We start from the raw sequence: 57,671 nt of genomic DNA on the forward strand, positions 1-57,671 counted from the left end.
TTTTGCAGATAGCACAGATTTTTAAACAAAATCATAGGTTAGATCCGCAAAATATGCGGGATTTTTTTCTTCCGCTGAAGGAGGAATCTTAATCATGTAAGTAAAGCAGGTGTTTTAGAGGAAATTAAAGAATATGCTTATACTATTATTAAATGTTTAAATAATAGTATTTTTTGTTATTCAATTCTAAAATTGTGTAACTTAGTAGTAACAAACTTATTACGATCTAAATTCTACAACTATGAAAAAACATTTATTCCCTCTAATCTTGCTGTTATTAGGAACTCAGGCTTCTGCGCAGCAAGATTTTTTTGCGCTTACCGGAAAAGATACTCCGAGTATTATTTTTAATGATTTCCGAGCGATTGATATTGCTAACGGTGTTTCTGGTGAAACAGTCTTTACATCTGATTCTTCCGCAAAAGTCTTTTCGCAATCGAGAAATAGTTCTGTTACGGAAAATAGAAATTCCTATGACAATGCTCAGTCAATGACTATGGCAGCACTTGCATATGATTCATCTGGAAATAATTTGATTTATATGCCCATGTTTTCATCAAACGTTTATGTTTTAAATGCTAAAACGAAAGAAATTACTTTGATAGAGAATAACATGACTAAGGTAACAGCTTGTGATATCAATTCTCATATAACAAGAATGGCAACAGGGTATGATGGAAATATCTATGCAATGAATAACGCGGGAACCCAATTTTTACAAATCAGTAAAAAGAACAATCAATATTCAGTTACCGATCTGGGTATTGTTAAAGATGATATTTCCAATGGAAAGAATTCATTTACAACAATCGAAACTGGTTTTGGTGGCGATATGATTGCAGATGCAGAAAATAACTTCTATGTTTTTTCAACTTCAGGAAATGTTTTTAAAGTTTTAAAAAACGAGCTGAAGGCAAAATTTATAGGTAAAATTATCGGTCTTCCGGAAAATTATTCAGTGAATGGTTCTGCCGTGAATTCAAAAGGTAAAGTGGTTGTCGCAAGTGCAAAAGGAGCTCCTTTATATGAAGTGGATTTGCAAACTTTAGAAGCCCGTCAGCTTTCCGGAAATTTAAACTTACATATCTATGACCTGGCAAGTAAATATTTTGCAAATGATAGGTCTGCTATAGCCATTACCTCTAATCACTTGGATATCTATCCAACTAAAGTAGATGAACGTTTTATTACCGTTGATGCTAATGATAAAAATATAAAAGGAAATCTAAAGATTGATATTTATGATATGTCCGGGAAGAGTGTATTGAAACACAATTTATCTGCAAAAGGAGGAACCGTAAATCAGAAAATAGATCTGGGCAATTTAGTGAGTGGTGCATATATAGTAAACATTACAGAAGACTCTAGTAAAATATTATTGAATAAGAAGATTCTAGTGACAAAATAATCTTCTATATTTTTATCTTCTAAAAAACCTTTTCAAGTATTTTGAAAAGGTTTTTTTAATGAATATTTGACATTCTATAAGTTTTGTTTTTCAAGATTAAAATGTATTTTTATAAAAAAATAGAGATGAAATTATACTTTAATATTGGTTACAGCGCGAAAATTGGAGAGGGTTTACACTTGTTGATCATTGAAGAAGGAGCTGCAGCTAAGACCCATAAAATGTTTTATACTGAAAACGGTTTATGGAAATGTGAAGTTGATTATTTTTCAAAATCTATTTCTTATCAGTATCAGCTTGTTGATGAAAAAGGAAATGTTTTGAGAGAAGAATTTGTATCTCATCACCTTAGCTTTCCTCATAACTACAAGGAATTCTTAATTTTTGATGAATGGAATAACAGAAATTTCCCGGAGAATTATCTAACTAATAAAATTCTTTATAATAAGCTTAATCAGTTTGTTCCTGAGAAAGTGACCGTTCTGAAAAAACATACACACTTATTTCGGATTGAAGCTCCAATTTATAACCCAAGCTGGAAAATTGTTGTTTTTGGAAGTACAGAGTCTTTAGGGAGATGGGATTACGAAAAAGCAATTCATTTATCTCAGACAGATTTCGGTGTTTGGGAAGCATCAATAGAAATTCCTGAAAATGAATTTATCCAATATAAATATTGTATTTATGACCTAAACTTAGGTAAGGTAGTAGACGTTGAAACAGGTGAAAATAGATTTGCCATTCCAAATATGCAAAAAGATGTTCTGCAAATTCTTTCTAACCACTATTTTAAATTTAAATCTTATCAGATGTATCATGACGCAGGGGTAGCAATTCCTGTGTTCTCATTGCGTAGTGAAGATGGATTTGGTGTAGGGGAATTTACTGATATGAAAAAACTGGCAGAATGGGCTAAAGAAACTGATCTTGGCATTATTCAGATTCTTCCTATTAATGATACTACAGCAAACTATTCATGGACAGATTCTTATCCTTATGCTGCTGTTTCGGTTTATGCGCTACATCCGCAATATATTTCACTGGAAAATCTTGATTTTTCTATACCGAAGGATTTAGTACAAGAATATCAGGAGGAAAAAACAGAATTGAATACATTAGATTTAATCGATTATGAAAAGGTTATTGCAGGTAAATGGAAATATTTAAAAACCATTTTCAATATTGAGAAAGAGAAAATATATAAAGATCGAAACTTTAAAAAATTTATAAAAGATAATGAAGACTGGTTGATACCTTATTCGGCATTTTGTGTATTGAGGGATAAATACAAAACCCCAAACTTCAACAATTGGAAAACACATAAAAAATATATTGCTGGAAAGATTTCACCATTCTTTTCTGCAAAGAACAAAGAATATGATAATTCCATGCTTCATGCCTGGGTGCAATTTCAGCTTCATAAACAATTAAAAGATGCTGTTGATCATATCCATAATCTAGGGGTTTCTGTGAAAGGTGACTTGCCGATTGGTATTTACAGATATTCTGTAGAAGCCTGGGCGGAGCCGGAACTTTTCGGAATGGACTTTCAGGCTGGAGCTCCACCTGATCAGTTTACAGAATTGGGTCAGAACTGGGAATTTCCAACTTACAATTGGGAAGCTATGAAAGATGATAACTACAAGTGGTGGAAAAATAGATTTAAAGCATTGGAACAATACTTTGATGCTATGCGAATTGATCATATTTTAGGATTTTTCAGAATATGGAGAATGCCTATTTCAGCAACTCAAGGCATTTTGGGATATTTTTATCCTGCTGTTCCTATTGTCTTGGAAGAATTTAAAGCATTAAATATTCCTTTCAATTTTGGCAGATATTGTAAGCCCTTTATCAATGACCAGATCCTATGGAATTATTTAGGAGAAGACAGTAATAAAGCATTAGAATTTCTCATTAATAATTTTGATGGGACCTATTCATTTAGAGAAGAATTTGATACCCAAAGAAAGCTGTCAGAGTATTTTAAAAAATATCCTCAGAAATCTCTTGAAGAAAAATTGATTTTACTTTGTGCCAATGTTTTATTTTTAACGGAAGAAAGGGACGGAAAGACGGTTTATCATCCTAGGTTTAAGGTGTACGATACCGATTCATATAATTATTTATCTGATTGGGAGAAAAATTCAATATATGATTTATACCATGATTATTTCTTTAGAAGACAAGATTATCTATGGTATGAAAAGGCTATGGAAAAGCTTCCTGTTATTCTGAATTCCACTAAAATGCTGATCTGTGGTGAGGATTTAGGAATGGTTCCAACTTGTGTTCCTGTAGTAATGGATGAGCTGGGTATCGTGGCATTAAAAGTTCAGCGGATGCCATCGGATGCCATTCCGTTTTACAATCCTAAATATGCAAGCTATATGAATGTGGTGACCGCTTCATCCCATGATAGCTCAACGCTAAGGCAGTGGTGGACTGAAAACAGGGAATTAACGCAGACCTATTTCAATAAACAATTAGTACAATATGGGAAGGCTCCGGAAGAACTGGATGCGAATCTAGCTGAAATCATTATGAAGCAACATCTTTATAATGATGCTATGTTGGCTGTCTTTCCTTTGCAGGAATTTTTAGCCACAGATAAAGAGCTCACAAATCCAAAAATGGATAATGAGCGAATTAATGATCCTTCTGTTTTTCCTCATTACTGGCGTTATCGAATGCATCTGAACCTGGAAGGTTTAATTGAAAACACCCATTTTAATGAAAAAATCAGCAGTTGGATAAAAGATAGTGGCAGAAACTAATATTTAACATCTGATTATCAATTAATTAACAATAATTTAAAAGAAGTTTGGTCTAAAGATTTAACTTCTTTTTTTTATTTATATCAAAGAGATAGAATAGAGATATTCTACTATATACTAACCAATTAACGATATTAACGATGAAAAATATACTTTTAGGATTTGCTCTGGGTTTGGCGACTTTGTCGTACGCTCAGCAGTATCCAAATAACGGTTGGGGTGATGAAGGATATGGAAATAATAGTGAGTACTATAATGACCAGGACGATCAGAACTATTTTCCCGATGACTATTATTATGATTATCCTCAGGATTACTATCCAAGTGATTATTATCAAAGCTATTACAATGACTATCGAAATAGTGTGACCAGTATCAACTGGAATGTATTCTTTGCTCAAAACAGATTAAACCGTTGGCAGATCGATCAGATTCTGTATCTGAATAATCTATATTCAAGTTTTTCAAGCTGGAATAATTTCTACAGATATAATCCTGACAGATGGTATTATGACAGGTTTTATGCGATGCAAAGAATTTTAGGACCAAGGGTATTTATTACTTTCCAAAACAATTATTATCATGGTTCAAGTCCTATCGTTTATTTTCAAAATTACAGAAGAACGTACTATGTTCCGAGATATAGAGTAATGCCTCGCTATAGAAGTATAAATATCAATATTTACAGAGTGGACAGAAGTAGATTCCGTCGCCAGGATAATCCTACTCTAAGAGTTGTTTCTACCAGAAATTATTCGGGATTCAGAAATAATGACAACAGAAACCAGGGAAATAATGGATTTAGAAATGATGGCGGCTTCAGGAACTCAGATAATAATGGGGTGAGAAATAACAGTGGATTTAGAAATGGGAACAGTGGAAATGTTGAAAGACCAAGTAATAGTGGATTTAGGAATAACAGAAACCAGGATGCAGTAAGAGAAAATACTCCACGTAGAGAAAATAATGGTTTCCGAAATGGTGGTGGTGATGGTTTTAGACAGCAAAGAACTGAGAACTCAGCGCCTAGACAACAGAATAATGGAAACAATAATAGGGGTTCCGGATTCAGACAAAAGTTAGCGAATAATTAATTTTCATATATTATATTTAAGTGGTGTGAAGGGTAGGTTGTTATGATCTGCCCTTTTTTTATTTTCTATTTCTTGATTTATATTTTTAATATTAAAAATTAACATTTTTTATGAATATTTGGATTTAACTTAAGTTTTAATTAATAATCAAAAAGATGTATAACAATTAATTAAAGATATAAAAAATGAAAAAATTAATTTTAACCCTAGCATTTATAGGAATGGGAAGTTTTGCAATGGCTCAACAAACTACTCCTCAGGATAAACCGTCGAAAGCAGAAATGCAGCAAAAAAGACAACAAAAAGAGCAGGAGCATTTGGATAAAATGCAGAAAGACCTGAATTTAAGTCAGGGCCAAGTTGCTCAAATTAAAGATCTTCATGCTAAGAGAAAAGCAGAGATGAAATCTGAGTTTGACAAAAACAAAGGAGATAGACAGGCCAAGATGGAGGAGATGAAAGCTAAAAGAGAGCAAATGGATGCAGATATGAAAAAGATCTTAACTCCAGAACAGTATACTAAATGGCAGGCTGACAGACAAGCTAAAATGGAGCAGAGAAGATCAATGATGAAAGATAAAAAAATGATGGATAAGCCAATGAATACAGTGACGCCAGCTGCAAACTAAGAACTTGTAATTTTTATTTTTTAATGTGTTGGGGACGGAAGTAATTCCGTCCTTTTTGTATTAATTTTCCTTAATTTTTTTGAAATCGGGCTTTAATTCCGTAATTTTGAATATAATCTTTTTATTATGGTAAGCGAAAAAATTGCAAAATTAGTCAACGAACAAATAGCCCACGAACAATATGCCGCTCAATATTATCTTTCAATGTCTGCTTGGTTTTCAAGTAAAGACCTTGATGGTATTGCTAATTATTTCAGGGTTCAAAGCAAAGAGGAACTAATGCATGCTGATAAAATGTTTGATTATTTAAATGATGTAGGAGGAGAAATTATCATCGGAGAGATTCCGAAACCACCTCATGAATTTGATAATGCTACAGATATCTTTGAAAAGGCACTAGCACATGAAAAAATAGTAACTAAAAGTATTTTTAATATAGTAAAGAATGCTAATGATGAGGGAGATTTTGCAACAACTTCTTTTTTACAATGGTTCATTAATGAACAGGTAGAAGAGGAGGCAAGTGCATCTCAATTGGTTACTAAGATCAGAATGGTTTGTGATAACCCTTCAGCATTATATCTTTTTGATCAGGAATTGGCTCAGCGGGTTTTTGTTCCAGCTGCTCAGGCATAAGACTAAAATAAGGACTAATAAAAAAGAGTGAACTTTTAAAGTTCACTCTTTTGTTTTTATTAAATTCCTATTTTGATGCTTTCAGAAAGATCTGCTGTGTTTCTTCATTGATATCGATCGTTGGAAATTTTTTATCATAATCAATAACAATATCGCCCTTATCCTCAACTCCATTTCCATTAGAGTCCCAATTAATAGTAATATAGTATTTCACAGGATCTCCCTTTTTTACTTCAGGTTTAATAAGGCCTTCAGGATTATTGGGTACCGGAAGTTCAATGGTAAAAGGAATCTTTTCTTGAGTATATTCTTTTTCAGTAATTAAACTAGCAGGTACATCTGCCAGGTTAGCAGGAACACCATATAGATTTACTTTAAGCTTTGCATTTTTAGGAATGACATTATCAGCTCCAGTAAACTCGATCTTAACGTTTTTTTCATTAGATGCCTTATCTGCGACTACTGCTTCTTTTTTTGGAGCGTTGCAGCCTGTTAAGAATAAAGCTCCAAGAGCCATAAGGGTTATAAATTGTTTCATCTTAATTTGTTTTAGAAACTAAATTTATGAAAAATATACTAAGTAGGGATATAAACGAACATTAAGTTCTAAGTCAATCGTTTTAAGTGCATACTATTATTTTGAAAAATATTATTTCATATCCTCTTCTTTTGAAGAAAGAACATCCCACTTATTGGCTTTTAATTGAAAAATTGTGGTACTCACTTTACAGCATCCCTTAGGACCGCTTATGGTAAGGGTATTATTATTTTTGTCAATATTTTTTGGAAATGGACCTTCATTCAAAGGAAAGTGTTTTTCTGTTTTAAAAGTTCCATCATTTTTATCCTGAAAATAATAAGAATAAACCGGACCACCACTACCTCCAAAATCATAAAGGATAGCAAAATCTTCAAACCCATCAAAATTAAGATCAGTAATAATAAAATTATGAAAGTTCTCAACACCCTCTGTTATTTTCTTTCCTGAAGAAAAATAATTAATTTGGTTTATATTCGGTGAATCCTTAACGCTTAACCAAGTTCCTGGGGAATACATTATATCCTGAAAATCTATATTGTTTTTAATTACTTTTATTTTGATTTTTGAAGGTCGATTATCAATGTCTTTATTAACTATACTTATAGAAAAGCTGAGATCTTCGTTTTTCAACTCATTTGTGGAAGTTGCTTTTCGACAATTTAGAAGAAATATTGCTGATGAAATAATTATTAATGGATTTCTTTTGCTGTAAAATGTATTTTTAGAGATACTCATCAAAAGGAAATTATAATTTTTATGATGTTTAATATTTGAAATTGTTGTAGAATAATAATATTTTCCATTTTTATTCAATTTTTTTATTAAAACACTCGCAGAATTTTCTTTAAATCTTCTATTTCAATTTTATTTTATACCTTTTTTATGCAGATTTCACTAACTCTATCCATTCGTTAATTGTTCCTTCTCCTCCTAGACCTTTAATAAAATATTTATTATTTTCTTTTTTTATTTCGAAGGCAGCCGTTTTTGACTTGCAATTTTCTTCACCGCCTGCATAATATAATTCTAAAATATCATTACTCTCAATCGTCTTATAATTACCATTGCATCTAATAGGTTCATGGTAAGTGGTGGTGGTTAAAACTGCAACATCCTTTTTTATATTGAAATGATAGGTAATGCTGGCAGTACCAGAAATTGTTTCTTCAGTTTCTACTGTTGCTGAAAACTCTCCTTGAAATTTGGAATCAAGTAATTTTATATTTTCAGAAGTGGTATTTTTTATAGTATCATTTTTTAATTCTCCAATTATCTCATAATTATTTTTATTAACTGAAACTTTCTTTTCTGTTGTTGTACTTGACTTTGTCTGACTACATGCTTGAAATGAAACAATAAGGTATAAAATAGTAATTATTAATAAGTTTCTTTTCATATAAATGTATTTATTTAATATACTTTTCAAGATCTTATTCCTAAAGAAGAATTCACTTTTAATAAAGGGAGATAGCAAAATATAGTTAATTACACCTTAATAATTTAACTGTTTTTTTCGTTTGAGCAAATGGATTTTCTACAAAGCTTCTCTGTTTATTTTTTTCATTATAGAATCCCAACCATTCAATTTCAATACTATTTTCATCTATCTCTTTTACTTTTGCAATAATTTCTTTTCTTGAAAAATTCACCCAAGCTAAATCTGCGTTCCCTTTAGCCCATCAAATTTGATCTGAAAATTATCATTATTTTTCTGAATATTTAAATTTACTCGAGCCAGTAAACCACTTTTTGTATGAAAATCAATACTTGCGGAACTCTCGTCAAAAAACTCAATACTTGAGTTTTTATTATCACATTGAGATTTCCATACATCTTTAATGTTTAAAGAGTTTTGGGTAATAGTAGGAGCATTTTCAGTAACCTTTGCGCTTGAAGTATTTAACGTATTTTGCTTTGTTCCCTGATTTTTATTTTTGGTAGTTTGGCTGCAAGACAAACTTGAAGTACCTATTAAAAAAAGAGAAACTACTATTCTTATTTTCATTATTAAATTAAGGCTTAAAATTGTTGTGGGATAAGAATATTTTCTGATTTAATTCAAAATGTTTTTTACCACAGCAATCAAAGTTTTTTTTCTTTCAATTTTATTTTATAGACTTGTTCTGTGTGTTTTATACCTTTTCTATATGGATTTTACTAGCTTGCCAATTCGTTGATTGTAATTTTTCCTCCTCCACCTTAGAAGCTTAATGAAATATTTGCTTTCTTCTTTACTCCTTTAGCTGGAGATTTCTTGCTACAATTGAGAAAAAACAATGATACAAGGAATATCACAGATGTTTTCATTTACTTCTTTTGTAAGCCCTTTGAGGGATTTTATCCAAATTTTTCTGTTGCTTTTGCATTAATGATATATAGAGATTATAGTTTTTCCTCGCTTGTTCTTTGTTTCCTAGTGCCCAATCAGTGTCTGCTAAGTTTAAATATGCAACTACCCTATCAGGATATTGTGATAAAATATTGACTAATAAAACCTTAGAATCATTATGCTCTCCTTTTTGAGCTAAAGAAAATGCCTGATTGTTAGCGATCTCTACATTGATTATTTTAATGTTTGATTTTGGTAAAGAAGGATAGCCAACAAAGATGTCTTCGCCTGAAGATTTAAAATTTTCTTCTGCAAACTTTACATTTCTAAAATCTATATAGTTAATAGTAGGATTGCTCCTAACAAAAACCTCTTTAACTTGATTTCCTAAACTTTGAAGATCTTCAAAAGTTTTATTTTTCATATTGTAAGAGTCCATGTATATGCGATTGCCCATGATTCCGTCTTTTCCATATTTTATAACTTCTTTATATATTAAATGAATTCCGCTACTGGAAAAACTAAAAGTGTATTTTTCTTTAACTTTAGTGACAGAAGCATTTAGTTCATAAATAATGGAAAAGTGGTTTTCTTTTTCCTGTATAAAATTTGTTGAAACAGACATCTCGTTTATAATTAGACCATTATAGATTGTTTTTTTGCCTTTGCAGTCTAATATGACATTTTGATCCTTAGTTAGTACTTTACAACTAATGGAATCGCTTGAGTCAGTGTTGTTATTTTGAGAGGATAAAACTTCTTTTTTTTTATTTATTTCTGATGTTCTATTGGCCTTCGTATCATTACCAGAACACGAAAAAAAACTGAAAATAGGAATTAATAATAAGATATATTTCATAGGAACTTATAATAATGATTATCATCTTAAGTGCATGTAATATCAATTACATGCCTGATTAACTTTTTTAACTTTATTGGAGTAAATACTGTCTATATATTTATTTTTATTTATTTCAACTAGATATTTCTCCTTTTCCTTGGTTTGTCTAATGATTATTTTTTCAATTTGTTGCGTATTTGTATTGTAGCCTTGAATTAAAATTTCATTAGGAGAATTCTGTGTAATTTTAATTTTTTTAATTGTATCATATTCCTGTCCCAAATTGTGAAGAATATAATTTTTTTTTATTTTATAAGAATCATAATTAGCCCCACAAGGCTTATATAAAACTATACCTGATTTGCTTGGTGTTAATTGATAAAAGGTATGGTTAATAATATCTTGGCGATTAAAATCATTCTTTTGACAAGAAATTAGTGCTATAATATGCAATAGGGCAAATATTTTCATTTTATTGATTTCTTCTTATTTCTGTTACTGTGTAATTATGGGATCCACCATTACTTTTTCCTTCAATTAAAAGATTGTCCTTTATATACATCTTATTACTCGAACTTGTTCCCGCCTCTTTTGTCTTTGAGCCAACATCGAAAAAGTTGTAAAATTTCTTTCCGTTGTCACATCCTGATCCTACGATTACAAAGAAATGATCTGTAGCCTTATGCGCATTATAAGTTGTTTGACGTAAATTATCATCCAGACCTACAACAACAGGATTTCCTGCTTTTAATTGAGAATCAATATAATCAATTCCGGTTTGAGCATTTACTGGAGTTAAAGTATCTTCATCTTGGTTAGCAACAATTATGCAATTGGCTCTTGCTCCACCAGTAATACCATAGTTTTTGAGTACTTTAACACTTGCAGCCCAACATTCACTAGGTTCTTGAGTAATCCAATGTTCTGGCTTAGCAACATTATAATGTGTTTTTTTACATGTTGGACAAGGAGTGCCATTGTCTGCTTTGCCTCCGCAATTACATTCTTTAATTTTTAAACATTTCTCGATTTTTTCTGCATAACCTTCTATTTTTGCAGCCTCGTCGGTTCCATTTATTACTCTTCTTGCATTATAGTAATCTTTTTTGGAATCATTAATAAAGGTTGATAGTTTGGCTCCTGTAAAGATTCCCTGTTCACTGCCATATATCATAATCTTTATTGCCAGCTCATGATTTAAGGCATTTTCACGCTTGTTTATTAAATCTACTTTGAATTTTTCTTGCATTTTCCGGTAATTTTTCTTCCACGTCAATTGAACATATCCTCTTCCAAAATATTTCTCTCCATCACCCTGTGTAGTATTTTCATTATCCCTTGCCATCTTTCTTCGATTTTCATTTTTCCCCAAAATAGGATCATACATCTCTTCAAAGTAATTTTTTCTTACACTCCAACTCAACCAGTTAGCTTCTTCTACAGGATCAAATGTATGGCCTGTTTCAAGTTTTGCAGTAGCAAGCATGTATGCAATATGATACTTGTTACAACATCTTTTTTCATTAGAATAATATTCTGAGATACTTTTAAACATTCTCCTAAGACTACCTTTTACTGATTCTCCCAATGGTATAGGTTTACCTTTTTTATCGACATTTGGGAACTCTTTCTCATAGTTTGTAAGAAAGAACTCCTCATCAATAAGACAGCAATCAGTTTCCTTACTATTTCCTGTACTCAATGTTTCTCTTCCTACTTTCACAGCGCCCTTATTCTCCACCATATTAGGAAGTGTCGCTGTTGCATACAAAATGGCCATATCGGAATGATCAAGGTAAACCGCCTTTTCTTTAGCGTCTTTTCCTTCTCCTTCAGTGACTTTAATGATAGCCGAAATTTTAAAGTAATTTTTAGGCTTACCTAATTTCGCGGGATCCACTTTTAATATGAGCTCGCCTTTTTTATTGATTTTGCCTTGTTGTGTATTAAAAAATACTTCTTTTGAGAATTTATCTTTTACATCTTTCCAGTCTTTCCATTGTTTTGGATTCCAGGCAATACTAAAGTATATATCTGATTTTGTAATAAAATGGACCTCAACATTTTTATCTACCATGTTAATGGCATAAATTTTAAAATAAAGAGGAGTACTTATTGGCGAATTATATCGTTTTTCAGTATCTGACGCATCACAAAAATAAGCATCAACAATTTTTGGGATATCAGACACAATAAGAGAAGAGGCAAGAGCCTTATCTGAATTCTGAATAACTAAAGAAGGGTTTGTAGATTTCATTTTGAAAAATAATTCCCCTTTTTTAGTAGCTCCTTTACTTTCTATTTTTTGCTTTATAGAATCATCCAATGTAAACGGCCAATAAACTGCGGTAGCGGTATCGCTTAAAATTCCGGATTTTTCGAAGATAATATTACTGCCAGTACTATCATTATCGTATACTTCTAATTTTACTTCTTCACCCTGTAGTCCTTCATATCTTACATATGCCGCTATATCTTGTCCGTAGCCAGCTTCTTTTATGATGTTTCCGCTGCTTCCATCGTTGTCCATCCATTTGGCTGTATCTGCATTTATTTTAGATTGCACAACATCAATTGATAATGGTTTTTCACAGTTTCTACCACCCATACTACAGTTGATGGTATATTTTCCGGGAGCAGAAAATTTATAAGAAAATTTTTCGCCAGCTCCTGTTGCTGTGGTAGGGCCTGTTATCTTCCATATGATGGAGCCATCTTTAGTTGCATCATAATCTTTAATAAGCATTTTACTGATTTCAAATAGGATATTGACACCTACTTTTGGCTTTTTATCATATTTTATTTCGGTGACAACGTTATTCTTTACTTCAAAACGCCAGTCATCCTCCTCATCCTTACCACCTTTTCCTGTAGCATTGGCAACTTTGCTATATGCTTCCACCACATATTTTCCTGGTGCTATAAGTTGGTTACCCGGTATAGTAATACTTTTTCCTGTTCCCTGCAATACTCCATTAAGATTCCATTTAACTTCAGAAGATTCATCGGACGTCAGATCATAAACCGGATTGTTTCCAAAATTATATTTCATTTTAGAAACACTGAAAGACATTGCAGTTCCTGGTCTTACAACTTCAGCTCCATGGCTGATTGCAATTACGGAATTGCCTTCAGTTTCTCCGGACATTTGTTTCTCTATTGCATTTCCAGTGTCATCAATATATTTGGCTACAATGGTGTATTTTGCCTGAGTATTTTGAGGGGTAAATGTCAATGTCTCCCCATTCTGAACAGCATCTGTAACCACATTCCCACTACCATCGAGTAATGATAAGGTCAATCTAGATTTTTCTTCTTCAGTAAGGTTAGGAATAAAAAACTTTGCTTTAAAGACTGAAGGCACACCGCGTCTGAATTTTCTATTTTTAGAAGGATCAATACGCGTTGAAAAATCTCCTGATGTACACTCAATATCGAGGAGGGTATTTTCCACTACCTCAACATCAATCGAACACGAAGGGTCACATTTGTCATATTTGCCTTTTTCAAAATCAGGGCTTTTAGGTTTACCGTATCCTTCTATTCTAAATTTTCCTAAATCAGCAAAGCTTTGCGAGAATTCTGTGCCGATCTGCTCTTTTAAGAGAAGTCTGTTTTCTTTTTTACCTTGATGATCACTGTAAACCATCCATGAAGTGAGTTGTTTATTTCCGCTTTTTAAATTAGCTTTAAAATCTGCTTCTTCATTTTTACGGAGATAGATAATATCTTTTTTCTTAGAATCGACTTCTTTAAAATCTTTTCTGTCTTCAATTTTAGTAAGAGAAATAGAAGTAACAACGGGATACTCTTCTTTTTTCTTCGGTTGTTCTATGGCTGGATTTACAGCAGCTAACTCCAAAGGATTGGTATTATCTGCATGTGCATTACTTACCGAATCAGTCTGTCCATGTTTATCTATCGTTATTTTTCCGCCCACCATACATTGTAATTCGGAAATTTCAGTAAGGGTATTTTTACCCATTACCTGAGTGCTTTCGTAAGTTTTGCTCCATTTAGGAGCAGCTGCTAAAGCACAAGGAAGGTTTCCTGCAGAAGATGGTTTAAGAGTACATTTTCCAAAAGTTGCAACAGGAGGAATGAATGTTTTATCTTCTTCTGTAGCCGCCAGTTTACTGCTGTCATCATTCAGAACAATGATTTTATGTGTGGTAACCTGAAGATCAGCTGTCTGCTTTGGGTTTTCGGCCTTGTCACAAACACATTTGGCATTATGTACGACAAAATATTTTCCGTCGTGATCACTTTTGGAAGCTTCTTCTTCTTTCTTTTCCTCTTCTTCTTTTTTCTTTTCTTCACCCTGTTTTTGCTCAGCTTCTTTTTGCTCTTTCACAGGATCGGCAGGAGGTGTCTCGCCATTTATCTCATAAATTTCCTCTTGCGTTGGAGTCATAAGATTGAATCCGGCATAGGGAATATCAGAGGTCTGCTGATCAGAACCTGCATTTTGATTATGATATTTCTTGAGTTCAGTCCAGTCTTTTATACCCAATTTTTTGGCTATATCCTGTAACGTCTCACCGCTCTGGACTTTGTATGGGATGGGTGCTGACATATTATTATTTTGTTTGTATGGTTATAATGTGTTGATAATAAAACTTGTCTTCTACTTCTATACATACATCGGTTTCAGATTTTTCTATCCGCCCTGTAGTACCTGTATAATTGATATTTTGTTTAAAGTCTGCGTAGAGTGGGAGATTCTCTTCATCAAAGTTTACAGCATATTCATGTTTGTGGATGTATCTGATAATATCATCCATCATTTCCTGAGCATTTTCTATTTTAGGTTCAAAAAATAAGGTGTTTTTCTCTTTTTGATATTCTGTTTCTCCCTTCCATTCTGATTTTCCAACTGGCAGTACTTTCCATGAAGTTTCATACTGTTTTTTATTACTGAACTTCTGCATGCTTGCTTCTATAATTTTTATAAAATGAAGCTCCTTAATAAATTTTATAAGGTCCTCTTTAGTTTCTGTAACATTAAAAAAATTTGTGCGAATGTGGTCTATACCTTCTCCACTATAAATGGAATGTATTGTTGAATCCACGTTTTTTATTCGTTTCTGTATCTCTTTTGTGTTTTCTATGGTGAGTTTGTACTTATCTATTTTACAATGGATAGGAAATAATGCATCCATGTAACTGTTTGATATTTCAAGAAACTTGGTATCTATTTTCTTATTATTTACTTTAAGATTGGTTCTATTGATGGATACATCATAATCATCATTTTCTCCGGTTTCCAAATATAGCGTGTATGAGAGCAATGCTTCATATTCCTCTTCACCAACTTTTACAGTAGACTTATCCTGTAAAAAATAGGTTGACGTTGGACATATATGTGAATCGGATCGGCGCATAAAGTAATTTTTTTTATTCCATTTCTAAGCAATAATTTTTGGTGAAGACTAAAATGCTGTTATAAGCATTGGGGAAATTTTCTTACCTCAAATAGCTGAACCTCATGTCTTCCCCATCTTTACATCTGTAAATGACCGTATACTTATAAAATTTCTTATTTAAATTCATATTGTCAATTTCTTTTTTTATGCGATTTGATTCTCCCTGCAGTTGTTGGTCGTTCCATTGATCACATTTAATATTATTTACGAATATTTTATATGTTACTGTGTCTCCGGATTTAGCCATATCATACTTGGGTTCTCTGGAAATTTTATCAACATGCATATCTGCTTTTATCCTTTCAAACAGAACCTGTTCTTTTAGGCTTAACTCACCTCCATTTGGGGTGGTAAGCCAGAAGACCAATAGAAATCCATATCTTATAATAAGAAAGATCAGCACAAGAGCTCCCAAAATTATCAGTATCCATTTTTTTTTCATTTTCCTTCTGTATAATAGGTGTTGTTTTTTTCATTAAAAAAATAGTTGGTCGAATTTTTAATGACTCTTATGAATTTAGTATTATTTTTTAAATTCATTGCATTGTAATTTTTTTGTAATACGGTTGATGACGATCCTCCATATCCCATTCCACCTCCGCCATGATAATAGGTTTTAGTTTCTTCATTAATAAATTGAAAATTAATTGATTCTAAATCCTCAAACCAATTCCATACAAAGGATTCTTCTTTAGTATACATATGGCCAAATTTATCATTTTTGGGGTTTTTGGCTAAACCGGAACTTTTTAGCCCGTTAATAATAACAGCATCGTTGGCATTTTTATACATCAGAACAGGATCCCAGTCTATATCTATCTGAAATGTTTTTTCAGGCAATGTTACTTTAAACTCTGAAACATCTGCAGGTGATAAGTGAACAACTTTTTCTATGTTGATGTTTTTTTGTTTCATTACACTTATCATTCCCTCAGCAAAAGCGCCTCCCATACTATGAGATACTATCATGATATCTCTTTGATGTAGAAAAACTTCTTTATAAAATTTAGATTGTTTATTGTTAAGCCTTTCGTTGACTAATTTTTTACCATCGCTATATCTGCTTCCTCCAGATGAGAATTTAGTTCCGGCACCATTGATAAAATATTCTTTTTTAGATTTGAAATATTTTTTTGCAGCACTTTTTAAGCCGTCACCCCAATAATCTTCGCCCCATTCCGTACCTGCATAGGGCATAGTTTTATTCCAGTATCCGCATATATATATGATGAGTGGCTCAGCTTTTTTTACTTTTAGATATTCTCCGGAGGCATGTGGTAACTCAATATTTTCGCCCTTGTAGCTACACGCAAAGAAAAGCTCAATTTGTTTATCTTCTTCTGCATCAATCATATTGGCTAGAATACCTCCAAGTTTCAAACGGATAGTAACTTTGTTGCCCATCACGATTTTATGATTGAGGAGCTTTGTTGTTTCTCCATTGGATCCCAATTCTATTGCGTCTGATCCTTGTTTTCCGTCTGATTCCTCTACGGGTCTTTTTTTTACATCATCATCATATAGCATTGTGGCAATACTGTTATTGTCAGGAATATTCTGTGTCTCAATATGAAAATGCACAATATCACCTAAAAAAGCTTCGGTAATTAGCTTTTCATTTTCATCTGTCCACCAGCCCCGCACAAAGTACTTGGAGATAGGACTTCTCTGTATGGGATCTTTAGTATTATAGTCTACGCCGGGGTTTTTTGCTGACATAAGTTTAATTTTTAAAATTCAAACTGACATAAAATAAACTATTATCTACTTGTTTTTCAGTGTGATAGTATCGTATTTTACGGTTAGGTTTTTGTTGCCGCCCCCAAATAAATTCTTATAATGTATAATAGTATCTTTATATTCTTTTTTTGATACCGTCATTTTATAAATGACTGGAGGTGCTTCTCCACCAACTGAAATTTTCTCAGAATACGTCTTTTTCTCTATATGAAAATGACCTTGCATATCTGTCTTTGTCTTATTGTCTTCGTCAATATAAATGTCTGCATTTGCAATTGGCTTAAGGGTCTTTGCTTCATATACAGTACCTGTTATATCAGGAATTTTTATTCTGCCTGTACACGAGGCTAGTATTAATATAATTGCTGAAAAAAAAATTGTTTTACTCATTTCTTGTTTATTTTAAGTTTAGAACACCAGAGTAACCCCAATACGTCTTTTTCTGATGCGATCGTACGATCATAATCATAATAGGCATCACTATAATATTCCATCACATTTACTTCTCCAGAAGTAGGAAGCAGGTTTGTATGGGCAGTCTGTAAAATTGGGTTAGAACTTCCTTCATGTCCGTACGAATATTTATCTCCACCAAATTCTTTTACAATTTCATGCCCGATTTCGTGAGCCGAGGTTAATATAAAATCTCTTTCTTCATTGTTTTGTTTGGCGTTATATACTACTCTTTGAGGAGCTATCTGTCCGAAAAAAGATAATAAGCCACTTACTGACCCAGGATTACTGGAGCGCAACCATTTGTCAGAACCGTTATATACTAAGGCAACCTCATCGATTGATTTCTCTTGGGTATTGATTCCTTTCACTTCTACTTTATACTCTTTTCCGGAAATTGTTACAATATCTGTGGAGATCTTCGATCTGCTTTTCATTCTGCTCCAATATAAATGAATTCCATCTAAAGACATGCTTTCCAGTTTAGAGAATGTATAGATTGGAGGATTTGTTCCTATGACCCCACCGTCTTTTAAGTTAACGCGGACCGTGACATCTACTTTTTTATTAGTATCATCTATTTTCACATCAATCCATTCTGTTTTGCAATCACCAGAAATTTTCACTTCGGAAGTAGTGGTTCCATCGGTCACTTCAGCAGTCAGTTTATTATCGGTGAAAAGTATACTGTCATATATTTTATCTTTAGAAAAACCATCCCATTCTATATCATGAATATCACCAGCCTTTAAGCTTTTGGTTATTTCTTCTGAATATATTTCAGTACCCTCATTTTTTACTTTGAATGTTAGTTTTTCAAACGTTCCTTCTTTAATGATGACTTGAAATTTTATCTTGGCATTTTCTTGATCTCCTTTAAAGCTGGATATACCAAGAGGAACAAATGTATCCTTCTTAATTTTTATTTCCAGTAATTTACTTTCTGCAGGTTTATCTTTTTTTTCAGCATCTTTTCCAAAACCCTGCATTATTGTTCTTTTCTGGCTGGACAGCTCTAAGTTTTGTTTGAGAGCTTCAATAATCACTTCCTCAGAACTCTCATTAGAGGTTTTACTGAGTGAGGTATAATTATTAAATACCTGAAGAGTGATATTATTAGCTTTTTTTACAATAGCCATGTCAAAATATTTAATGTGAATTTCCTTGCTCTCCGCTTTGAGACTTTACCGTCTTTTCGCTTTGCAAAATCATATTCTCTTTGGTACTTACCACAGTAACCTTGTCAGCATAAGAATCGCTCTTTTTGGACTGAACATTTCTTTCGTTTTCAGCGATTTCTGTTCTCATATCAGAAGATTCGTGGATGTTTCCTGTAGCAGTCTGCAAAAGGTCTCTACCAGCGGTGTCTACCATGTTTACTCCAGCATTGGAGACGATGTTTACATTTGCAGTTGAAAAAATATTGCTACCCGCTATTGAAGTAATATCATTCCCAGCAGTCATCTTTATATTATTTCCAGCAGTAAAAGTCATATCCTTAGGTGCATTAACGATAATGCTGCCTTTTCCATCCATAAAATAGGTGTTTCCGCTTGGGTCTTCTATATAAATACTTCCTTCGGCATCATTAAGAATTACTTTATTACCACTTCGGGTTTGTATTGATTTAATATGATTATTTACACCACCACCTAGACCTACGGCTCCATGAAACATGCCACCCATAGCAAAAGGGAAATCCGGATGATGATATTCAAAACCTACCATCACCTGATCACCAACTTCAGGAATTGCTACAAATCCTCTGTTTTGGGTTATAACATCTGTTCCTCCAGCATCAGGACTCATCATCCTGATAAAATAGGTAGTGTCGTTTAATTGCCAGTCAAATTGTACTTGTATACGGCCCTGATTCAATGGATCGGTATTAGAAATCACCGTAGCAATTTGGGGTTCAGCGCTTGGGGTGATAAATTCGGGTTTAGGGATAAATCCTGTTCCCTCGGCAATAGCTTCAAAAGATCCGGTATAAATACCTCTGGTATTAACTTCATGATTAACCTCAGTAACCATAAGTTTTGTGAAGTAAGAAGTCTGATTAGTGTCAGGTTTTCTCATTTCTATATCCGCAATACAACCAGGGTGTAAAAAAGGAACCGATGTTGTTCCTGAAACAGTAAAGACTTCTACAGCGGCACTTCCCGCTGCACTTTTTTGTGAGTCATCTACGTTTAACGACATATTTGCATTAATAGGAGATGGGTTTAAAGAGCGGGTTTTAAAGATATCGTTGTTTAGGTCATAGGCTTTTGAAGCAAGCTGGCCCAGGTGTTTGATACTTGCGGAAGTACTTAGTAATTTTGTATGATTGCTACTGTTATATCCGAAAAACTCAGGTTTGGTATGAACAGCTTTTAGCTCAACACAAATATCACTTACATTACTTCCATAAGTGAGACGGATAGCCTGCTCTTTGGGTGGAAGTTTGCCAAAATAAAGAGTTTCCCCATCGTAGTAAAATTGTTCGCCGTAAGTTTCTGCTATTCTTGCCAGATAATTGTAATGGGTCTCTTTATACTGAGCACTGTAGTTAATATAGCTTTTATTTTGGGCGTCGATTTTATAATCAAATTTACCCGAGTTTAAAGTTTCCTTAAGAACTCTATCTGCAATGATCGAGGTATTCACAGGTTTTTCTCCCCCAAAACTCTGAGTATGCGGAGCTGAATCCATTAAAATAGTTGGGCTGTATCCTTTTAATACCACGTTACCCAAGCTCATTTTTTCCTGGCTAAAGGCTACTTTGGTAATAAGACCAACAAAAGTCCTTTCCGGGCTCTCATTTTCAGCATCTTTATATTTAAAAACAACTGTAAGACGCTTTCCCAAAAATTGTTGGGCCTGATCAAGTTCATGATTTTGTAAGGATCCTAAGGAGTCGTGAGCTAATGTAAGTTCGAAATTATGATGTTTTCTTATACTTTGCTGCAAGCGGAAATGTTTGAAGTGCTTAATTATTTTGCCTTCAATTACAACGTCCAGCTTAACCACACGCTGAACACCTGCAATGTGATTTTCAGCAATTTTATCTGCATTCGTTGTCTTATTTTTCATGCTTATGTTTTTAGTGGTTATTTAACTAAAATTAGAAATGTTTTCCATTTCAAAATGACGAAAATTGTTAAATTTTAAAAACTGTAGTAGAATTACGACTTTTATACATAATAAAACCAATTATGCAGTATTAATTACATGCTTTGTGCTGTTTATAATGGAAAAAAGAATTAATTCTTTAGATAAGAGATAAAAAGATCACCCTTTAGGGATGATCTTTCTATTAATGTCAATATGCATAAATTATGCACCAGGCCAAATACCTTCGTAAGCAGAATTACCATAGTTGATTTTCTCTGCACTTACGATAAAGCTGATCAACATGCTGTTTTCGTCAACTGCATCAAAATCAACTTCGTGTTGAATTACATATCCATTCTCCCAAGTTAAAGTAATTAATGTTCCTTCTTCGTGAGATTTGTTGAATGTAATTTCACCTGTTGTAGGCTTGTATTTTCCGTTTAGTAAGCTTTCAAGGATCTCAGATTTCTCTGTAGCTTCAATTGTTAATTTAATAATAGCGTTTGATGGATCTGATGCCACACGTCCTGAAACGTCTGTAGATCTTGATACGCTATAATTAAGCTTTAATAATTTTTGTCCTTCGCTTCCGTTGAATTTTAAGATTCCTCTTGAATTTGCTGCCATAGTTGTAAATTTTAATCGTTAATAAATATATGATTCAGTGATTATGTAGCAAATGTATACTTCTTTAATGATACTTTAAAACTTTTGAATATAAGTTTTGTTTTTTGTAGTGTTTCTACGATTTCTTGTAGTAGTTCTACGATATCTTGTAGTAATTCTACGATATCTTTAATGTTAAAATAGACAAAAATACCCGTGTATAAAGGAATTCCAGGTTTTATAAATAAATAAGTTGAGTCTTTATTACGTTTCTACCCAAACCTTCCAATACGTTTTTATACATTTCTATTTGTTTGTCATTCTTTTCAGAGACCTCACCTGTTTTAAAATCTACGATGATATAGCCGTCATCACTTTTTAGGATCCGGTCAGGTCTGTAGATTCTGCTTTCTCCCCTTTCAGAGATCATAATATCTTTTTCATTGATTACGATCCATTTCTCATCAAAGAATTCAGAATAAGAACTAACAATACCTGATAATGTTTCGTGGATCTCCTTCTTTTCACCCAAAGTAATCTGTCCTTCCAGAACATAACTTTCCAGGACTTTTTGAATATCTTTTTCAGTATTGATCTTTGATAATAATTCATGAACAAAAAGACCAATCCTTACTTTTTCATTCCGGACCTGATAGTTTTTAGAAGGTGTAGCAATCTTAATGGATGTGCTTTTTTCATTAATATTTTTTAGATTCCTGATATCCTTTGTCTTAAATGATGAAGTTTTGTCTTTAGAATTTTTTCTCAACATTTCAGGATGTATATCATAAAGATCAAATTCATCAGATTGATCAGTATTTTTACTTTGGATAAACTCTAAGATCTCCAGATTATTTGAGGTTTTATTTTGTTTTTGCAGATAGAAAAATAACTGTTCTACAGGTCGGGTAGTGGCAACGTACTGTAAACACAATCTGTCGATTAAATTTTTGTAAGAATTCTTTTTATTAAATTTTTCAATTTCTTCATCGTAAGCTTCTAAGTTTTTACTGAACTGGTTAATATTTACAGATTTCAAAGCTTCATTGCTATTTGTTTCAAACCAGTTGGAAAATTCTGAGTCACGATTTTTATTCATCATTGGGATAAAAACAATTGGGAACTCAAGCCCTTTTGCTTTATGAATTGTCATAATTTGGATAGCATCAATATTTTCTGATGCCTGAATAGTATACGTGGATGCTTCTTCATCCCAATATTTTAAAAATTCCTTTGTGCTGGCACCTGCATTTTGTGTGAAATTAAAGAGCATTTCAAGGAAATTCAGTAAAAAATCTGTTTCTTTATTTTCAAATGAAAATTCATTGATATAATATTCTACAAAGTTGTATAAATTAAATCTTGGAAAATGATCCTGTGTCAGTTGTAAAGAATAAGTTTTTTTTATGAATTGTAGTATTTCATCATGAGATTCAATGTCGAGAATTTCTTTCATACATAAAGTGAAATCCGGCATCTGTACCCTTCCTAATTTATTAAGATAATACATCATCATAATTAAATTAGTTTTGTTCTTAGGATTCGTTTCCCATCTTAAAAATTCTATGACAGCCTGTATGGTATTCGACAATTCCAGAGTAAGACCCTTATCTGAAATGGTTTTAATATTTGTTTCCTCTCCTTTGTACGTTACTTTCAGGTTTCCAAGCTTTTGAGAATAGCTGAAAATATCGAAATTACCACGGCAGAGGATTGTGATATCCGCAAACTTGAATCCATTGTCAAGACAGTCCTGAATATCTTTTTGCATTCTTTCGGATGTATCATTGTAAAAATCTTCATTCGTGAGATTTTCGATGAGGTTTACCTTTACTCTGCCATCAATTCCTGATTTCGGATTTTGTTCAGCATCAGTTCCAAAGATATTTTTATGTTCCTCTTCAAGATCCATGGAATGATAGTGATAGAGCTCATTGTTAAACTTTACAATATTTTTGGCACTTCGCCAGTTGTCCTTTAATACCAATAGTTGTGCTTCTTTTGGGGAAACCTCTTTTTTATTGATAATATCCAGCATCAGCTTGCTTTCTCCACCACGGAATCTGTAGATACTCTGTTTAGGATCCCCTACCAAAGTAAAGGTGGTATTTTCCATGGAAACACTGTGATCTCTTAATGGAACAAAATTCTGCCACTGTAATTCGGAAGTATCCTGGAATTCATCAAAAAAATAATGCTGGAATTGAGAACCTACCTTTTCATAAATAAAGGCTGAAGGTTCATTTCTTAAATTTTCATTGATGAGAATATTAAATTTTGAAAGAAGAACAAGATCATTTTCTTCTTCAATCTTTTTTAACTCATCCTGGATATCTTTATTTACTTTTAAAGGAAGTAATGCAGATAATATTTTCTCCTTTTTCTGAGTTTCAATATAAAGAAGGATAAGCTGCATTCTGTTGTCCAAAAGTTGATCAAGGATTTCAAAAATATCAGTTTCTTTATCTTTCGCTTTGGAAGAAGCTCCTTTTCTGTAATTATTAACAACCGATTCTTCCTGCGTGGTTGGAAAAGGAAAGCCTGCTCTTTTTTGATTATAAAAATCTAAGACCTTGGTAAAGAAGCCTCCAATCCCGTTTTTTCCCTGAGCAAAATCTTCGATATCAATATTTCTTGATTTGAACAGATCAATAGATTTTGTGGCCACTTCTATTGCCTGTTTTTTATTGGATACAATCTCTTTACGAATCGTATTTTTTATATTTTCATAATTCGTATCATCAAAATTATTATTGCTTTTTAACTGTTCGTAATGAATATCTTTTACAAACTCTTTTGCTGAATCGTATAGATTTTTGTTAAGGTTGATCCGTTCATTATTTTCGAGACTATAATCTACGTAATCCATAAAAGAATTGGAGATCGCATCATTTTCTCCAATCTGATCCAGCATTTTATCTACAGCTTCAATGAGGAATGGTTCGGCTTCAATTTCAAGATTAAAGTTTTTAGCCAGTCCCAATTCATAGGAAAAGCTTCTTACCAAACGTGAGTTAAAACGGTCGATGGTTCCAATATTTAGAGTAGAATAGTTATGAAGAATATAATCTAATAATTTTTTAGAACGAATATGTAATTCATCAATAGTAATTCGTAATCCCTCTTCTTCAAAAACCTTCTGAATATTTTTTAAATCATTATTATCAGCAAAATTATTAGCTGAGAAATTTCCAAGCCATGACAGGATTCTTTCCTTCATCTCATTAGCAGCCTTATTGGTGAAGGTTAATGCTAAAATATTTCTGATAGCATGCTGTTGATTGGGATAACGAAGACAGATCATCAAAAGCCTCTGAACAAGGGCATAGGTTTTCCCAGAACCTGCAGAAGCATTGATGACTGTATAAGAATTTTGCATTTTTTGGGATGAATTGAAACTGCAAGTTAGCTAAAAATTAAGTGAAATTTTAACAATTACAATTCGCTATTTAACAAATTAGAAATAGAAAGTTCTAAAAAAAATCCTAAAACGCGTTAACTGTGGTTAAACTTATGGTATACATTAAAAATAATTTTAGCTTTGCTTTATAAAAAACTATTCGTGAAATTAAAATTACTCTTTCTATTACCATTTCTTTTCTTCATTCAAACCTATGCTCAGGATTACCTTTTTGGAAAAATAACTACCGAAGAGAATGTTGAAATGCCTGAAGTTACTGTTATCAATATAAGAACCGATGAACGTGTTTCTACAAATACAGATGGACACTTTATGATTTCCGGGAGACAGGGAGATGAACTTCGCTTTGTGAAGAGTGGATATGAAAGGATCAATAAAAAAATAACACAAGAGAATATAGGTTCTCCTTTAAATGTGGTACTTATCCGACAGATGGCATTAATTGCTGAAGTAGAGATCAAAAAGGGCATTACAGGAGACTTGAAAATAGATTCTAAAAATCTAAACAGGCCAAAAAAAGTTGAAAAGCTAGCCAAAGACATTGATGTGTATATAGCTCAAAAGTCTGATCCAAGAATTCTGGCAGCAAAGGCCGGGGAGTTTGTACAGCCTAAGGGGCAAGGTTTTTCAGTGGGGAAGGTAAAGGATAAATGGGATGATGTGGATTTTATGAGCTATTTACATGAAAGCTTAGGTGATCAGTACTTTATGGATCTTAAGATAGAAAAATCATTGATACAGCATTTTATTTCTTATGTTTTGAGAGTCGGTTTTGAAAGGAGGAGAATATTGAAATACGGATACTGTAGTGATGCAGATCTTATGAGATTTCAGAGAGCTGTACTTGCCAGAATATCATCCTATCGTGCCCCTCAGACTCAAAGATAAGTCATAAAAATCAAGCTGTAATAGAATGTTGGTATCGTATGTATAGTGTATGCAGGAATATTGAATGAAAGGAAAATTATTTTTTATCATGTTGTTCTTGTTTGGGGTTGTTTATTCCCAACAGATCGTTACTGGCAAAATTACAGATGATAACGATATTAATTTGGGTTCCGTTACTGTGGTCAATGTATCAACAGATAAAAAAGTATATAGTAATTCTTTAGGTGAATTTTCGATTGAAGCTTCAAGAAATGATGAGTTAAGGTTTGTAAGACCAGGTTATGAGAGGGTTTCAAAAAGAGTTTTTGCAGATGGCGTTAATTCTCAAATCTTCATCACTATGGTTAGAATTCCTGAAGAAATAGAGGAAGTTGAAGTGAAAAAATTATCTGGTGATCTGACGAAAGATTCCAGAATGGTCGCTAAAGTAGATAAAGGTGAAATTGTACAACAGGCAGTAGGGCTTCCTCAGCCTATTACGAAAATGAGAGAAAGGCCGGCGGAAGTTAAGAAAGTTTTACTTCCTATACTTTTAGGGAATTTGGATGTTCAGGGAGCCTATGATTTGATCAGTGGAAAAGCAAGAAGGCAAAAACGGCAATATAAATTTGACGACTTGCAAGATCATATTCTGTGGGTAAGAAAACGAGTGGAAGATGACTATTTTACGAGTGCAGGAATTCCCGCAGAAAGAATTTCAGAATTTATAGAATTTTCATTTACAGTTAAGCCTCAGACTAGAACTTATGTAAAAGCCAAAAACTTATCGGGTGTGTTGCTGAAACTGGAAGATACAATACCAGCTTTTTTGGAAAGATTAAAAACCATTAAATCTTGAATTTGTTAAAGAAATCTTAAAATTTCGGAACGGAAATTGATATAATAATTTCATTTAAAAAGAAAATTTAAATAAGACATCAATTAAATTCACAAATTTTTATGAATAAAAATATTATAGTTATTGCAATTGCAGCTTTAGGCTTTATTATTGGTCTTGGGCTTCTCGGAAATGCTATTAAAAACAGAAATAAATCTGAAAATACCATTTCAGTAACAGGACTTGGAACGAAACAGTTTACATCGGATTTGATCACATGGTCTGGAAGTTTTTCAAAAAATAATATTGATCTGAAATTGGCTTATGATGGACTATTGGCTGATAAAAAAGTGATCAACGATTATCTTATTTCAAAAGGAATAAAGCAGAATGAGATTATATATTCTTCTGTGGATATTCAGAAACAGTTTAGAAATTATACGGATTCAAATGGTAATAATGTACAAGGAGAATTTTCCGGATACAATCTTACTCAGACTGTATCAATAGAGAGCAAGGAAGTGGCTAAAATTGAAAATTTATCCCGAAACATAACAGAAATTATCAATAGAGGAATTGAATTTACTTCTTCTTCACCGTCTTATTTTTATACAAAACTGACTACCGTAAAACAGGAAATGATTGCCACTGCTACTAAAGATGCTAAAGAACGCGCAGAAAAAATAGCGGAAAATTCAGGAAGCAGTCTTGGTCATCTTAAAAAAGCAACAATGGGTGTTATTCAGATTACTGCACCCAACTCAAACGAGGATTATTCTTATGGTGGAGCTTTTAATACCTCTTCTAAGGAGAAAGCAGCAAGTATTACTATAAAACTGGAGTACGAAGTAGATTAAATTTACTTTCTTCCTTATATTATATTGAAAGATTTTATAAAAAATAAGCCGGACATTATCCGGCTTTTATAATTAATGATAAACAATATCGTAAATTTCTTCTTTAATTTTTTTTAGATCCTCAGGAGAATAATTCGCTAATAACCACAGGTCTAATGGATTCTTTCCCTCACCATAGCTTGGTTGTACATACATTTCATCAATTAACGAAAAACCATTCTTTTGATAGAAGGAGTAGCGTCGTTTGGCATCATCACCTAAATGATCTGGTTCTATTTCAAGAACAATTCTCGGATAGTTTTTAAACAAATATCCTGTAATGTGAGATCCCAGCTTTTGGCTTCTAAATTCAGCAAAAACCTCGAAATGCTCAACAAAAGTGTAAGTGCTCAATTCCCAAATGATAAGATATCCAATTGCCTTTGATTCATGTAATACAGAAATTACCTTAACATTAGGATTCGTAAATAATTTTACAAACTGATCCCAATCTCTCCTCTCATCTTCAGGGAAAGTAGTTGAATAGGAATAGTAAATATCTTTAATTCTGTAATCTTCAGATGAAGTAATAGGTAGAAATTCCATAATTATAAATCAAAAACGCTTGGTCTTCTTGTGATGAAAATATCTTTGATCCATAGCGTAAAAGCTAAACCCAGATAAATCAGAAAGAAAAAACCAGCTGTTGCAAATGTTGAATAAATGAAGAATACCCTCAATTTAGAAACAGGGATTCCCAGTTTAGCACCCATTCTTGTCAGAACACCAAACCATTCTCTTTCCATTTTATGACGGATATTATCAAGCATTTGAAGAATCTTTTAAAAGTTTAAATCCAATACTGCAATTTAAGCAATTTTTTTCTTCACAGCTGTTATTAAAGTGATAAATGAAACTTTGGGTTTCTAATGAATTATTGATTTTTATATTCAGTTTTTTCCAAGAGGTTATAATAGCGTTTTTTTCAGGAGGTAAATTCCTATAAAACTCAATGATCTCATCAGCTATTTCCTCATCATGATATTTGTGATAAGTATATTTTAAAGGAAGAATTGTATTTAGAATAATAAGCTCAATAAAATCCTTACTTAATGTCTTAGGCTGATTAATGGGAGATATTTTTCCAAAATTAAAATGATTATTCCAATAATCAGATGCACTTATGTTCTTTAGAACATTCACTAATTCATCGGTATTTTTTGAAAGGATGGTTTTTGAAAATAAATTTTGATGCTGATGATATAAGTCTGCTAATTGCGAAAGTCTAATGGTTGGAAAATTTGGAGGCCTCAATCGCAAAAACTTTGGTCTGAAATGCATATCGGATATTTGGTATTTAACTTTTATAAAATCAAATTCTCTTTTCCAAATTTTCATTTGCTCATCTTGTGGATCTTCAAGCCAGCCAGAGATTCCGAACAACAAGGCTTCCAATTGTGTTTTATTCTGCCGGATTTTATTAATGATAGCAAAATCTATGCTTTCGGCAATTTGTTTAAATATAAAGGCATTTACCTTTAATCCGAAGGTATAAGCAAGACTATGAAAGAGAATGGCTTCAAAGTTATTTTTATATCGTTCTAAACTGTCTTCTAGTTCAAGTGATTTCCGATCCAGCTTTTTTAGAATGTTTTCTTCATGAAAATTAATGGGAATACTGTTTTTATTAAAAATACCCTCACAAGGAATGAACTGATTTTCATTGATCAGTTTTTCATATTTCCAAAGTAAATTTTCATCGATAAAATTTTTCAGCTCTAAAGTGGGAATTTTTCTATCATTGAATTCTTCAATTTCTACGTCATTTTGAAAAACAACATGCAGGATAATATTCTGATAATTGGGATCTTGGGAATGGTTATGAAAAATCCAGTCAGATGACTTTACGTGAAGCTCAATGTTTCCACTTAAAGTTAAGTCGGAAGTTTTTATTTTAGCAAGTAAAAAATCAGGGCCGGCATTGGTATTCCATTTACCGAAATTTATTATTTCAATAGGATTTCCTTCAATATCCTTGAAGTCAAAACTTTTGAAAATTTTAAAGTTCCAAAGATATTGAAGTAGTTTTTCTGTCATAAGTGTAATAATAAATATATCATAAATATTGCACTTTTATCAACTCGTTCTTAAGATTTTTCACCGCCGTATTGCATATTTATGGATGTATAGGATATATATATTCAAATGGGATATTATAGTTGTTTTTTTATTTTTTTTCCTTCATTTTAATTAAAGATAATCAGTATCGATCTTTTTAGATGAATGAAGAAGTCATATTCAATTATTAGATGTTAATGATTTGAAACAGGGTAAAAACTAAACCCAGATCAAGCAATAAATGTGATTGAAAATTCATGAAACTAGAAAAGGCCTGGATTAAAAATCCAAGCCTTAATTATATTATTACAGAAGTCTTTATAAAGCACTATGCTTTCGTTAATTCCTTCCTGAAGTTTTCTATAGTTGTTATGTACATTTCTTCATATATAGGAAGAATGTTTTTCAAATCGAATTTTATAGCCTGTTCTTTCGCATTGATCTTCATTTTGGCTAAAAGTTCCTCATTACTTAATAATTTAATGGTGTAGTTACTCATAGCCTCTACATTTCCTATTTCGGCTAAGAAACCTGTTTCACCCTGAATATTGACTTCTGGAATTCCACCCGCGTTAGAGCTGATAACAGGTGTATTCGCTGCCATTGCTTCTAATGCAGCCAGACCAAAACTTTCCTGCTCAGATGGTAATAAGAAGACATCCGAAAGCTGTAATATTCTGTATAGATCATTTACTTTTCCAAGAAGACGGATTTTAGAAATTAAATCTGGGTTTTCTTCTAAGAACTGATTAACCTTTTCCATATCAGGACCCTCACCGATAATAATGAGTTTAGATTTTACCTTTTTATTTACATTCTTAAAAATCTGTAGAACTTCCTCCACACGTTTTACAGGACGTAGATTGGAAACGTGAATCAATATTTTCTCATCAGGATCAGCAAACTGCGTTCTTTGGCACTCATTGCATTCATCAAACTCAGAATTATCAATAAAATTGGTGATCACCTGAATTGGCTTCTTAATATTAAAAAATTGGAGAGTGTCTTTTTTTAAACTTTCAGATACTGAAGTGATCGCATCCGATTTGTTAATTGAGAATTCTACCGCATGTTTATAACTTGGGTGCTGCCCAACTAAAGTAATATCTGTCCCATGGAGAGTGGTTACCAAAGGAATATCATTATTATCTTCCTGTAGCATCTGCTTTGCCGTAAATGCCGCATAAGCATAAGGAATTGCATAATGAGCATGAAGTAAATCGAGTTTATATAAATTTACGACACGGTATATCATAGAACTTAACGCAATATCATAAGGTTGATATTGGAATAGGGGATAAGTCTGAACATTAACTCTATGGAAAAAAATATTTGGATTGGTAATGTCTAATCTTGCCGGAAGAGCTGAGCTTATGAAATGAACCTCATAGCCTTTGTTGGCAAGGGACATTCCAAGTTCTGTTGCTACGATACCGCTTCCGCCGTATGTTGGGTAGCAAAGTATGCCTATTTTCATTGATTTATTATTGTTTTGATGTTGTAAATATAGTTGAATTCGATTTCGTATCAGGAGCTGAACCTGAATTCAAGTCGATACCCATTCCTGCTTTTAGATGATCGTTGATCAATACTGGAAGCCTTCCCCAGATTTTTGTTTTTCCGAGTAAAGCATCTGCTGTTGCAATCATTGAATCATCGTTGTTCTCATAAGAAACAAGAACAGTTGAAATTTTAGAAATATCAATGTCTTTTAGTGCATAAGCACTTCCAAATACATTTAATATGACTTTTTGATTTTTTGATAGATCGGCCAGAATTCTTTTTGATTCTGCTGAAATTTTATAAGGTTTGTAGGCAGTAGAATTATCTTTATGGAGACCAACAATTACCGTAGAATTAGAAGGAATTGTATTAATTTCATTGGCTTTTTTAATAATTACATTAGAGCCTAACTGGTTGGCAAATGTTTGAAAAGAAGCTTCTTCCAATGGGACATAGTAAATTTGTTTTCCGCTAAGTGGGAGCAGCTTTTGCTCATCTTTTAATAAAGTTAAAGCATTAGAATAAAGATTCTGAACTAAAACTTTGTGAGAATCATTGTTAAGGTCATTATTTATATTCTCAGGATTTTTTGGACTGTATTTTTCAAGACCTAAATAATATTTTGTAAGTAATATTTTCTTTACACTTTCTTCTACCCGGGATTGTGAAATTTCTCCATTATCAATAGCTTTCTGAATTAACTTTTTACCTTCAGATACACCCTGAGAAAAAAGCATAATATCATTTCCTGCTTTGAAGGCCAATTCATCTAATTCTCCAGGTTTGTACTTATTAGCTACAGCTCCCATATTTAAAGCATCAGTAATAATTAAGCCTTTAAATCCTAATTTTTCTTTTAATAATCCTGTAATAATATTTTTAGATACAGAAGCCGGAATTCCTTTTCCTGATTCTAATGTTGGGACATATAAGTGGGCTACCATTACGCCTCCAATTCCTTTATTCATTAATGCCCTGAAAGGGGCAAGTTCAACTGCATTAAGTCGGTCCAATTGATGTGAGACAACAGGCAGGTCTAAATGAGAATCTGTACTTGTATCACCATGGCCAGGAAAATGTTTTATTGCGGCAAGTATATTGTTGTCCTGTAGTCCATTTGAATACGCTAATGCCGAATTGATAACATTGTCAACCTCAGAGCCGAAACTTCTGTTTCCGATAATAGGATTGTTTGGATTCGTGTTAACATCTACTACAGGAGCAAAATCCCAGTTGATCCCCATTCTTTTACAATCTGCAGCTATTTTAGCAGACATTTGATAAATAAGATTCTTATCCTGAATAGCGCCCAGGGTCATCGCCCACGGAAATTTATGAGCTGCCGCTATTCTTTGATAAAGACCCCATTCAGCATCCATTCCTATCATTAAAGGAACTTTAGACTTCTGCTGAAATTCATTGACGAGCGTAATTTCTCTTGCTGCATCATCCTGCATTAAAATCAATCCGCCGATTTTATCGTTGATTACAATATTTCTAACTTGGTTAATATGGCTTTCATCTTTATTAGTATAAAGGGCAACAATGAAAAGTTGTCCTAATTTTTCATCTTGAGAAAGAGAGCTGTACGTTTTATCAACCCATTGGTTCGCCTTACTTATATCTGCCTGAGAAATGCCCTTTGGCTGATACTGGGCAGTGATTTTTGAACTGATGAATAAGAATATGAAGAGAGAAGTGTAAACTATTTTGTTCATAACTTTAGAATAAGAACAAAAATACAATTAAAAAAATCATCATAATGGATGTTTTTAAGTTTTTTGGTATATGTTTTGGATGTGCTTTATAAATAATAATTAAAACTTTTATAAAAATGAAAAAATTTCTTCCAATCCTCCTATTAGCTTTTGTCAGCTTATTTATTTTTAGCTGTGATAAAGATGATGATAATAACAATTTTGAAGATCATGATACGGTAGGTACAGCTTTTGATATTACGCCGACTTTCACGAGAACAAATGATAATTTATATCAGTATTCAGATGCATTTACCAATCCATTAGTACAATCTGATGTTGTTCTTATTTATTTGCAAACAGGTCTTACGAATAATAACTCTCCAATCTGGAGATTGCTTCCTTATACTTTCTTTACTAATAACAATGTTGCGGTAGATTATTCATTTGACTTCAGTAAGTTTGATATTGGTATTAACGTAAATTCTACATTGAATTTAAGCGCAAGTGGAAATTCAACGTATTACACGAATAAAAGATTTAGAGTGGTAATATTACCTGCTAATACAGGATCTGCTAAAACAAGTAGTAAAGCTGCGGCTCCAGTGGATTACAATGATTACTATAGCGTAATTAAATATTACAATATTGATGAGTCTAAAATAAAGACTAAGAATTAGAATAATATCTTTTCAGTTTTTTATAATTAAAAAAGGCTTCGGAATTTATTCCGAAGCCTTTTGTTTGTATCTTAATTATCGTTGTCATCCAGTAGATGACCAAAATAATCTTTTTTTGTCTGTAGGTAGCCTCTGCTAATGTCATTAGCAGGGATTTGTAAAGGAATCCTTGAGTTAAGGTGGATATTACTTTCTGTAACATATTTTACCTTTTCAGGATTATTCGTTAGGAGATTAATATCTTTTACCTCCAGGACATTTAAAATTTCAATGGCAACATTGAAATTTCTGTCATCTGCGGGAAGGCCAAGCTGTAAATTGGCTTCTACAGTATCAAATCCTTTTTCCTGTAGAGAATAAGCTTTTAACTTATTAATAATCCCAATATTTCTTCCTTCCTGACGAAGATAAATAATAATCCCCCCATTTTCATGGATATATTTCATAGCAGCATCCAATTGCTGCCCACATTCACATTTTTTTGAATGGAACACTTCACCGGTAATACATTCTGAGTGGAAACGTACATTGACTGGTTTTGAAAAGTCTGTGTTTTCAGCGATGATTGCCATATGAGGCATCCAGTCATTTTCGTTTTCAGAGAAAGCGATCATTCGGAAAGTTCCATGTTCCGTAGGAACGTTTGCTTCCGCTTGAATTTTAATCATTAATAAGGTAGTCGTTTTTTAATTTCCTTTTATAGCATCCTCGATCACAGAAATATTGGTTTTCAATCTTACCAGATATCTGTTGAGTATTTCGTCATCATCTTTTGGAAGGTTCTGTCTTAGTTTCTGAATTTTTTTATAAGATTTTTCAAAGCTTTTAACCGCTCTGTTCTTTCCTGCAACATTATTGGCATCTATTGCATATAAATAATTCTGCAAGCTGTACTTCAGTGAAACTACTTCTTCGTTTACATTAATGTTTTTAAATTTAGGAAAGGTGGAAATTAAATTAGATATTTCAGAGGCATTTACATTTTCTTTGATATTAATGTCTATGCTTTTCTTGAGTCCTCTATCAGAATCTGAACCTTTTGCTTCACTATAAAAATTACTTGACAACGGAGAAAAATTTAATTTTTCCGATGCACAAGAAGAAGTTAGTATAAACAGTATTCCAAAAAAAAATAATCTTTTCATTTTTGTTGCCCCTTTTGATAAAGGATTGGGTTAAGACTTTCATCGTTATACATTTTCATTTGTTTGTATACTTTCATCTTAACATCACCGTTTTCAATATCAGTAAGCAACTGATTAATAGAAGTTGATAGGTCTTCTTTCTGTATAAGAAGCACATCTAATTTTGCCTGGCAATTTAAACGATGCTCTTCAGAAGCAGATTCTCTATTCGCTTCTAGTGACATATGATAAACCTTTAGTGCAAGTATTGATAATCTGTCTACAGCCCAAGCGGGTGTTTCTGTATTTATCTTTGCATGCGGTTTAGGAGTTATATTTTTAAATTTATTAAGAAACCAGCTGTCAATAAATTCCACTAAATCAGTTCTTTGCTGATTAGAAGCGTCTATTGTTCTCTTTAATTGAAGAGCTTCAACCGGATTAATATTTTCATCTCTAATAATATCTTCCAAATGCCATTGAACGGTATCAATCCAGTTCTTTGCGTACAAAATTCGTTCCAAACTGTCTTTTTCGAAAGGATTATTAATTAGATTGTTAACGTCATCAAATACGTGGTAGTCTTCAATAGATTGATTGAAGACTTTCCATGCAGTCTCTGTGAAATTCATTAATTCTGAAGAATTTTAGTTGCTAGATGGGTTATTTGTCGAAGAGTTTTTATTTTCAGTCGGATTTTTATCCTCCTCTTTTACTGCATCTTTAAATTCCTTGATACCTGATCCCACACCTCTCATTAATTCCGGAATTTTTTTACCTCCGAAAAGTAAAACAAGAAGGATTGCCACGATAAGGATATGTTGCCATGATAAGGCAAGTATTGTTAATGTTTCCATTTCTAAATTTTTTACAAAGTTAGTCTTTTTTTAATAAGAAACCCACCCTAATGGGTCGACTGGTGTACTGCCGTTCCATACCTGGAAATCAAGAGTATAAGAGCCATCAAAATCCTGTCCTACAGTACCTACAATAGTACCTGCAGAGACCTGCTGTCCTTTAGAAACATTTACACCTCCTAAATTAGAATATATTGTAAAATAATTTCCATGTTTTATCATGACCGTTTTTGTACCGTCACTACTTGCGATAACTGAAGAAACGGTGCCTGGGAATACGGATTTAGCACGAGTGCCAGACGGAACGGAAATCTTAATTCCATTATTTTCTTCATCAATATTTTTAAAAACAGGATGAGGATGTCTACCGAAGCGATGGGTAACTTGGCCTTTATCAACCGGGAAGCCTAGCTTACCTCTGTTTTCAGCAAAATTATTTCCAGCGGCTGTAGAAACCCCAAAACTTGTCATAGCTTTAGATTCTGCAGCTTTTTTCTCATCATCTTTTCTCTTTTCCAATGCTGCCTCTGCAGCTTTTGCAGCTGTTAATTTATTGGTTGCTTCTCTTGCTCTTGCATTCGCTTCTGATGAAGCTTTCGCAGCCGCTATTTTTCTTGCTTCATCCTTTGCATTGGATTCTGCACGTGCAGCTTCTTCTGTTCGTTTTCTCTCTTCTTCCGCTCTTTTTGCAGCTAATTCTGTAGCCTTTTTAGCTTCAGCTTCAGCCAATTTTCTTTCTCTTTCCAACGCTTCAGCTCTAGCTCTGTTTTCAGCTTCAATTCTTGCTTTCTCTCTTTCTGCAGCGATCTTGGCTAAACGTATTTTCTCTGCTTCAGCTTTTCTTCTTGCTTCTTCTTCAGCTTTGGCAATTCTGATCTCCTCAAGAATAATACTTCTGATCTGTCCTTCAAGTGCTTTTGATTGTACTTGTTTCTGTTTAAGCTCACCGGTTAATTTAGATTCATTTTTCTTAAATTCCTGAACAAGCTGTTCTTTCTGTGCACGTTCAACATTTATTGTTGTTAAATCTTTTTGTTGGTTAACCAAGAGGTGCTCTTTATCCACCACAGATTTTTGTCTCTGAGCAATTGTTTTTTTGATCTGAGTGGCGGCATCTGTAATTTCGGCTGCTTTTTTATCCTGATAATCGGAGTATTCTTTAAGATATTGGACTCTTCGAATTGCCTCGCCTAAATTTTTGGCAGAAAGAATAAAGGTGACTTTATTTTGTACTCCTTTATTTTTATAGGCGTTTACCAAAACTTCAGCGTAATTCTTTCTTAAAACGGCTAGTTCTTTGTTCTGACGGTTGATTTCCAACTGACGCAGATAAATGTCGTCTTCTATAAATCTTTTTTCCTTTTGAGTATTAGAATAAACTTTTTCTCTTAAAGCCAGTTTTTTATTAATATTGGTAAGATATGCTATAGAAAGCTTGGATTCGTTTCTTGTTTTAGCTAGATCTGAATTTATTTGGGTGATTTGTTTTTTAAGTTCAGCATTTTGCTTCTGCAATTGTTCCTTGTTTTGTTGCCCATTGTGCAATCCGAACAATAAAATACCTATTAAAAAGCTAAATTTTTTAATCATTTAATTTCAATTTTCTTATAATTGGCTGGGACTGAATAGGCCGCCTCCATCTTCGAAAAATCAAATTTCGTATTTTCTAGTAAAATCTGACTTGTTTTTGAACCTTTTATAATTATTTTAACATTTTTTGGTAGACGAATTTCATTATATTCCCCCCAATTGCTATAAGAGATTTCTAGCTCATCTGGTGATAAGACATCCTTAAGATGAACACTCAAAAGATCGTAATTTTCATCATACTGCAATGAAATTTTATATTCTCTGGTCTTTTCTTCTGTTACGATTTTCTGATTTACAGTCGATACCAGTTGATAGCCCTGAGCATTTTTTGTAAGATTGAATTGAGAATCATTAATTTTTATAAAAGTTCTACCCATTAATATTTTCTCCAAAGATTTATAATCGATGAAATTAACGTTCAATAAATGATTGAGATATTCAAAATCAGAATCGATATATGATTTGCTGGTTCTGTCAAATCCTTTTACGCCTTCAGGTGTTGCTGTTCCTCTGGCAACATTAATAAACAATGCAGATAAATTCATCCACACTTTTTTATTATTTTCGATATAGATGGTCGCGTCAAGTGTCGGTACAAAACTTCCTGTCTCTACATTTACCTTACTGTTGATCTTAATCTGATCAAATTTTGGTGGGATCACTACATGTTCATAGAATGTAAATTTATCTCTTACAGGTTCATTTACATCTTTTGGATTGTTGTTGTTTTCTATGACAATACTGTCTTTAGCATTGCTATTATTATTTTTAGCAACGTTCCGAGTTTTACAAGATGACAAAACGAGAAGTAATAAAAGTAATGGAACCCAATTTTTCATGTATTTATCTTTTCGATTAAAATATTACTTTGCAATATTAACGCCAAACCACACAAAACATTTTGTGTGGTTTGAATATATTTTTAATTATTAATGTCAGTTTTTAACTATTTAGATAAAAAATCTAAAACAGAATAATCACCTAACGAAATTTCCCTTGCTACTCCGAAATACTGTGCCGAATTACCAATCATAGAATTTGATAGATTTCCGTGATTGATCTTTGTATTTTCCTGGATCAATGAATTTTCAATATTTGAATTTACAATGACTGTATTATTTCCAAGTGAGACTCCAGGTCCTACTTTAGAATTGGAAATTTTTACATTTTCACCGATAAAACAAGGTTGAATAATTAAAGAATTTTCAATTACTGCGGAAGCAGGGTAGTGAGACATTTCTTCTCTCTCGTATTCAAGAATTTTACTGTTGGTTTCTACAGTTGCATTTTTATTTCCACAGTCCATCCAGTCATTTACTTTACCAAGACTGAATTTACCTCCTTTTGCTCTTAAATTTTCTAGAGCCGTTGTCAATTGATATTCTCCACCATTTTTAATATCATTATCCATGATATAATTGATTTCACTCATCAATTTTTCAGCACTGTTAAAATAATAAATACCAATAATTGCTAAATCTGAAACAAAAGTTGTAGGTTTTTCAACAAAATCTGTGATAAAACCATAGTTATCTAATTTAACAACACCAAATGCTGAAGGATCTTCTACACTTTTCACCCAGATAACACCATCTGAATTTTTGTCCAATTGAAAATCTGCACGGAAAAGAGTATCTGCAAATGCAATAACGATATCTCCCTGCATTGAATCTTCTGCACACTTAATAGCATGGGCTGTCCCAAGAGGGTCGTTTTGATAATATATACTTCCTTTTGCGCCTAATTTTTCAGCAATCTGGATCAGGGATTTTTCAATTTCAGCGCCAAAATCTCCGATAATAAAAGCTACCTCCTCGATGTCTTCACCGGCAACTTTAGCAATATCTTCTACCAATCTCTGTACGATAGGTTTTCCTGCAATAGGAATTAATGGTTTTGGAACGGTAAGTGTATGTGGACGTAATCTGGAACCACGTCCAGCCATTGGAACGATAATTTTCATAAATTATATTTGGATATTTTAGTTGTTTTTTATTTGATTTATGGTTTATAGGTAATAATAAAACCAAGTTAGATGCGTAATCGTATTATTTTTAAATATTCGTTTAATTTTTCAAATTCACTAGCATCAAAATAGAGACCAAAGTTTAGTCTTTTCTGATTCTTGATAATAACATATCTTTTTCGGTATACAATAAGATTCCCGTATAAGATAAAAATAAAAGGTTACCTACCCAGAAGTTATAATCGAAAAGATTGACTATCATGTAACTGAATACGGACAAAAGTAGAATAAAGAAAGAGATTTTCTTCATCCTATATGGAATTGGATAATATTTTTGACCTAAAAAGTAAGATAGAACCATCATGGTAAAGTAAGCTGCTAAGGTTACCCAGGCAGAAACCATAAAACCATATTTAGGTAAAAGTAAAAGATTTAAAACAATGGTAATTATAGCACCTGTCCAGGAGATATAGGTACCTACTCTTGTTCTGTCGGTCACTTTATACCATGTTGAAAGATTATAATAAATTCCAAAAAATAAATTGGCAATTACAATAATCGGAATAATATTTATAGCAATCCAGTAAGAACTGTTTGGTACCAGCAAAAGCTTTATCCATGATACATTAGCAATGATTCCTAAAGCAACAACAGAAGCAAAGAAAGAAAAATATTCAGTTACCTTTGCGTAGGTGAGCTTAGCATTTTCATTTTGCATTTGTTTAAAGAAAAAAGGTTCAATACCCATTCTATATGCAGTTACAAAGAGAGTCATCAATACTGCCATTTTATAACAGCCACCATAAGCTCCGGCCGCTCCATCATCTATAATAAATTTTTGAATAAACTTGTCAAAGTTTTCATTCACCATAAATGCCAATCCCGCGATCATAATTGGCCACGAGTACTTAATCATTTGAATGAAAAGGTCCTTAGAAAACTGAAATTTAAGTTTCAGTATAATTGGAAAAACAAGAATAAACCCTAAAAAACTGGCTGCTAGATTACTGTAAAAAGGATAGGTTACTTTTTCTTTTAAACCAAATTTAAAACTAAGTTCTTCGGGAATATAAAGGAACAAAGCAATTACAAAAATGCTCTGGAAAATAGCTTGTATTACTCTTACTGCTGCATACTTAATAGGTTTATTATTAAATCTCAGCCAAGCTAAAGGTATAACAAGTAGGTTGTCAAAAAATGCGATCCAGGCAAACCATCGGATAAATTCCGGTGTATTAGAGTATCCGAAGACATTCGCAATCGGTTGATTAAAAAGTAATACCAATATTAAAAAAACACTGGATAAAACGGTTAGGAACCAAAATGAAGTATTAAAAACTTTTTGTTCATCATTTTTATTGGATGAAAATCTAAAATAAGCTGTTTCAAAACCAAAAGAGAGAACAATATTAACAAAAGAAATTAATGCATAGAGATTGGTGAAGATCGCAAAATCGCTGACATCGATGTGTTTTATGAATAAATAATTAAGCAATACTACAATCACTCTCGGCATAATTGCCCCAATTCCATATATAATAGTTTCGTTAAGAAGTTTTTTCAAAATGCGAAATTTCTTGCAAATGTAAATATTTAGAAATTGATTTTTTATCAAGGATATTAAAATTCATTCATAAACCTTAATTTTGTAAGGAATCTAAAGTCTAAAGAAAAGTAAATGAGAACCCTTATCAAAAATGTAACAATCGTTAATGAAGGAAAGATCTTTGAAAGCGATATTTTAATTGAAAATGATTTAATTTCTAAAATACAGCCCAATATTTCTGAAGATGCTGATCAGGTTATTGATGCTTCCGGAAAGTTTCTTTTACCAGGAGTGATTGATGATCAGGTGCATTTTCGTGAACCAGGATTAACACATAAAGGAGATATTGAAAGTGAATCCAGATCTGCTATTGCAGGAGGTATTACAAGTTTTATCGATCAGCCTAATACCGTTCCAAACGCTGTAACTCAGGAATTGTTAGCTGATAAGTATGAGATAGGTTCTAAAAAAGCATATGCGAATTATGGCTTTATGATGGGGGGAACTAATGATAATCTTGAGGAAGTTCTAAAAACCAATCCTAGAAATGTTCCGGGGATTAAATTGTTTTTAGGTTCTTCTACAGGAAATATGTTAGTAGATAACCCTGAAACTTTAGAGAATATATTCAGCAATACCAAAATGCTGATAGCCGTTCATTGTGAAGATGAAGCAACCATCAGAGCAAATACTCAAAAGTATCTTGATGAATATGGTGAAGATATTCCGGTAAAATTCCATCATTTAATAAGAAGCGAAGAAGCTTGCTATAAGTCTTCTTCCAAAGCGATCGAACTGGCACAAAAAACGGGAGCAAGGCTTCATGTTTTTCATCTTTCAACAGCCAAGGAAACAGCACTTTTCAGAAATGATATCCCTTTAAAAGATAAAAAAATAACAGCCGAAGTTTGTGTACATCACTTAACTTTTACCAATGAGGATTATGAAACCAGAGGCGGATTAATAAAGTGGAATCCTGCTGTAAAAACGCAGAAAGATAAAGATGGACTTTGGGAAGCTCTTTTGGATGACAGAATTGATGTGATTGCGACAGATCATGCTCCACATACCTGGGAAGAAAAACAGAATGTATATACAAAGTGTCCTTCAGGTGCCCCATTGGCTCAACATTCATTGACGGTAATGTTGGAGAATTTTAAGAATGGTAAAATTTCTTTAGAAAAGATTGTTGAGAAGATGTGTCATAATCCGGCTATCTTATTCAGAGTTGATAAAAGAGGTTTTGTTAGAGAAGGATATAAAGCAGATTTAGTGCTGGTTGATTTAAATGAAAACTGGACGGTAGCTAAAGAAAATATCTTGTACAAATGTGGATGGAGTCCATTGGAAGGCATGAATTTCCATTCTAAAGTGACTCATACTTTTGTAAATGGTCATTTGGTATATGATAACGGAAAAATTGCGGAAGAAAAATTCGGGGAGCGTTTGCTTTTTGAGGTTCAGGAATAAATTGAAGAGGCAGTCTTATTAGACAGCCTCTTTTATGTTTTTTGAGAATGATAAATATTAATTATTTCTTCGCTTTCGCGCTCATGTAAAAAGTCAATTTCCCTCCACTCGTAATATCAGAATGTTTCAATATGAAATTCTTTATTTCTTTACCATTTAAAACAATCTTTTCTACATATACATTCTTTGGACTTTGATTAACCGCTTCAATTTCAAAGGTTTTTCCGTTTTCTAAATTTAGTGTTGCATGTTCTATAGCCGGGCTTCCAATTGCATAATCTTCAGATCCGGGAGCAACAGGGTAGAATCCAAGAGAGCTTAATATATACCATGCACTCATCTGCCCGGCATCATCATTTCCTCCTAATCCATCTGGAGTAGCTTTATATTGCATTTCTAAAATATGACGGATCTGTGCCTGTGTTTTCCAAGGTTGTCCTGCCCAGTTATAAAGATAAGCGACATGATGAGCCGGCTCATTTCCATGAACATAGCCACCAATAATTCCTTCACGTGTAATATCCTCCGTATCTGCAAAAAATTCATCAGGTAAATGCATGCTAAATAATTCATCAAGTTTTGTTGAAAACTTTTTCTTGCCACCCATTAGAGTAATAAGCTCATCAGGATTTTGGGGAACGAAGAAGCTGTAGTTCCATGAGTTACCTTCAATAAATCCTTGCCCGTGAGTACTCAGTAAGTCAAAATCTTTTTTGAAACTTCCATCTGCTAAACGAGGTCGCATAAACCCGATGTTTTTATCTAAATTATTTTTCCAGTTTCCGGAACGCTTGATAAATTGATCGTAAATTTCTGTTTCACCTAAATGTTTTGCCAATTGAGCAATTGCCCAATCGTCATAAGCATATTCTAAAGTGTTTGAAACTGAAGTTCCACTTTTTTCAGCAGGAATATAGCCTAAATCTATATATTGTCCTATCCCTTCATAATCTCTTTTGTTGGCTGTTTCAACGCAGGCTTTTAATGCAGCTTTAGGATCGCCGGTATAAACTCCTTTGATAATAGCGTCTGCCACTACACTCACACTGTGATAACCACTCATACACCAGTTTTCATTAGCATAATGAGACCAGATCGGCAGCATTTTCATAGAGAATTGCTCATAATGAGCCATCATAGATTTTACGATATCATCATTTCGTTTGGGCTGAATAATATTAAATAAAGGATGTAAGGCTCGGTAGGTATCCCAAAGTGAAAATGTAGTATAGTTGGTAAATCCATTCGCTTTATGAACATTTTGATCCAAACCTTTGTATTCACCATTGGCATCCATATAAGTTGTAGGATTAATGAATGTATGATACATTGCCGTGTAGAAATTTGTTTTTTCGGTCTCGGAACCTTTAACGATAATTTTGTTTAACTCATTGTTCCAATTTTCCTGAGCTTTTACTTTTACCTGATCGAAAGATAAGTTGCCGGCCTCTTTTTCCAGATTGTCCATGGCATTGTTTTGACTGACAGGGGATAATGCTAATTTTACTTCAATAGCTTCATTTTCATTCGTGTCGAAATCAAAATTCATTTTCAGATTTTTTCCGGCGATCTCAGGGAAATTTTTAGTCTGGTCAAATTTCCTCCAGAAACCTCCATAAACCTGTTTGCCATCATAGTTTTTTTGACCGTATGATTTAAAAGGTTTGGAAAATTGGATGGCAAAATAAACGGTTCTTGTCCTCGCCCAACCACTGGTCTGTCTATATCCGGTAATGGTGTGGTCATTTTCTACACGGACATAAGTCCAGACGTTTTTACCATCATAATTATAAATCCCGGCCATCAGGTCTAAAATAATGTGTGCCTGATCTGATTTTGGAAATGTATAGCGCTGAAGACCTACCCTTGTTGTTGCTGTAAGCTCAGCTAAAATATTGTGATCTTCAAGTTTTACTTTGTAATAACCAGCTTCTGCTTTTTCGTTCTGGTGAGAGAATCTACTTCTGTAACCGCTTTCAGGATTGGAGGCCGTTCCAGGATTGAATTGTAATTTTCCTACTGTAGGCATCATCAATAAGTCTCCTAAATCTGAATGACCTGTTCCGCTAAAATGAGTAGAGCTGAAACCAACAATTGTTTTGTCTTCATAGCGATAACCTGCACAATATTTGTAAACTTCCCCATTATATTTTCCGTTGAGTTCATAGGAGATGGTATCTGTTTCAGGGCTTAACTGAACAGAGCCAAATGGAACTGTCGCTCCAGGATAGGTGTGCCCCATTTTTTCAGTTCCGATAAGTGGATTGACATATTGAATTAATTTTTCAAATTTTTGAGCTTTAAAACTGATGCTAAAAAATAGCAGGAATACAAAAAGATAAGTTCCTGATTTTATCATGGGTAGGTAAATTTTTAAAAAGATAAAATTAAATAAAAAACAAAGAGTAATTATCTACTGCCTTACTTTATATGAAATTCGTTAAGTATTTATTTTTTTTCAGAAAAACGGAAACCTATTCCATGTAGATTTTCAATCAAAATATTCTTCTCATCAATAAGTACTTTACGCAGTCTGGAAATAAATACATCGAGACTCCGTCCCATAAAATAATCATCATCACCCCAGATCGCTTTAAGGATATCCTGCCTTTTTAGAACAACATTTTTGTGGCGGATAAAATATAATAGCAGTTCAGATTCTCTTTGTGTAAGCGTGATGCTGCTTTCCATATCCTGCAGGGTATAGTTCTTGGGGTCAAAATTATATTTTCCGACTTTATATTTTAGCTGAGAGGTATCTGTTTTCTTTGTGCGTTTCAGGAAAACTTCAATTTTTAGGATTAATTCCTCTATGCTGAATGGTTTTACCAAATAATCATCAGCACCAATTTTCAGCCCTTTGATCCTGTCTTCTTTTAAAGCTTTTGCAGAAATGAAAATGATGGGGATTTCAGAATTTTTACTGCGGATTTCCTGGGCTACTTCAAATCCATTCAGTTCTGGCATCATAATATCCAAAAGACAAATGTCAAAACTCTGGCTATTGAATGCATCAAGTGCAGATCTTCCATCAGGATAACAGTAGATTTCATAATAACTTTCCAGGCTATCCTCGATGAGGAAAGCTATAGTTTTGTCATCTTCTGCATATAAAATTTTAGATTTCTCCATATCTACACATTATTAAATTTAAAATGGGAAAAAGATCGTTACCGTAATTCCTTTATCTGTATTATTCTCAACTGAAATTTTCCAGTTATGTTGCCGGACTACTTTTTTTACATAAAATAACCCTAATCCAAAACCATTGATCTCCTCCGTCTTTTTTGTATTCACCCTGTAAAACTTTTCAAAAATATCAGAAATATTTTTAGCAGGAATCCCCATTCCATTGTCTTTAAACTTTAAATATAAGCCTTTTGAGTCTTTAGATGCTGAAATTACAATTTGGGGTTTTCCTTCACAATACTTTATGGAGTTATCTAAAATGTTGTAAATGATATTTGTAAAATGAAATTCATCTGCCATTATGGAGAAGCTGTTTTCGATTTCTACATGAATGGTAACATTTTCATTCTTTTGCTGTATGGTACTGGTAATTTCCTGAACAAATGGAAGCAGTATTATTTTTATGGGCTTTAAGGACAGTCCTGAAGAATCATTTTTAGCAATATTCAGTATTTTTTCAATGTGGTTATTAAGCTTATAGCTTTGATTAATAATGATGGAAGTATAAGTTTGCAGTTTGGGGTTTTCCTGTACTATATTTTGCTTACTGAGAGATTCTGAAGCTAAAAGTATAGAAGATAATGGTGTTTTAAATTCATGGGTCATATTATTGATAAAGTCACGTTGTAGTTCTGAGAATTTTTTTTGTTCAATAATAGTATATATGGAATATACATATACCAAGAGAATGATAATAAGAGCAAATGTAAGTAAATACCAAAACCTAAGTGAACTTATTAAATAAGTCGTTTTATCAGGAAAGCGTATGGAAAAATAATAGATCAGATTTTTATGCTTTGGAAAATTAATAACCTTATCACTGGGGCTCTCCTGATTTTTCGACATATATTTCCCATAAATCATTTTATCGCTATGGCAATTGTATAGGGCATATACATAATCGGTATTAATTTGAAAACGGGTGAATTCTGTTCTAAGGTAATGTTCCAGAACGACAGGGTGAAACTCATTATTGGTATTGACCACGTAATAGTCATTGGCAATATTCTGTACAGGGTTTTCTGTGAAAGAAGCCTTTCCACCAGACAATTTTTCCGCTACCTCTAATAAAGCGATATTTACTTTTTGGTTAAATTTTTTATCTTCAAGATTATATGCCTGTCGGGTCCATAGCAGCTGAGCTATTAAAATTCCGATAATAGCAATGAATCCTAACGTTATAATGATATTAAGTTTTTTTATTTTCATTTCTGAAACAATATTATCCAAAAATATCTATTAATCTTTTATCATTAACAACTCGTTAACAAATGTTTGACAGCGGTTAACAAGTTGTAGTGCTAATCCGCTTTACATTTGCTATACAAAAAGATAATAACCGGTTCCTTAAATCTTTATAACAAATAAAATTTATACTCATGAAAAAATTAAAAATCTCAGCACTTTTGGCTGTTTTGGCATTCTCACCGTTTTATGCAAATGTATTTACTGCTGAAAGTACTTCAATAGTAAGAATGATTGCAGATGCAATTAAATGGAAATCAGAATCTATAGATGTAGGAAATATTCCGCAAGGAAAACCAAAGATTATCAGATTTGAATTTACCAATACATCTTCAAAGCCAATAGTTATTGAAAATGTAGCGCCATCATGTGGTTGTACAACAGCAGATTATACTAAAACTCCAATTCTTCCAGGAAAAAAAGGATTTGTAGAAGCCAGTTTTAATGCAGCTGCTGCAGGCCCTTTCATGAAAACGGTGAATGTTACAACAAGCGAAAGCAAAACTCCTAAAACACTTTCATTTAAAGGAGTAGTGGTTTCATAATACATTTTACGATAAGATAATCATAGAACAACCTTGCCATTTATGACAAGGTTGTTTTTTTGCCTTGTCTTGTAAGCTATTGTCATTTTTCTTCTATGACTTTTAAACATAGCAGAGAATAACTATTTATAACATTATTATTTATCCCATTATTTTAAATGGCATGAATTCAATATTTAGTATTTTTAGGAAAAAATAAAATTTATATGAATTTATATACACAACCAATGTTACGTGAAGGCGCATTAAAAGATAAAGTAGCTATTGTAACAGGAGGCGGAAGTGGTCTTGGAAAAGCTATGACCAAATATTTTCTAGAGCTTGGAGCTAAAGTTGTTATTACTTCAAGAAATCTTGAAAAGCTACAGGGGACAGCAAAAGAACTGGAAGATGAAACAGGAGGTAAAGTTCTTTGTGTTGCGTGCGATGTAAGAAACTGGGATGAAGTGGAAGCGATGAAAGAAGCGACTCTGAAGGAATTTGGAAGAATTGATATTTTATTGAACAATGCTGCAGGGAATTTTATTTCACCAACAGAGAGATTAACGCATTCTGCTTTTGATTCTATTTTAGATATTGTTTTGAAGGGAACAAAAAACTGCACACTTTCTATAGGAAAGCATTGGATAGATTCTAAAACTCCAGGAACAGTTTTAAATATTGTGACGACGTATTCCTGGACAGGTTCAGCTTATGTTGTTCCTTCAGCCTGTGCCAAAGCAGGAGTTTTGGCTATGACCAGATCTTTAGCGGTAGAATGGGCAAAATATGGAATCAGATTTAATGCTATTGCTCCAGGACCATTTCCTACAAAAGGAGCTTGGGATAGATTACTTCCCGGAGATCTACAGGAGAAATTTGATATGAAAAAGAAAGTGCCGTTAAGGAGAGTTGGGGAACATCAGGAGTTGGCTAATTTAGCTGCTTATCTGGTTTCAGATTATTCTGCTTATATGAATGGAGAAGTAGTAACCATCGATGGTGGTGAATGGCTTCAAGGTGCTGGAGAATTCAATATGTTGGAAGATGTTCCGCAAGAAATGTGGGATGCTTTAGAAGCTATGATCAAATCCAAAAAATCAAATTAGTTAAATATTCCCGAATCTGTAACAAGTTCGGGATTTTTTTTACTTATCTAACAAGATCTTAAATTTTTTTTAAATGAATTGTAAACTCCCAACCCTTGTTTCCGCTATTGCAGTCTTTCTGTTTTCAGGATCTGCTTTTGCTCAGGAAACTCCGAAATATGATTATGTAGAAGCATTCAAACCTTTCTTCTATCCTCAGACGGGGACGGAAACCCGTTCTGCAAGCGGGCAGCCAGGTCATGCTTATTGGCAGAATTCAGCCGACTACAATCTAAATGTTAGCCTGAACGATACTAAAAATGAAATTACAGGTACCGCTGAAATTAAATATACCAATAACAGCCCGGATCAACTGAGCTTTCTTTGGTTACAGCTGGATCAGAATTTATTTGAGAAAGACTCACGTGGTAATGGTGTAGTACCTATGACAGGAAGCCGAAATGGTGCTCATGGAGAAAAACTGGAAGGTGGTTATAAAATTAAATCTGTGAAACTTGACGGTAAGGATGTAAAATATACGATTACCGATACGAGAATGCAGATTGATCTGCCTAAGGATCTTAAATCAAAAGGTGGAGTCGCAAAAATTACAATAGAGTATTCTTTTGTATCTCCAGAATATGGGTCTGATAGAATGGGAGTACAGGAAACTAAAAATGGTAAAGTTTTCACCATGGCACAGTGGTATCCAAGAATGTGTGTTTACGATGATGTGCTGGGTTGGAATACAATGCCTTATCTTGGTGCATCAGAATTCTATTTAGAATATGGAAATATCACAGCAAACATTACGGTTCCAGCTAATCAGTATGTAGTAGCTTCTGGAGAACTTCTCAATTATAAAGAAGTATATAGCAAGGAAGAAAATAACCGATGGGAGCAGGCAAGAAACAGTGATAAAACTATAATGATCCGTCCAGAATCAGAAATTGGTAAAAATCAATCCTCAGGAACTAAAACCTGGAAATTTAAAATAGATCAGGCAAGGGATTTTGCCTGGGCATCTTCATCGGCATTTGTATTGGATGCAGCAAAAATTAACCTGCCAAGTGGTAAAAAATCTTTAGCTATTTCTGCTTATCCCGCAGAAAGTGGTGGTGAGAAGGCCTGGGGGAGATCTACAGAATATACCAAGGCAGCAATAGAACATTATTCTCAGAAATGGTATGAATATACTTATCCGGCAGCCACAAACGTTGCTGGAAATGAAGGTGGAATGGAATATCCGGGTATTGTATTCTGTCATATGGATTCTAAAGGCGATGACCTTTGGGGAGTTACCGACCATGAATTCGGACACAACTGGTTTCCAATGATTGTAGGTTCTAATGAGAGGTTATTTGCATGGATGGACGAAGGTTTTAATACATTTATCAATGAATTATCTACAGAAGCTTTCAATAAAGGTGAATATTATAAAAAACAGAATATCGCTCAAACCGGAAGTTTTCTGATGAGTGATAATTTTGAGCCGATAATGGTTGGTGCCGATAATATGAAAGAAAGAAACATTGGCGTTCTTGCTTATTTTAAACCGGGTATGGGATTAGGGATTTTAAGAGAATCAGTTCTTGGTCCTGAAAAATTTGATAAGGCCTTTAGAACATATATTGCACGATGGGCTTTTAAACACCCAACACCATGGGATTTCTTTCATACAATGGAAAATGTTTCCGGTGAAGAACTGAACTGGTTCTGGAGGGGTTGGTTCTTTAATAAATGGAAAATTGATCAATCCGTTAAGAACGTGAAATACATCAATGGCGATTTTAAAAATGGAGCTCAGATTACGGTTGAGAATCTTGGTCAATTACCGATGCCAACTACAGTACAGATCAAGTTTAAAGATGGAACCACACAGATTGTAAAACTTCCTATTGAACTTTGGAAACGTAATAACGAATGGACTTTTAAAGTAGATACTGCTAAAGAGATCAATGAGGTGAAATTGGATCCGAATTCTCAGATCCCAGATATTAATCCGAAAAATAATAGCTGGCCTACAGAAGAAGTAAAGCCTGCTGAAAAAATTAACCTGAAAGAATTTACAGGAATATTTGGTAGTAAAGAAGTTCCAATAAAAATAACATTTACTGAAAAAAACGGACAGCTTTTTGGGCAAGGAACAGGACAACCTGAGTTTCCGCTTGAATATGCTGGTAACAGTAAATTTACTTTTGATCAGGCTGGACTCGCTATCATTTTTAGTAAAGATAAAAAGTCGATTACTTTTACGCAGGGCTCAAAAGAATTCAAATTCACAAGAGAATAGTTTTCTTTAAAACATCTAAAAGAACAAATATTTAACAATATAATCATGTTTTTAAAGCTTCTCTATCATAGAGAAGCTTTATTTTTGTTATCTTATTATTTAAAATAATTATGATTATGAATTTTAAGTTTTCAATCTTTTTTTTAATGTTTTTTGCCACTGGATTTTCACAGGATCTTAAAGTAATGAGTTTTAATATCAGGCTTCAAGTAGATTCTGATAAAGAAAATGCATGGACCGAAAGAAAACCGGAGGTACTGGACTTACTAATGTATTATCACCCGGATTATTTTGGGGTTCAGGAGGCACTTCCGGAGCAGATGAAAGACCTTAAAAGTGGATTGAAGAACTATGATTATGTAGGAGTAGGAAGAGATGATGGTAAAGAAGATGGTGAGTTTTCGGCTATTTTTTATGATAAAGAAAGATTGCAGGTATTACAGTCAGGCACTTTCTGGCTTTCGGAAACTCCTGAAAAACCTTCCAAAGGTTGGGATGCTGCCTGCAACAGGGTTTGTACTTATGCTGTTTTCAAGGATAAGAAATCTAAAAAAGAATTTTTAGCAATGAATCTTCATTTTGATCATATCGGAAATGTAGCAAGAACGAAATCCGCAGAATTAATTTTAAAAAAGATAAAAGGGTTAAATCCTAAAAATTTACCATTAACGTTAAGTGGAGACTTTAATTTAACGGATACCAGTGAACCAATTAAAATAATTTCTCAAAATCTTAAAGATAGTTTTTATAATTCCGAAACTAAACATTATGGTCCGGTAGGAACTTTCACGGCATTCAATGTCAATGAAATCCCTAAAGACAGGATTGATTATATTTTTGTAAAAGGAATGAAAGTAAGATCCCATAGGCATATCAATGATAGAAGGACGAACTTATTATACCCTTCAGATCATTTTCCTGTTATTGTAGATCTATCATTATAAAATATTATTTCTTCGGGAAATCAATTTCGAATCCAATTCCTCTCAGGGATTGGATTTTTATTTGTGGGTCATCACTGAAATATTTTCTAAGTCTGCTTATAAAAACATCCAGACTTCTTCCTGAAAAATAATCATTAGCTTCCCAAAGGTTGTCAAGAATGTCATCACGCTTTATGGTTTGATGGTTGTATTTCAAAAGATAAAGTATGAGATCTTTTTCACGGATCGTTAGTCGAACATTTCCCTTAGGATGTGATAACAGAAGTTTTTCAGAATCGAGAATGTAATCACCGATTTTTAATTGTGTTTCTACAGATGGAAGGGTACTTCTTTTTAAAATATTCCTTATTCTAAGGATCAGTTCCTCAGGATCACAAGGCTTAGCGATATAATCATCAGCACCCATTTTTAAACCGGTAAGCCTGTCTATTTTTTGATTTTTTGCGGTTAGAAAAAGTAATGGAAAACGAGGTTTCTCTTTTAGGATTATTTTAGCTAAAGAAAATCCATCGATATTTGGCATCATAATATCTAAAATTCCAATTTGGAAAGAGAAGTCCGAATCTAATAAAGGTATTATATCTTCAGGATTTTGAAACCAGGTTACATCAAATTCATCCAGCTCCAGATATTGTTTCAAAATCATTCCAAAGTCAGGATCATCTTCTACCAAAAGAATTTTAGTTTTCATAAGGCATTTGTATTTTAAACGTTGTTCCTTCTTTTAGCTTACTTGCAACTTCTATCTTTCCATTATATTTTTTGATGATTTTTTGAATAAAATATAAGCCTAAACCCAAACCTTTTGTATTGTGTATGTTATTGGATTGTATTCTATAGAATTTTTCAAAAATGCTTTTCAATTCTTTTTTTTCCATTCCCTGTCCATTATCCGAAACTTCAATTTCTAAATGATGCAATGGCTGGGTAATCTTAACTTTTACAATAGATGCACCATATTTCACGGAATTTTCGCAAAGATTTTTCACCATAGTTTCCATCAGGTTTTTATCAAATGGAAGTTCTTGTGATATTTCATTTTTTAAATCAAACTGGATTTCTGAATACGTAAAGATTAGATCTTCAATAAAGAAGTCCCAGTCTTCGGGTTTTGTTGTAGATATTTCTTCTTCTGTTTCATCTTCATGAAGCTGAGACATCAGGTTTTCAAGACGGGTGATCTGTCTGTCTATAAGTGGTAGCGTCTCTGGATTTAAATTCTTTTTTAAAGCTTTTGAAGCTATTTTAAGTGTAGCAATGGGGGTTTTAAACTCATGCGAGATGTTGTCAACAACTGTATGTAAAATTTCAACCTGTCTTTGTTGTCGGATGAGATTCTTAACGGTGAAAATATACAGTATTAGAACACTGGATAGGATTGCAATACAACATAAAATAAGTAAAGCCAGGTCTTTAAAAACGATATTTTTAATATTTAGAATTTGATAACTGGTTTGGCTTTTTAAAAAGAAGGTGTTATTTCTTTCAATTTTTGGAAGATCATCAGAAACTGACTTTGAAGAGGTTTCCCATGTCCCGGTATTGGTGGATCCAGGTTCTGTAACTTTATTTTCAGTTTCGTAAACAATGATAGGTTGATCTATGAGATTGGTTTTTGTAGGGACAAAAGTGATGGATTTATACTCGATTTTCACGGCGATTATATATCCTTCTTTTTTGAATTCGTTATCTACATACTGGCTGAATTGTTTCTCAACATTCTTTCTGTTAGTAGTGAAAAAGGCTAAGAATTCTTTTTTACTGATTTCTTTATTGTTGTATTTTATAAAGATCTGTTGCAGTGATTGATTAGGTATCTTTTTTACCCCACCCTTGTCCTCTAGTCTGTCCGTATATGGAGTAAGTCTTTTATGTATAGTTCTATAGATTTCACGCTCTCTTAATTGATATGTTTTATAGGTAAAATAAGCTTGAATTCCTAAGAGAAACAAGAATAGTACTGTAAAAAGAGCGATAAGATTTTTACTTTTGGAAATCATCTGAACAAATATAAAAATTTCCTTTTTTCCTAATAGACATTAACTCATCATTAACCTTCTATTAACCGAAATTTCCTCTGATAATATACACTTTTGTAACGGAAGATCTTTCTTCTGTTAAAATAAAAGTCATGTATAAGTTTCTATTTTTTTTATGTCTCCCAATATTTCTGTTTTCTCAGAAACAAAAAATTGAAGGAACGGTATTAAATGCTGAAGGAGAAAAGCTTCCATTGGTGTCCATTGAAATTGTAAATTCAAAAAATGAATTGCTCAAAAAACTAATTACTAATGAGAATGGAGAATTTGTAATACAGGATATTTCTGAAAAATCTGTAAAATTAATCGTTAAGGATCTGGAGTATGCCCAGTTTGAGAAAAACCTGGATTTGGAAATTCAAAATCAACCGATAAATATTGTTTTAAAAAAAGAGATTCAAGATATTCAGGAGGTGGTGATGACGAAACAAAAACCATTGGTTAAAAGAAAGATTGACCGTCTTGAATTTAATGTGGAGAATAGCAATATTTCCTCTCTTAATGCATGGGAAATTTTAAAGAAAACCCCTGGTGTTACAGCTAATAATGATGTTTTGGCTATTAAGGGAAGTCAAAGTATTCTGGTGACCATCAATGATAAAAAAGTTATGCTTACAGGGGATGAGCTCAAGAATCTTTTAGAAAGTACACAAGGAGATGAGTTGAAAACTGTAGAAGTAATTACCAACCCACCTGCGAAATATGAAGCATCAGGAAGTGCTGTTCTCAATATTGTTATGAAAAAGAATAAAATAGAGGGCTATCGTGGTACACTTTCTTCCAAGTATGTACAAACTCAATACGCAAAAGGCTTGGTAGGAATTTCTCAATATTATAAGAAAGATAAGCTTTCAATGATGGGGAGTTATTATTTTGGTTCAGGAACTTATTATCGTGAAGGAACAGATTATGTAAACTACGTAGAAAGTGCTACCAGATGGATCAGTACAATGAACAGAAAAGACAAAAATAAGAGTCAGAATACATTGAATTTTAATGTTGAATACGAATTGGATAGTCTCACTAATTTAAGTCTCAACTACTCTGGGAATTTTAATCCAAGATCTTTCGGAACTTATCATGTACCTACTTTAATTTATAATAATCAAAATGTGGTTGAATCTAGTTATATCACAATCAATGATCATAATTCTCGTTCCATCAATAATTCCTTAAGCTTTCAGGTGGAAAGAAAATTAAACAAAAAAAGCAGCTTGGCGTGGATCAATTATTTTGCAGGAAATAATACCCGTAAATATCAAAATGTTCTTACTCATCTTGATTTTATTAATCAGCCTCCGGGAGAAAATAATTTTTTAACGAATAATAGAAATAATGTTCAGTTGTATTCTACCCAGGCAGATTATCAATGGAAAAATGAGAAGTGGGAGTGGGAATCAGGTGCAAAATATAGCTTTGTAAAAACAGATAGTCAATTGGATTTTTCTGATAACGAAAATGGGCAGGTGGAATACAGACCTGAAAAAAGTAATGTTTTTGATTATAAGGAACATAATTTTGCACTTTATGGTTCATTGGCTTACAATCCCGGGAAGTGGAACTTTAAAGCCGGTTTACGTGCTGAAAAAACAGATCTTGAGGGTATTGTCTCGGAGCCTTACGAAGTGAATACAAATAATTATTGGAGAGTATTTCCTACTTTGTATGCCCAATACACAACAGAGAATAATCACCAATTTGGATTATCTTATGGAAAGAGGATCAGCAGGCCTTCCTACTCATGGCTAAATCCTGCAAAGTCCTATTATAACTTGTTTTCATATTTCCAGGGTGATCCAAAATTGAAAGCAACAATTATTCATAATCTTAATTTAACTTATACCTGGAAGGAATGGAATTTTGATTTTTATTACCGAAAAGAGGTTTCCCCATCAATGGAGATTTCATATCAGGAACCCAGCAATAATAATCTGATCTATCATTACACAAATATTGAAAAAGGAGAAGCATACGGGTTGAGTTTATACAAAAGTTTCCAGCTTAAGCCGTGGTGGAGTTTAAGTGTATCTGAAAATCTTGAAAATAATCAAAATTATTTTATTGGTGTTGATAATATTTTATATAAAAATAAAGTCTGGAACTGGGTTTCGGATGTTTCCACAAGCTTCACATTAGATAAAAACAGTGACTGGAAAATAGAAGTTGGACATCAGTATAATTCTCCTTCTATACAGGGAACGTTTAGGATTTCAAGTTCTTCAACCACCTATTTGGTGATGAATAAGAAATTCTTCAGCAAAAAGCTGGAAGCAAGTCTTTTATTAAACGATATTTTTAGGACTTCCGGAGAGAAGGTAAGTACAAAATACGCTAATCAGGATAATTATTATTTGGATTATCGTGATGTTCAGAGTTTTTCGGTTACCCTAAAATTTAACTTTGGAAATCAGTCTGTTAAGAATACAAAGAACATAAAAAAGGCAGATGAACAAGATCGGATGTAAATAAAATATGTTAAAACTTGCTTTTATCAGACTTAAAAAGATGATAAATTATAATTCTGTGTTACATTTTACCTAATTTTGACACTTATTTTTAAAAATAAGATATGAAGAGACTGCTTTTTGGATGGTTAATGGTTGCTTCGGTGCACCATTTTTCAGGTCAGGAATTATACATGCCAAGAAATATAAAAAAAGCATATGAAAATGGAACACGCGACATTTCAGGGGCTCCAGGAAAAAACTACTGGCAGAATAAAGGAATATATAATGTTGAGGTAAAAGTAGATGCTAATACAAAAGTAGTTTCTGGAAAAGAAACCATTACTTATACTAATAATAGCCCAAATGATTTACAGTCACTGGCGATAAGATTTGTAAATAATCTTCATAAACCGCAAGCTCCAAGATCTGGCTTTGTATCAAAGGACTTCTTATCTTTAGGTTTACATATTAAATCTTTCATTGTAAATGGAGAAAAATACAATGTAAATAGTGACGATTGGGGGACTGTCGAAAGTGTCAAGCTACAAACTGTTTTAAAATCGAAATCAAAATCTGAAATCAAAATAGAATGGGAATATCCTTTATCTGTACAAAGTGGAAGAGAAGGGCAAATTGATCCTGAGACTTTTTATGTAGCTTATTCTTTCCCTAGGATTTCTGTATATGATGATTATAATGGTTGGGATGTGCTTCCACATTCAGACAGGCAAGAGTTTTATAATGATTTTAATGATTATAACTTTGCGATTACTGCTCCTAAAAATTATGTAGTTTGGGCAACCGGAGATTTTCTGAATCCTGATTCAGTGCTGCAGCCAAATTATTTAAAGAGATACAGATCTTCATTAAAAAGTGACCAGGTAGTTCATATTGCCAATCAGGAAGAAATGAAATCAGGAAAGGTAACCAAGCAAAATAAATGGAATATCTGGAAATTCAAAGCCAGCAACATTACTGATTTTTGTTTTGCTTTAAGCAATCATTACGTTTGGGATGGAGCAAGTGTTCAGCTAAAAACAAAAAGAGCCAGTGTGCAGGCTGCTTATAGAGCTGAAGCAAAAGATTTTGAGCATTATGTAGATTGGATGCGCTATAATCTGGATTGGTTTTCAAAAAATTGGCCTGGTGTAGAATATCCATACCCTGTAATGACTGCCATCCAAGGGTATGCTGATATGGAATATCCAATGATGATCAATGATAGCAGTATTCCTGATGATTTTCAGGATGCAAGATTAACGGCCGATCACGAAATTGCTCACACTTATTTTCCTTTTTATATGGGAATTAATGAAACCCGTTATGCTTTTATGGATGAAGGTTGGGCGACAACATTAGAATATTTAATAGGGATTGATGAAAATGGAGAAGCAAAAGCAAAAGAATTTTATAAAAATTTCAGAGTAAAAAAATGGATCAACGATCCATCTACAGAACAGGATCAACCTGTTATAACCATGAGTACCCAGGTAAGTGGTTCAGGATATGGAAACAATTCGTATGTTAAAGCTTCTTTATCATATTTGGCCCTGAAAGATTATTTAGGAGATGATTTGTTTAAGAAAGCTCTACATCACTATATGGATAATTGGAATGGAAAACATCCGATCCCATGGGATTATTTTAATTCTATGAACACAGGATCTGGAAAAGATCTTAATTGGTTTTGGAATAACTGGTTCTACAGCAACAATTATATAGATCTGAAAATTACAAAGGCAGCTCAGGAGAACGATCTACTTACTGTAAATATAGATAATATTGGTGGGTTTGCTATTCCATTTGATGCGGT

49 protein-coding genes (1 of these 49 cut by a window edge) are annotated in these 57,671 nt (G+C 33.1%); 16 read left to right on the plus strand and 33 right to left on the minus strand.

Annotated elements, in window-relative coordinates; genetic code table 11:
* Positions 1–241 precede the first annotated feature (241 nt).
* From J7E44_RS15085 to J7E44_RS15105, 5 genes are all read left to right on the plus strand, one after another.
* Entirely contained in the window at positions 242–1,408 is a 1,167-nt protein-coding gene (locus J7E44_RS15085) for a T9SS type A sorting domain-containing protein (protein WP_214831197.1), read from the plus strand.
* 125 nt (positions 1,409–1,533) lie between these two features.
* On the plus strand, positions 1,534–4,185 hold the full coding sequence (locus J7E44_RS15090) for a 4-alpha-glucanotransferase (protein WP_214831198.1): 2,652 nt from the start codon (positions 1,534–1,536) through the stop codon (positions 4,183–4,185).
* 140 nt (positions 4,186–4,325) lie between these two features.
* Entirely contained in the window at positions 4,326–5,279 is a 954-nt protein-coding gene (locus tag J7E44_RS15095; RefSeq protein WP_214831199.1) for a hypothetical protein, read from the plus strand.
* 185 nt (positions 5,280–5,464) lie between these two features.
* Positions 5,465–5,908, plus strand: a complete 444-nt coding sequence (locus J7E44_RS15100) for a DUF4890 domain-containing protein (protein ID WP_214831200.1) — start codon at positions 5,465–5,467, stop codon at positions 5,906–5,908.
* A gap of 126 nt (positions 5,909–6,034) precedes the next feature.
* Positions 6,035–6,544, plus strand: a complete 510-nt coding sequence (locus J7E44_RS15105; protein ID WP_214831201.1) for a ferritin — start codon at positions 6,035–6,037, stop codon at positions 6,542–6,544.
* Positions 6,545–6,611: 67 nt separating this feature from the next.
* On the opposite strand, the gene J7E44_RS15110 is transcribed toward J7E44_RS15105, so the two are convergent.
* The 15 genes from J7E44_RS15110 to J7E44_RS15180 form a co-directional block, all read right to left on the minus strand.
* Positions 6,612–7,082, minus strand: coding sequence for a hypothetical protein (locus J7E44_RS15110; protein WP_214831202.1), 471 nt, complete (start codon positions 7,080–7,082; stop codon positions 6,612–6,614).
* A 111-nt stretch (positions 7,083–7,193) separates the two neighbouring features.
* Positions 7,194–7,820, minus strand: a complete 627-nt coding sequence (locus tag J7E44_RS15115) for an XAC2610-related protein (RefSeq protein WP_214831203.1) — start codon at positions 7,818–7,820, stop codon at positions 7,194–7,196.
* Between the two features lie 145 nt (positions 7,821–7,965).
* Complete coding sequence (locus tag J7E44_RS15120) at positions 7,966–8,481, minus strand: hypothetical protein (protein ID WP_214831204.1); 516 nt, start codon at positions 8,479–8,481, stop codon at positions 7,966–7,968.
* 258 nt (positions 8,482–8,739) lie between these two features.
* Positions 8,740–9,090 carry a hypothetical protein gene (locus tag J7E44_RS15125; protein ID WP_214831205.1) on the minus strand — a complete coding sequence of 117 codons (351 nt, stop codon included), beginning with the start codon at positions 9,088–9,090 and terminating at the stop codon, positions 8,740–8,742.
* Positions 9,091–9,388: 298 nt separating this feature from the next.
* A complete protein-coding gene (locus J7E44_RS15130; RefSeq protein WP_214831206.1) occupies positions 9,389–10,273 on the minus strand; it encodes a tetratricopeptide repeat protein in 885 nt (294 codons plus the stop codon).
* A gap of 42 nt (positions 10,274–10,315) precedes the next feature.
* A complete protein-coding gene (locus J7E44_RS15135) occupies positions 10,316–10,726 on the minus strand; it encodes a hypothetical protein (RefSeq protein ID WP_214831207.1) in 411 nt (136 codons plus the stop codon).
* A gap of 1 nt (position 10,727) precedes the next feature.
* Entirely contained in the window at positions 10,728–14,831 is a 4,104-nt protein-coding gene (locus J7E44_RS15140) for a PAAR-like protein (protein ID WP_251040587.1), read from the minus strand.
* Between the two features lie 4 nt (positions 14,832–14,835).
* A complete protein-coding gene (locus tag J7E44_RS15145) occupies positions 14,836–15,639 on the minus strand; it encodes a hypothetical protein (protein ID WP_214831208.1) in 804 nt (267 codons plus the stop codon).
* An 82-nt stretch (positions 15,640–15,721) separates the two neighbouring features.
* Positions 15,722–16,123 carry a hypothetical protein gene (locus J7E44_RS15150; protein ID WP_214831209.1) on the minus strand — a complete coding sequence of 134 codons (402 nt, stop codon included), beginning with the start codon at positions 16,121–16,123 and terminating at the stop codon, positions 15,722–15,724.
* Entirely contained in the window at positions 16,120–17,400 is a 1,281-nt protein-coding gene (locus J7E44_RS15155; RefSeq protein ID WP_214831210.1) for a PGAP1-like alpha/beta domain-containing protein, read from the minus strand. The genes J7E44_RS15150 and J7E44_RS15155 overlap by 4 nt, the downstream gene beginning before the upstream one ends.
* A gap of 45 nt (positions 17,401–17,445) precedes the next feature.
* Positions 17,446–17,811: a peptidase associated/transthyretin-like domain-containing protein gene (locus J7E44_RS15160; RefSeq protein WP_214831211.1), complete on the minus strand. Its 366-nt coding sequence runs from the start codon at positions 17,809–17,811 to the stop codon at positions 17,446–17,448.
* Entirely contained in the window at positions 17,808–19,013 is a 1,206-nt protein-coding gene (locus tag J7E44_RS15165; protein WP_214831212.1) for a hypothetical protein, read from the minus strand. The genes J7E44_RS15160 and J7E44_RS15165 overlap by 4 nt, the downstream gene beginning before the upstream one ends.
* Positions 19,014–19,023: 10 nt before the next feature.
* Positions 19,024–20,949, minus strand: a complete 1,926-nt coding sequence (locus tag J7E44_RS15170) for a type VI secretion system Vgr family protein (RefSeq protein ID WP_214831213.1) — start codon at positions 20,947–20,949, stop codon at positions 19,024–19,026.
* A gap of 243 nt (positions 20,950–21,192) precedes the next feature.
* Complete coding sequence (gene tssD / locus J7E44_RS15175; protein ID WP_089028847.1) at positions 21,193–21,597, minus strand: type VI secretion system tube protein TssD; 405 nt, start codon at positions 21,595–21,597, stop codon at positions 21,193–21,195.
* Positions 21,598–21,814: 217 nt separating this feature from the next.
* A complete protein-coding gene (locus J7E44_RS15180) occupies positions 21,815–24,955 on the minus strand; it encodes a UvrD-helicase domain-containing protein (protein ID WP_214831214.1) in 3,141 nt (1,046 codons plus the stop codon).
* Positions 24,956–25,138: 183 nt separating this feature from the next.
* Between J7E44_RS15180 and J7E44_RS15185 the strand changes: the two genes are divergently transcribed.
* The 3 genes from J7E44_RS15185 to J7E44_RS15195 all read left to right on the plus strand — a co-directional run bounded on the left by J7E44_RS15185 (position 25,139) and on the right by J7E44_RS15195 (position 27,559).
* Positions 25,139–25,885, plus strand: coding sequence for a peptidase associated/transthyretin-like domain-containing protein (locus tag J7E44_RS15185; protein WP_214831215.1), 747 nt, complete (start codon positions 25,139–25,141; stop codon positions 25,883–25,885).
* A gap of 64 nt (positions 25,886–25,949) precedes the next feature.
* Positions 25,950–26,723 carry a carboxypeptidase regulatory-like domain-containing protein gene (locus tag J7E44_RS15190; RefSeq protein WP_214831216.1) on the plus strand — a complete coding sequence of 258 codons (774 nt, stop codon included), beginning with the start codon at positions 25,950–25,952 and terminating at the stop codon, positions 26,721–26,723.
* Positions 26,724–26,824: 101 nt separating this feature from the next.
* The gene (locus J7E44_RS15195; protein WP_214831217.1) at positions 26,825–27,559 is read left to right on the plus strand and encodes an SIMPL domain-containing protein; all 735 of its coding nucleotides are present in this window, start codon (positions 26,825–26,827) and stop codon (positions 27,557–27,559) included.
* A gap of 72 nt (positions 27,560–27,631) precedes the next feature.
* On the opposite strand, the gene J7E44_RS15200 is transcribed toward J7E44_RS15195, so the two are convergent.
* The 5 genes from J7E44_RS15200 to J7E44_RS15220 form a co-directional block, all read right to left on the minus strand.
* The gene (locus J7E44_RS15200; protein ID WP_214831218.1) at positions 27,632–28,144 is read right to left on the minus strand and encodes a GNAT family protein; all 513 of its coding nucleotides are present in this window, start codon (positions 28,142–28,144) and stop codon (positions 27,632–27,634) included.
* Positions 28,145–28,146: 2 nt separating this feature from the next.
* On the minus strand, positions 28,147–28,368 hold the full coding sequence (locus tag J7E44_RS15205) for a PspC family transcriptional regulator (RefSeq protein ID WP_007839346.1): 222 nt from the start codon (positions 28,366–28,368) through the stop codon (positions 28,147–28,149).
* Positions 28,361–29,635 carry a DUF2851 family protein gene (locus J7E44_RS15210; protein ID WP_214831219.1) on the minus strand — a complete coding sequence of 425 codons (1,275 nt, stop codon included), beginning with the start codon at positions 29,633–29,635 and terminating at the stop codon, positions 28,361–28,363. Before J7E44_RS15210 ends, J7E44_RS15205 begins: the two co-directional genes overlap by 8 nt.
* Positions 29,636–29,984: 349 nt before the next feature.
* Entirely contained in the window at positions 29,985–31,133 is a 1,149-nt protein-coding gene (gene bshA, locus J7E44_RS15215) for an N-acetyl-alpha-D-glucosaminyl L-malate synthase BshA (protein ID WP_214831220.1), read from the minus strand.
* Positions 31,134–31,140: 7 nt separating this feature from the next.
* Positions 31,141–32,877: a glycoside hydrolase family 3 protein gene (locus J7E44_RS15220; RefSeq protein ID WP_214831221.1), complete on the minus strand. Its 1,737-nt coding sequence runs from the start codon at positions 32,875–32,877 to the stop codon at positions 31,141–31,143.
* A 116-nt stretch (positions 32,878–32,993) separates the two neighbouring features.
* Here J7E44_RS15220 and J7E44_RS15225 point away from each other — a divergent pair, with 116 nt between their 5' ends.
* On the plus strand, positions 32,994–33,536 hold the full coding sequence (locus tag J7E44_RS15225) for a hypothetical protein (RefSeq protein ID WP_214831222.1): 543 nt from the start codon (positions 32,994–32,996) through the stop codon (positions 33,534–33,536).
* 71 nt (positions 33,537–33,607) lie between these two features.
* Here J7E44_RS15225 and ribA read toward each other — a convergent pair whose 3' ends face one another.
* From ribA to J7E44_RS15265, 8 genes are all read right to left on the minus strand, one after another.
* On the minus strand, positions 33,608–34,204 hold the full coding sequence (gene ribA, locus J7E44_RS15230) for a GTP cyclohydrolase II (protein ID WP_214831223.1): 597 nt from the start codon (positions 34,202–34,204) through the stop codon (positions 33,608–33,610).
* Between the two features lie 18 nt (positions 34,205–34,222).
* The gene (locus J7E44_RS15235) at positions 34,223–34,681 is read right to left on the minus strand and encodes a hypothetical protein (protein ID WP_214831224.1); all 459 of its coding nucleotides are present in this window, start codon (positions 34,679–34,681) and stop codon (positions 34,223–34,225) included.
* A complete protein-coding gene (locus J7E44_RS15240) occupies positions 34,678–35,292 on the minus strand; it encodes a DUF4254 domain-containing protein (protein ID WP_214831225.1) in 615 nt (204 codons plus the stop codon). Before J7E44_RS15240 ends, J7E44_RS15235 begins: the two co-directional genes overlap by 4 nt.
* Positions 35,293–35,307: 15 nt before the next feature.
* On the minus strand, positions 35,308–35,517 hold the full coding sequence (locus J7E44_RS15245; protein WP_172284324.1) for a twin-arginine translocase TatA/TatE family subunit: 210 nt from the start codon (positions 35,515–35,517) through the stop codon (positions 35,308–35,310).
* A gap of 30 nt (positions 35,518–35,547) precedes the next feature.
* A complete protein-coding gene (locus J7E44_RS15250; RefSeq protein ID WP_214831226.1) occupies positions 35,548–37,107 on the minus strand; it encodes a peptidoglycan DD-metalloendopeptidase family protein in 1,560 nt (519 codons plus the stop codon).
* Positions 37,104–37,946 (minus strand): lipoprotein insertase outer membrane protein LolB1, encoded by an 843-nt coding sequence (lolB1, locus tag J7E44_RS15255; RefSeq protein ID WP_214831227.1) that lies wholly within the window; start codon positions 37,944–37,946, stop codon positions 37,104–37,106. Before lolB1 ends, J7E44_RS15250 begins: the two co-directional genes overlap by 4 nt.
* Positions 37,947–38,053: 107 nt before the next feature.
* Positions 38,054–39,070, minus strand: coding sequence for a sugar phosphate nucleotidyltransferase (locus J7E44_RS15260; protein ID WP_214831228.1), 1,017 nt, complete (start codon positions 39,068–39,070; stop codon positions 38,054–38,056).
* A gap of 145 nt (positions 39,071–39,215) precedes the next feature.
* Complete coding sequence (locus J7E44_RS15265) at positions 39,216–40,637, minus strand: lipopolysaccharide biosynthesis protein (protein WP_214831229.1); 1,422 nt, start codon at positions 40,635–40,637, stop codon at positions 39,216–39,218.
* A 114-nt stretch (positions 40,638–40,751) separates the two neighbouring features.
* On the opposite strand from J7E44_RS15265, the gene J7E44_RS15270 reads away from it, so the two are divergent.
* Entirely contained in the window at positions 40,752–42,089 is a 1,338-nt protein-coding gene (locus tag J7E44_RS15270) for a dihydroorotase (protein WP_214831230.1), read from the plus strand.
* 61 nt (positions 42,090–42,150) lie between these two features.
* On the opposite strand, the gene J7E44_RS15275 is transcribed toward J7E44_RS15270, so the two are convergent.
* The 3 genes from J7E44_RS15275 to J7E44_RS15285 form a co-directional block, all read right to left on the minus strand.
* The gene (locus tag J7E44_RS15275; RefSeq protein ID WP_214831231.1) at positions 42,151–44,448 is read right to left on the minus strand and encodes a GH92 family glycosyl hydrolase; all 2,298 of its coding nucleotides are present in this window, start codon (positions 44,446–44,448) and stop codon (positions 42,151–42,153) included.
* A gap of 89 nt (positions 44,449–44,537) precedes the next feature.
* Complete coding sequence (locus J7E44_RS15280; RefSeq protein WP_214831232.1) at positions 44,538–45,221, minus strand: response regulator transcription factor; 684 nt, start codon at positions 45,219–45,221, stop codon at positions 44,538–44,540.
* Positions 45,222–45,239: 18 nt separating this feature from the next.
* Entirely contained in the window at positions 45,240–46,487 is a 1,248-nt protein-coding gene (locus J7E44_RS15285; RefSeq protein WP_214831233.1) for a sensor histidine kinase, read from the minus strand.
* Positions 46,488–46,657: 170 nt separating this feature from the next.
* Here J7E44_RS15285 and J7E44_RS15290 point away from each other — a divergent pair, with 170 nt between their 5' ends.
* The 4 genes from J7E44_RS15290 (at position 46,658) to J7E44_RS15305 (ending at position 51,372) form a co-directional block, all read left to right on the plus strand.
* Positions 46,658–47,068: a DUF1573 domain-containing protein gene (locus J7E44_RS15290; RefSeq protein WP_214831234.1), complete on the plus strand. Its 411-nt coding sequence runs from the start codon at positions 46,658–46,660 to the stop codon at positions 47,066–47,068.
* Between the two features lie 206 nt (positions 47,069–47,274).
* Positions 47,275–48,156: an SDR family oxidoreductase gene (locus J7E44_RS15295; protein ID WP_214831235.1), complete on the plus strand. Its 882-nt coding sequence runs from the start codon at positions 47,275–47,277 to the stop codon at positions 48,154–48,156.
* A gap of 73 nt (positions 48,157–48,229) precedes the next feature.
* Positions 48,230–50,428 (plus strand): M1 family metallopeptidase, encoded by a 2,199-nt coding sequence (locus J7E44_RS15300; RefSeq protein WP_214831236.1) that lies wholly within the window; start codon positions 48,230–48,232, stop codon positions 50,426–50,428.
* Positions 50,429–50,544: 116 nt separating this feature from the next.
* The gene (locus J7E44_RS15305; protein WP_214831237.1) at positions 50,545–51,372 is read left to right on the plus strand and encodes an endonuclease/exonuclease/phosphatase family protein; all 828 of its coding nucleotides are present in this window, start codon (positions 50,545–50,547) and stop codon (positions 51,370–51,372) included.
* Positions 51,373–51,376: 4 nt separating this feature from the next.
* Here J7E44_RS15305 and J7E44_RS15310 read toward each other — a convergent pair whose 3' ends face one another.
* The gene (locus tag J7E44_RS15310) at positions 51,377–52,063 is read right to left on the minus strand and encodes a response regulator transcription factor (protein WP_214831238.1); all 687 of its coding nucleotides are present in this window, start codon (positions 52,061–52,063) and stop codon (positions 51,377–51,379) included.
* Positions 52,053–53,372, minus strand: coding sequence for a sensor histidine kinase (locus J7E44_RS15315; RefSeq protein ID WP_214831239.1), 1,320 nt, complete (start codon positions 53,370–53,372; stop codon positions 52,053–52,055). Before J7E44_RS15315 ends, J7E44_RS15310 begins: the two co-directional genes overlap by 11 nt.
* A gap of 131 nt (positions 53,373–53,503) precedes the next feature.
* On the opposite strand from J7E44_RS15315, the gene J7E44_RS15320 reads away from it, so the two are divergent.
* Positions 53,504–55,876: an outer membrane beta-barrel family protein gene (locus tag J7E44_RS15320; protein ID WP_214831240.1), complete on the plus strand. Its 2,373-nt coding sequence runs from the start codon at positions 53,504–53,506 to the stop codon at positions 55,874–55,876.
* 104 nt (positions 55,877–55,980) lie between these two features.
* Positions 55,981–57,671, plus strand: partial view of a M1 family metallopeptidase gene (locus J7E44_RS15325; protein ID WP_214831241.1) — the 5' portion only. The gene runs 175 nt beyond the window's last position; only the first 1,691 of its 1,866 coding nucleotides appear in the window; its start codon is at positions 55,981–55,983; its stop codon lies beyond the right edge, outside the window.

Source organism: Chryseobacterium sp. ISL-6 (genome assembly GCF_018613715.1).
GTDB lineage: Bacteria > Bacteroidota > Bacteroidia > Flavobacteriales > Weeksellaceae > Chryseobacterium > Chryseobacterium paludis.

What these genes read in the sequence shown, in the direction of transcription:
- J7E44_RS15140 (WP_251040587.1), bottom strand. Translation starts at nt 14,831, where the DNA reads ATGTCAGCACCCATCCCATACAAAGTCCAGAGCGGTGAGACGTTACAG.
- J7E44_RS15110 (WP_214831202.1), bottom strand. Translation starts at nt 7,082, where the DNA reads ATGAAACAATTTATAACCCTTATGGCTCTTGGAGCTTTATTCTTAACA.
- J7E44_RS15295 (WP_214831235.1), top strand. Translation starts at nt 47,275, where the DNA reads ATGAATTTATATACACAACCAATGTTACGTGAAGGCGCATTAAAAGAT.
- J7E44_RS15235 (WP_214831224.1), bottom strand. Translation starts at nt 34,681, where the DNA reads ATGAAAAGATTATTTTTTTTTGGAATACTGTTTATACTAACTTCTTCT.
- J7E44_RS15155 (WP_214831210.1), bottom strand. Translation starts at nt 17,400, where the DNA reads ATGTCAGCAAAAAACCCCGGCGTAGACTATAATACTAAAGATCCCATA.
- J7E44_RS15280 (WP_214831232.1), bottom strand. Translation starts at nt 45,221, where the DNA reads ATGGAGAAATCTAAAATTTTATATGCAGAAGATGACAAAACTATAGCT.
- bshA (WP_214831220.1), bottom strand. Translation starts at nt 31,133, where the DNA reads ATGAAAATAGGCATACTTTGCTACCCAACATACGGCGGAAGCGGTATC.
- tssD (WP_089028847.1), bottom strand. Translation starts at nt 21,597, where the DNA reads ATGGCAGCAAATTCAAGAGGAATCTTAAAATTCAACGGAAGCGAAGGA.
- J7E44_RS15120 (WP_214831204.1), bottom strand. Translation starts at nt 8,481, where the DNA reads ATGAAAAGAAACTTATTAATAATTACTATTTTATACCTTATTGTTTCA.
- J7E44_RS15250 (WP_214831226.1), bottom strand. Translation starts at nt 37,107, where the DNA reads ATGATTAAAAAATTTAGCTTTTTAATAGGTATTTTATTGTTCGGATTG.
- J7E44_RS15125 (WP_214831205.1), bottom strand. Translation starts at nt 9,090, where the DNA reads ATGAAAATAAGAATAGTAGTTTCTCTTTTTTTAATAGGTACTTCAAGT.
- J7E44_RS15095 (WP_214831199.1), top strand. Translation starts at nt 4,326, where the DNA reads ATGAAAAATATACTTTTAGGATTTGCTCTGGGTTTGGCGACTTTGTCG.
- J7E44_RS15190 (WP_214831216.1), top strand. Translation starts at nt 25,950, where the DNA reads ATGAAAGGAAAATTATTTTTTATCATGTTGTTCTTGTTTGGGGTTGTT.
- J7E44_RS15130 (WP_214831206.1), bottom strand. Translation starts at nt 10,273, where the DNA reads ATGAAATATATCTTATTATTAATTCCTATTTTCAGTTTTTTTTCGTGT.
- ribA (WP_214831223.1), bottom strand. Translation starts at nt 34,204, where the DNA reads ATGATTAAAATTCAAGCGGAAGCAAACGTTCCTACGGAACATGGAACT.
- J7E44_RS15115 (WP_214831203.1), bottom strand. Translation starts at nt 7,820, where the DNA reads ATGAGTATCTCTAAAAATACATTTTACAGCAAAAGAAATCCATTAATA.
- J7E44_RS15195 (WP_214831217.1), top strand. Translation starts at nt 26,825, where the DNA reads ATGAATAAAAATATTATAGTTATTGCAATTGCAGCTTTAGGCTTTATT.
- J7E44_RS15220 (WP_214831221.1), bottom strand. Translation starts at nt 32,877, where the DNA reads ATGAACAAAATAGTTTACACTTCTCTCTTCATATTCTTATTCATCAGT.
- J7E44_RS15300 (WP_214831236.1), top strand. Translation starts at nt 48,230, where the DNA reads ATGAATTGTAAACTCCCAACCCTTGTTTCCGCTATTGCAGTCTTTCTG.
- J7E44_RS15085 (WP_214831197.1), top strand. Translation starts at nt 242, where the DNA reads ATGAAAAAACATTTATTCCCTCTAATCTTGCTGTTATTAGGAACTCAG.
- J7E44_RS15315 (WP_214831239.1), bottom strand. Translation starts at nt 53,372, where the DNA reads ATGATTTCCAAAAGTAAAAATCTTATCGCTCTTTTTACAGTACTATTC.
- J7E44_RS15165 (WP_214831212.1), bottom strand. Translation starts at nt 19,013, where the DNA reads ATGGCTATTGTAAAAAAAGCTAATAATATCACTCTTCAGGTATTTAAT.
- J7E44_RS15260 (WP_214831228.1), bottom strand. Translation starts at nt 39,070, where the DNA reads ATGAAAATTATCGTTCCAATGGCTGGACGTGGTTCCAGATTACGTCCA.
- J7E44_RS15320 (WP_214831240.1), top strand. Translation starts at nt 53,504, where the DNA reads ATGTATAAGTTTCTATTTTTTTTATGTCTCCCAATATTTCTGTTTTCT.
- J7E44_RS15145 (WP_214831208.1), bottom strand. Translation starts at nt 15,639, where the DNA reads ATGCGCCGATCCGATTCACATATATGTCCAACGTCAACCTATTTTTTA.
- J7E44_RS15285 (WP_214831233.1), bottom strand. Translation starts at nt 46,487, where the DNA reads ATGAAAATAAAAAAACTTAATATCATTATAACGTTAGGATTCATTGCT.
- J7E44_RS15105 (WP_214831201.1), top strand. Translation starts at nt 6,035, where the DNA reads ATGGTAAGCGAAAAAATTGCAAAATTAGTCAACGAACAAATAGCCCAC.
- lolB1 (WP_214831227.1), bottom strand. Translation starts at nt 37,946, where the DNA reads ATGAAAAATTGGGTTCCATTACTTTTATTACTTCTCGTTTTGTCATCT.
- J7E44_RS15200 (WP_214831218.1), bottom strand. Translation starts at nt 28,144, where the DNA reads ATGGAATTTCTACCTATTACTTCATCTGAAGATTACAGAATTAAAGAT.
- J7E44_RS15310 (WP_214831238.1), bottom strand. Translation starts at nt 52,063, where the DNA reads ATGAAAACTAAAATTCTTTTGGTAGAAGATGATCCTGACTTTGGAATG.
- J7E44_RS15270 (WP_214831230.1), top strand. Translation starts at nt 40,752, where the DNA reads ATGAGAACCCTTATCAAAAATGTAACAATCGTTAATGAAGGAAAGATC.
- J7E44_RS15180 (WP_214831214.1), bottom strand. Translation starts at nt 24,955, where the DNA reads ATGCAAAATTCTTATACAGTCATCAATGCTTCTGCAGGTTCTGGGAAA.
- J7E44_RS15150 (WP_214831209.1), bottom strand. Translation starts at nt 16,123, where the DNA reads ATGAAAAAAAAATGGATACTGATAATTTTGGGAGCTCTTGTGCTGATC.
- J7E44_RS15160 (WP_214831211.1), bottom strand. Translation starts at nt 17,811, where the DNA reads ATGAGTAAAACAATTTTTTTTTCAGCAATTATATTAATACTAGCCTCG.
- J7E44_RS15210 (WP_214831219.1), bottom strand. Translation starts at nt 29,635, where the DNA reads ATGACAGAAAAACTACTTCAATATCTTTGGAACTTTAAAATTTTCAAA.
- J7E44_RS15225 (WP_214831222.1), top strand. Translation starts at nt 32,994, where the DNA reads ATGAAAAAATTTCTTCCAATCCTCCTATTAGCTTTTGTCAGCTTATTT.
- J7E44_RS15090 (WP_214831198.1), top strand. Translation starts at nt 1,534, where the DNA reads ATGAAATTATACTTTAATATTGGTTACAGCGCGAAAATTGGAGAGGGT.
- J7E44_RS15135 (WP_214831207.1), bottom strand. Translation starts at nt 10,726, where the DNA reads ATGAAAATATTTGCCCTATTGCATATTATAGCACTAATTTCTTGTCAA.
- J7E44_RS15240 (WP_214831225.1), bottom strand. Translation starts at nt 35,292, where the DNA reads ATGAATTTCACAGAGACTGCATGGAAAGTCTTCAATCAATCTATTGAA.
- J7E44_RS15205 (WP_007839346.1), bottom strand. Translation starts at nt 28,368, where the DNA reads ATGCTTGATAATATCCGTCATAAAATGGAAAGAGAATGGTTTGGTGTT.
- J7E44_RS15305 (WP_214831237.1), top strand. Translation starts at nt 50,545, where the DNA reads ATGAATTTTAAGTTTTCAATCTTTTTTTTAATGTTTTTTGCCACTGGA.
- J7E44_RS15100 (WP_214831200.1), top strand. Translation starts at nt 5,465, where the DNA reads ATGAAAAAATTAATTTTAACCCTAGCATTTATAGGAATGGGAAGTTTT.
- J7E44_RS15245 (WP_172284324.1), bottom strand. Translation starts at nt 35,517, where the DNA reads ATGGAAACATTAACAATACTTGCCTTATCATGGCAACATATCCTTATC.
- J7E44_RS15290 (WP_214831234.1), top strand. Translation starts at nt 46,658, where the DNA reads ATGAAAAAATTAAAAATCTCAGCACTTTTGGCTGTTTTGGCATTCTCA.
- J7E44_RS15275 (WP_214831231.1), bottom strand. Translation starts at nt 44,448, where the DNA reads ATGATAAAATCAGGAACTTATCTTTTTGTATTCCTGCTATTTTTTAGC.
- J7E44_RS15170 (WP_214831213.1), bottom strand. Translation starts at nt 20,949, where the DNA reads ATGAAAAATAAGACAACGAATGCAGATAAAATTGCTGAAAATCACATT.